At 61.9% G+C, this 57487-nt stretch carries 50 protein-coding genes (2 of these 50 cut by a window edge); 27 read left to right on the forward strand and 23 right to left on the reverse strand.

Annotated elements, in window-relative coordinates; translation table 11 throughout:
• From uxuA to CIT25_RS31950, 3 genes are all read right to left on the reverse strand, one after another.
• Positions 1 to 109, reverse strand: the 5' end (the start) of a protein-coding gene (gene uxuA / locus CIT25_RS31940) for a mannonate dehydratase (protein WP_095489072.1). 1130 nt of this gene lie to the left of the window's left edge; only the first 109 of its 1239 coding nucleotides appear in the window; its start codon is at positions 107 to 109; the stop codon falls past the left edge of the window.
• A gap of 229 nt (positions 110 to 338) precedes the next feature.
• On the reverse strand, positions 339 to 1445 hold the full coding sequence (locus tag CIT25_RS31945; protein WP_095489073.1) for a glycosyltransferase: 1107 nt from the start codon (positions 1443 to 1445) through the stop codon (positions 339 to 341).
• 8 nt (positions 1446 to 1453) lie between these two features.
• Positions 1454 to 2899 carry a GumC family protein gene (locus CIT25_RS31950; RefSeq protein ID WP_245330088.1) on the reverse strand — a complete coding sequence of 482 codons (1446 nt, stop codon included), beginning with the start codon at positions 2897 to 2899 and terminating at the stop codon, positions 1454 to 1456.
• On the opposite strand from CIT25_RS31950, the gene CIT25_RS37880 reads away from it, so the two are divergent.
• Both CIT25_RS37880 and CIT25_RS31955 read left to right on the forward strand, forming a co-directional pair.
• Positions 2898 to 3194, forward strand: coding sequence for a hypothetical protein (locus CIT25_RS37880; protein WP_245330089.1), 297 nt, complete (start codon positions 2898 to 2900; stop codon positions 3192 to 3194). The genes CIT25_RS31950 and CIT25_RS37880 overlap by 2 nt on opposite strands.
• A gap of 29 nt (positions 3195 to 3223) precedes the next feature.
• Complete coding sequence (locus tag CIT25_RS31955) at positions 3224 to 4504, forward strand: VpsF family polysaccharide biosynthesis protein (protein ID WP_245330090.1); 1281 nt, start codon at positions 3224 to 3226, stop codon at positions 4502 to 4504.
• Between the two features lie 17 nt (positions 4505 to 4521).
• On the opposite strand, the gene CIT25_RS31960 is transcribed toward CIT25_RS31955, so the two are convergent.
• Positions 4522 to 5901: a glucosamine inositolphosphorylceramide transferase family protein gene (locus CIT25_RS31960; protein WP_095489075.1), complete on the reverse strand. Its 1380-nt coding sequence runs from the start codon at positions 5899 to 5901 to the stop codon at positions 4522 to 4524.
• A gap of 263 nt (positions 5902 to 6164) precedes the next feature.
• Between CIT25_RS31960 and wecB the strand changes: the two genes are divergently transcribed.
• From wecB to CIT25_RS31975, 3 genes are all read left to right on the forward strand, one after another.
• Complete coding sequence (wecB, locus tag CIT25_RS31965; protein ID WP_095489076.1) at positions 6165 to 7319, forward strand: non-hydrolyzing UDP-N-acetylglucosamine 2-epimerase; 1155 nt, start codon at positions 6165 to 6167, stop codon at positions 7317 to 7319.
• Entirely contained in the window at positions 7312 to 8649 is a 1338-nt protein-coding gene (gene wecC, locus CIT25_RS31970) for a UDP-N-acetyl-D-mannosamine dehydrogenase (protein WP_095489077.1), read from the forward strand. Before wecB ends, wecC begins: the two co-directional genes overlap by 8 nt.
• Before the next feature lie 86 nt (positions 8650 to 8735).
• Positions 8736 to 9449, forward strand: coding sequence for a WecB/TagA/CpsF family glycosyltransferase (locus CIT25_RS31975; RefSeq protein WP_245330091.1), 714 nt, complete (start codon positions 8736 to 8738; stop codon positions 9447 to 9449).
• A 105-nt stretch (positions 9450 to 9554) separates the two neighbouring features.
• On the opposite strand, the gene CIT25_RS31980 is transcribed toward CIT25_RS31975, so the two are convergent.
• Complete coding sequence (locus CIT25_RS31980; protein WP_095489079.1) at positions 9555 to 10994, reverse strand: lipopolysaccharide biosynthesis protein; 1440 nt, start codon at positions 10992 to 10994, stop codon at positions 9555 to 9557.
• Between the two features lie 152 nt (positions 10995 to 11146).
• On the opposite strand from CIT25_RS31980, the gene CIT25_RS31985 reads away from it, so the two are divergent.
• Complete coding sequence (locus CIT25_RS31985; RefSeq protein ID WP_095489080.1) at positions 11147 to 12265, forward strand: glycosyltransferase family 4 protein; 1119 nt, start codon at positions 11147 to 11149, stop codon at positions 12263 to 12265.
• Between the two features lie 101 nt (positions 12266 to 12366).
• Here the strand turns inward: CIT25_RS31985 and asnB are convergent, their stop codons facing one another.
• Complete coding sequence (gene asnB / locus CIT25_RS31990; RefSeq protein ID WP_245330092.1) at positions 12367 to 14418, reverse strand: asparagine synthase (glutamine-hydrolyzing); 2052 nt, start codon at positions 14416 to 14418, stop codon at positions 12367 to 12369.
• Positions 14419 to 14541: 123 nt separating this feature from the next.
• Positions 14542 to 15783: a glycoside hydrolase family 5 protein gene (locus CIT25_RS31995; RefSeq protein ID WP_095489081.1), complete on the reverse strand. Its 1242-nt coding sequence runs from the start codon at positions 15781 to 15783 to the stop codon at positions 14542 to 14544.
• Positions 15784 to 15900: 117 nt separating this feature from the next.
• Between CIT25_RS31995 and CIT25_RS32000 the strand changes: the two genes are divergently transcribed.
• The 3 genes from CIT25_RS32000 to CIT25_RS32010 all read left to right on the forward strand — a co-directional run bounded on the left by CIT25_RS32000 (position 15901) and on the right by CIT25_RS32010 (position 20169).
• A complete protein-coding gene (locus CIT25_RS32000) occupies positions 15901 to 17808 on the forward strand; it encodes a heparinase II/III family protein (RefSeq protein ID WP_095489082.1) in 1908 nt (635 codons plus the stop codon).
• A 238-nt stretch (positions 17809 to 18046) separates the two neighbouring features.
• Positions 18047 to 19042 (forward strand): sterol desaturase family protein, encoded by a 996-nt coding sequence (locus CIT25_RS32005; protein WP_095489083.1) that lies wholly within the window; start codon positions 18047 to 18049, stop codon positions 19040 to 19042.
• Positions 19039 to 20169, forward strand: a complete 1131-nt coding sequence (locus CIT25_RS32010) for a GNAT family N-acetyltransferase (RefSeq protein ID WP_095489084.1) — start codon at positions 19039 to 19041, stop codon at positions 20167 to 20169. Before CIT25_RS32005 ends, CIT25_RS32010 begins: the two co-directional genes overlap by 4 nt.
• 50 nt (positions 20170 to 20219) lie before the next feature.
• Here CIT25_RS32010 and CIT25_RS32015 read toward each other — a convergent pair whose 3' ends face one another.
• The 6 genes from CIT25_RS32015 to coxB are packed head-to-tail and all read right to left on the reverse strand — an operon-like array spanning position 20220 to position 27227.
• The gene (locus CIT25_RS32015; RefSeq protein ID WP_095489085.1) at positions 20220 to 21608 is read right to left on the reverse strand and encodes a PQQ-dependent sugar dehydrogenase; all 1389 of its coding nucleotides are present in this window, start codon (positions 21606 to 21608) and stop codon (positions 20220 to 20222) included.
• A 35-nt stretch (positions 21609 to 21643) separates the two neighbouring features.
• On the reverse strand, positions 21644 to 22729 hold the full coding sequence (locus tag CIT25_RS32020) for a c-type cytochrome (RefSeq protein WP_164759139.1): 1086 nt from the start codon (positions 22727 to 22729) through the stop codon (positions 21644 to 21646).
• Positions 22729 to 23352, reverse strand: a complete 624-nt coding sequence (locus tag CIT25_RS32025) for a cytochrome c oxidase assembly protein (RefSeq protein WP_158302704.1) — start codon at positions 23350 to 23352, stop codon at positions 22729 to 22731. The genes CIT25_RS32020 and CIT25_RS32025 overlap by 1 nt, the downstream gene beginning before the upstream one ends.
• On the reverse strand, positions 23349 to 23729 hold the full coding sequence (locus CIT25_RS32030; RefSeq protein WP_095489087.1) for a hypothetical protein: 381 nt from the start codon (positions 23727 to 23729) through the stop codon (positions 23349 to 23351). The genes CIT25_RS32025 and CIT25_RS32030 overlap by 4 nt, the downstream gene beginning before the upstream one ends.
• Before the next feature lie 7 nt (positions 23730 to 23736).
• Entirely contained in the window at positions 23737 to 26253 is a 2517-nt protein-coding gene (gene ctaD / locus CIT25_RS32035) for a cytochrome c oxidase subunit I (RefSeq protein ID WP_095489088.1), read from the reverse strand.
• The gene (gene coxB / locus CIT25_RS32040) at positions 26250 to 27227 is read right to left on the reverse strand and encodes a cytochrome c oxidase subunit II (RefSeq protein WP_095489089.1); all 978 of its coding nucleotides are present in this window, start codon (positions 27225 to 27227) and stop codon (positions 26250 to 26252) included. The genes ctaD and coxB overlap by 4 nt, the downstream gene beginning before the upstream one ends.
• Before the next feature lie 173 nt (positions 27228 to 27400).
• On the opposite strand from coxB, the gene CIT25_RS32045 reads away from it, so the two are divergent.
• Complete coding sequence (locus CIT25_RS32045) at positions 27401 to 27838, forward strand: DUF2267 domain-containing protein (protein WP_095489250.1); 438 nt, start codon at positions 27401 to 27403, stop codon at positions 27836 to 27838.
• Between the two features lie 61 nt (positions 27839 to 27899).
• On the opposite strand, the gene CIT25_RS37040 is transcribed toward CIT25_RS32045, so the two are convergent.
• Positions 27900 to 28061 carry a hypothetical protein gene (locus tag CIT25_RS37040; RefSeq protein WP_095489090.1) on the reverse strand — a complete coding sequence of 54 codons (162 nt, stop codon included), beginning with the start codon at positions 28059 to 28061 and terminating at the stop codon, positions 27900 to 27902.
• Between the two features lie 111 nt (positions 28062 to 28172).
• Complete coding sequence (locus tag CIT25_RS32055; protein WP_095489091.1) at positions 28173 to 28643, reverse strand: YbhB/YbcL family Raf kinase inhibitor-like protein; 471 nt, start codon at positions 28641 to 28643, stop codon at positions 28173 to 28175.
• Positions 28644 to 28898: 255 nt separating this feature from the next.
• Between CIT25_RS32055 and CIT25_RS32060 the strand changes: the two genes are divergently transcribed.
• From CIT25_RS32060 to CIT25_RS32075, 4 genes are all read left to right on the forward strand, one after another.
• Entirely contained in the window at positions 28899 to 30848 is a 1950-nt protein-coding gene (locus CIT25_RS32060) for a PrkA family serine protein kinase (protein ID WP_095489092.1), read from the forward strand.
• Between the two features lie 19 nt (positions 30849 to 30867).
• A complete protein-coding gene (locus CIT25_RS32065) occupies positions 30868 to 32175 on the forward strand; it encodes a YeaH/YhbH family protein (protein WP_095489093.1) in 1308 nt (435 codons plus the stop codon).
• Positions 32176 to 32185: 10 nt separating this feature from the next.
• Complete coding sequence (locus tag CIT25_RS32070; protein WP_095489094.1) at positions 32186 to 33772, forward strand: SpoVR family protein; 1587 nt, start codon at positions 32186 to 32188, stop codon at positions 33770 to 33772.
• A gap of 644 nt (positions 33773 to 34416) precedes the next feature.
• Positions 34417 to 34914, forward strand: coding sequence for a DUF1772 domain-containing protein (locus CIT25_RS32075; protein WP_095489095.1), 498 nt, complete (start codon positions 34417 to 34419; stop codon positions 34912 to 34914).
• 21 nt (positions 34915 to 34935) lie between these two features.
• Here the strand turns inward: CIT25_RS32075 and CIT25_RS32080 are convergent, their stop codons facing one another.
• On the reverse strand, positions 34936 to 35142 hold the full coding sequence (locus CIT25_RS32080; protein WP_027151394.1) for a hypothetical protein: 207 nt from the start codon (positions 35140 to 35142) through the stop codon (positions 34936 to 34938).
• A 96-nt stretch (positions 35143 to 35238) separates the two neighbouring features.
• Positions 35239 to 37230 (reverse strand): protein-L-isoaspartate(D-aspartate) O-methyltransferase, encoded by a 1992-nt coding sequence (locus CIT25_RS32085; protein WP_095489096.1) that lies wholly within the window; start codon positions 37228 to 37230, stop codon positions 35239 to 35241.
• A gap of 281 nt (positions 37231 to 37511) precedes the next feature.
• On the opposite strand from CIT25_RS32085, the gene CIT25_RS32090 reads away from it, so the two are divergent.
• From CIT25_RS32090 to CIT25_RS32100, 3 genes are all read left to right on the forward strand, one after another.
• Positions 37512 to 39920, forward strand: coding sequence for a phosphoketolase family protein (locus tag CIT25_RS32090; RefSeq protein WP_095489097.1), 2409 nt, complete (start codon positions 37512 to 37514; stop codon positions 39918 to 39920).
• On the forward strand, positions 39920 to 41095 hold the full coding sequence (locus CIT25_RS32095) for an acetate/propionate family kinase (RefSeq protein WP_164897593.1): 1176 nt from the start codon (positions 39920 to 39922) through the stop codon (positions 41093 to 41095). The genes CIT25_RS32090 and CIT25_RS32095 overlap by 1 nt, the downstream gene beginning before the upstream one ends.
• 85 nt (positions 41096 to 41180) lie before the next feature.
• A complete protein-coding gene (locus CIT25_RS32100) occupies positions 41181 to 41516 on the forward strand; it encodes a hypothetical protein (RefSeq protein WP_095489098.1) in 336 nt (111 codons plus the stop codon).
• A gap of 33 nt (positions 41517 to 41549) precedes the next feature.
• On the opposite strand, the gene CIT25_RS32105 is transcribed toward CIT25_RS32100, so the two are convergent.
• Positions 41550 to 42488, reverse strand: coding sequence for a sugar-binding transcriptional regulator (locus CIT25_RS32105; RefSeq protein WP_095489099.1), 939 nt, complete (start codon positions 42486 to 42488; stop codon positions 41550 to 41552).
• 368 nt (positions 42489 to 42856) lie between these two features.
• Here CIT25_RS32105 and CIT25_RS32110 point away from each other — a divergent pair, with 368 nt between their 5' ends.
• From CIT25_RS32110 to CIT25_RS32145, 8 genes are all read left to right on the forward strand, one after another.
• Positions 42857 to 44485, forward strand: a complete 1629-nt coding sequence (locus tag CIT25_RS32110) for an ABC transporter substrate-binding protein (protein WP_095489100.1) — start codon at positions 42857 to 42859, stop codon at positions 44483 to 44485.
• A gap of 95 nt (positions 44486 to 44580) precedes the next feature.
• Positions 44581 to 45594 (forward strand): ABC transporter ATP-binding protein, encoded by a 1014-nt coding sequence (locus CIT25_RS32115; protein WP_095489252.1) that lies wholly within the window; start codon positions 44581 to 44583, stop codon positions 45592 to 45594.
• Positions 45591 to 46571: an ABC transporter ATP-binding protein gene (locus CIT25_RS32120; protein WP_095489101.1), complete on the forward strand. Its 981-nt coding sequence runs from the start codon at positions 45591 to 45593 to the stop codon at positions 46569 to 46571. Before CIT25_RS32115 ends, CIT25_RS32120 begins: the two co-directional genes overlap by 4 nt.
• A gap of 10 nt (positions 46572 to 46581) precedes the next feature.
• Positions 46582 to 47508: an ABC transporter permease gene (locus CIT25_RS32125; RefSeq protein ID WP_095489102.1), complete on the forward strand. Its 927-nt coding sequence runs from the start codon at positions 46582 to 46584 to the stop codon at positions 47506 to 47508.
• Between the two features lie 11 nt (positions 47509 to 47519).
• On the forward strand, positions 47520 to 48401 hold the full coding sequence (locus CIT25_RS32130; RefSeq protein WP_095489103.1) for an ABC transporter permease: 882 nt from the start codon (positions 47520 to 47522) through the stop codon (positions 48399 to 48401).
• A gap of 45 nt (positions 48402 to 48446) precedes the next feature.
• Entirely contained in the window at positions 48447 to 49217 is a 771-nt protein-coding gene (locus CIT25_RS32135; protein WP_095489253.1) for a glycerophosphodiester phosphodiesterase family protein, read from the forward strand.
• A 59-nt stretch (positions 49218 to 49276) separates the two neighbouring features.
• The gene (locus CIT25_RS32140; protein WP_095489104.1) at positions 49277 to 50191 is read left to right on the forward strand and encodes a TIM barrel protein; all 915 of its coding nucleotides are present in this window, start codon (positions 49277 to 49279) and stop codon (positions 50189 to 50191) included.
• A 155-nt stretch (positions 50192 to 50346) separates the two neighbouring features.
• Positions 50347 to 50988, forward strand: a complete 642-nt coding sequence (locus CIT25_RS32145) for a ThuA domain-containing protein (protein ID WP_095489105.1) — start codon at positions 50347 to 50349, stop codon at positions 50986 to 50988.
• 29 nt (positions 50989 to 51017) lie between these two features.
• On the opposite strand, the gene CIT25_RS32150 is transcribed toward CIT25_RS32145, so the two are convergent.
• The 4 genes from CIT25_RS32150 to CIT25_RS32165 form a co-directional block, all read right to left on the reverse strand.
• The gene (locus CIT25_RS32150) at positions 51018 to 51683 is read right to left on the reverse strand and encodes a DUF6064 family protein (RefSeq protein WP_095489106.1); all 666 of its coding nucleotides are present in this window, start codon (positions 51681 to 51683) and stop codon (positions 51018 to 51020) included.
• Between the two features lie 102 nt (positions 51684 to 51785).
• Positions 51786 to 52700, reverse strand: a complete 915-nt coding sequence (locus tag CIT25_RS32155) for an aldo/keto reductase (RefSeq protein ID WP_095489254.1) — start codon at positions 52698 to 52700, stop codon at positions 51786 to 51788.
• Positions 52701 to 52870: 170 nt separating this feature from the next.
• Complete coding sequence (locus CIT25_RS32160) at positions 52871 to 53374, reverse strand: hypothetical protein (RefSeq protein ID WP_095489107.1); 504 nt, start codon at positions 53372 to 53374, stop codon at positions 52871 to 52873.
• A 192-nt stretch (positions 53375 to 53566) separates the two neighbouring features.
• Entirely contained in the window at positions 53567 to 54922 is a 1356-nt protein-coding gene (locus tag CIT25_RS32165) for a glutamine synthetase family protein (RefSeq protein WP_095489108.1), read from the reverse strand.
• 351 nt (positions 54923 to 55273) lie between these two features.
• Here CIT25_RS32165 and CIT25_RS32170 point away from each other — a divergent pair, with 351 nt between their 5' ends.
• A complete protein-coding gene (locus tag CIT25_RS32170) occupies positions 55274 to 56422 on the forward strand; it encodes a serine hydrolase domain-containing protein (protein ID WP_095489109.1) in 1149 nt (382 codons plus the stop codon).
• A gap of 12 nt (positions 56423 to 56434) precedes the next feature.
• Here the strand turns inward: CIT25_RS32170 and CIT25_RS32175 are convergent, their stop codons facing one another.
• The gene (locus CIT25_RS32175) at positions 56435 to 57133 is read right to left on the reverse strand and encodes a GntR family transcriptional regulator (RefSeq protein WP_095489110.1); all 699 of its coding nucleotides are present in this window, start codon (positions 57131 to 57133) and stop codon (positions 56435 to 56437) included.
• Between the two features lie 347 nt (positions 57134 to 57480).
• Here CIT25_RS32175 and CIT25_RS32180 point away from each other — a divergent pair, with 347 nt between their 5' ends.
• Positions 57481 to 57487, forward strand: the start of a protein-coding gene (locus tag CIT25_RS32180; protein ID WP_095489111.1) for a hydrolase. 845 nt of this gene lie beyond the right edge of the window; the window shows 7 of its 852 coding nt (coding positions 1-7); the start codon lies at positions 57481 to 57483; its stop codon lies beyond the right edge, outside the window.

The raw sequence follows: 57487 nt of genomic DNA on the forward strand, positions 1-57487 counted from the left end.
CGTAAGGAACGTGGTGAAGGGCTGAGACGATGCCTTGCGCACCAGCCTGACGCGCGTCCGCGATCGTCACCTTGTCGACTGGGCCGAACCAACGCCACACATGTCTCATTCGAATACTCCGTTAGAAAAGAATCGCCATGCGGCTAGCGACCGCGTTTCCCGTCGCGGTGACCGATCCGCTGCTCCTCTTTCATCGGCTGTTATCAGATTCCGATGCGTCTGACACCCTTCCTGCTCGGGCCTGTGCCGGCCAACGGCGATGCACCGATGCTGACCGGTCGACACGAATGGCGATGCCGGCATTGACCTGCATCAAAGAGCGTCAGCGAAATTCCTGGCTAGAGCAGCGCTTCGTATAGATCGCCGATCTTTTCAACTTCGAAATCCGCTGCCCTGCTCTTCAGGAGGGCAGAAGAAGTGGGGTGGCCCAGCATTTCGGCCATCGCCTTAGCCAGCGCCGCGGCATCGCCGACCGGCACCAAGGCGCCGAAACGCCCGTCATCCAGAATCTCGCGCGGGCCATGCGGCGCATCCGTGGAGACTACGGGGACACCTGCAGCCATGGCCTCGACCAGCACATTGCCAAAGCCCTCGCTCGTCGAGGAAAGAACGAACAGATCGGCTGCGGCATAACAGGCCGCGGGATCATTGACGTAGCCAGCAAAGAGCACATCCGCGCCTATGCCGAGTTCTTGGGCATAAGCGCGCAACTCGTCGGCCAGTGGACCTTCACCGAAGATGGCAAGTCGAACGCGGCGGCCGGCGCGCAGGATAGCGAAGGCCTGCAGCAAAGTCCGATGATCCTTGACCGGCACCAGGCGCCCAGCGGTGGCGATGACCGGGCCATCGCCCATCGCCGCCAGCTTTGCCTGCCAGGCATAGGAATCTTCCTGGGGCGCCGCAGCCGGCGGCAGCGGGTTGTTGATGACGACAACCTTGGATTTGGGGAAGCCGCGGGCCGCAATATCGCGGCCGACGCCCACTGAGACGGCGATGGCTTTGGTTGCGCGCGCTGCAACCAGCGCGGAAAGCCAGACCGCTATTCTCGCGCCGAGGCTGCCGGAAGGCAGTGAGGCTGCCGCGTGGAAGCTCGGAAAGAACCTCGCTCGGCTTCGCGCCAGGAGAAGCGCCAGCGTCACGACCAGATTGGCAAATTCCGGGGCGCTATAGACCGCATGGGGACCAAGGCGGTTGAACAAACGTGCGCTTCGCACGATACCTTTCAGCGTCTCCCACTTGCCGTAGCCCTCGCCCCGGATAGGAAGGTCGAAATCGACCAGGTGCACGGCGGGGGAGCACAGCGCGGCGTTAGGTCCTTCCGCGTTCCAGGTAAAGAGTGTGACATCGTGCCCACGCGACGCCAGTTCGTTTGCCATGAGGACGAAGACACGCTCGGCGCCGCCGCCCCTGAGGCTGGCAATATGAAAAACAATGCGCTTCGCCATGCCTGGATTCAGGCTTGGCTGACGCCAATGCCTGGTCGGTTCGGCGGCTGGCGCATGTCGCGCACAATGCCCATGGCTAAGGCGAGCAGCATGCCTAGAGCAAAGCCAGCGAAAGCCCCCAGGCCTGCCATCAGGGGGGTGCGGGGCGGCCACGAGCGCCCGTTTGGCGGCACTGCGGTGGAAATCACCTGCACGTTCGTGGTGTCGATCTGCTCGCGCTCGGTGATTTGGCGCGCGCGAGACAGGAAGCTTTCATAGATCGTCCTCCTTGAGGCGGCGTCCCGTTCAAGCTCACGTAGGGCGACCTGGGACTCGCTGTCGGTGAAAACATTGCTCTTCAGATCGTTCATCTTGGCGCTGAGGGAAGCCAATGAGGCGTTGGCCTTATCCAGGTTGGCTTTTGCCGTGCCGACCGTGCGGGCGAACTCTGCCCTAAGTTGAGAACTGACGGTTTCGAATTCTGTCCTGAGCCTGACAATCGTCGGGTGGCGCGGACCAAAGGTCATGGACTGTGAATCGATTTGCTGCCGCAGGCCGTTTGCCTTGTCGCGCAGCGCTGCGAGTGCTGCCGAATCCGCGGGGTCAGGATTGGCTCCATTGACACCAGAGGCAATCAAGGCGTCGTAACTTGCCTGCGCAGCGATGACGCGCGATTGCGCCTCTCCAATTTCGCTATTGAGCTGCGTCATCGTTTGCGAACTGACGAGCTGGCCATTGCTGGAGGACAGGTTGTGGGCGCGCCTGTAGCTCTCGACCTTCTCTTCGGCCGCTTGCACGTCGCGCTTGAGTTGGCCGAGCCGGCCGTCAAGAGCAGCTGCGGCACGGCTGGCACCAGCAGCTTCGGCCTTGGCCAGTTCTTCCTGGAAAGCTTTCACTATGGCTTGCGAGATCAGTATCGCCTTGCTGGTGGTTTCCGCCGATACCGAGAGGGTCGTGACGAACGACGTTTCATCTGCAGTGACATCGACCCGCTCAGCCAGGCTCTTCTGGGCGATAAGCTTCGGATCGGACTTGCCGCCACTCGCTCCAACACCAGACGTGGAGGCATTCTGGTCCGGGTCGAAAAACTCCGGATCGTTGGCTAGACCGAGTTCGTCCACCACACGTGCAAGCACGTTGCCCGAGGTCAAGATGCGCTGCTTGCTGCGCGCGTTGAGAATTTGGCTATCGACCTGGCCCGGTTGCGAGTAGAGGTCGTTTTCCACAACCTGCAAATTGGCAGGATTGATGAGGATTTCCGTTGCAACGGTATAACGCTGTTTGCTCAGCAGCCCATAGGCGGCGCCGATGACGCCGCCGGCCACTGCCAGCATGCAGGCCACGACGAGCCCGGCACGCAGCCAGACAAACAGGCGTCGAAAATCGAGCTCAAGGAAATCGCCGATCTTATCAAGCGTCACCGTCGGGACAGGCTCGGGCGTGTGCGGAGTGACAGGGGCGGAGGTGCGTGCCATGACTGGGGCATCCTGTTGCAGCCTTGCCCTGCTGGCGCGCCGCGCATTGGCGATCCGCTCGAGTGCGCTGATGTCGGAATCCGCCACAGAGGGAAGGGGTGTGTCGGAAGCGGCGGACATGGTGCTAACTCTGGTTATTCGCTATGCGGGCCAGCACTACAGAAAGATCGTTAACATCTCATTTTCCAAGTTGGCATATTTTGCCTATTCACGCGCCGCGGCCGTTCGGCGGTCCCTTGAATGGATCTCGTTGGTCAGAATGCCGTTTGAATACCGCCACTTGGATGGGACATGAGCTATCCCGCTGCCGCTTCGGAACGATTGATGTCCAGCCAGGCGCGCCGTCAGAACGCGCTGTCGGTTCTGTTTTTCCTATGCGCGGCGTTTGCGTTCCTGCTCCGCCTCACGGTGTCACCGCAGATTATGAACATGGTCGTCGACTATACGGCCGACGGTGGCTCATTCTACGAGAAACTGCATTTCGGCACCTATGCTATCTTTCTGCTGCTTCCTATCGTTCTTTTCAGCCGACCGTTCCTGCTGCAGGGCGACGAAATTGGAATATTCAAGGCTTTAATGCTCTATTCTGCGCTGATGTTCGCGCTGGTGCCGTATCTGTTCATCACCGGCCGTGCGGGCTCCTCCGGGTTCATCATCGATACTTATCTGGTGGCGGGCGCCGCAGGCCTGTTGATGCTGGCCTTGAACGCGGAAGTGCGGCGGGCGTTGGGCGACGTCGTGCTTGGAATGGTGATCCTCAGCGCTGTGCTCGGCACGATCGAAGCGGTGACTCAACATCGATTTATGCCTTACGGTCTCAACGAACTGCAATTCAGGCCAATCGGCCTATCGGCGCACCCGCTGGCACTAGGCGCGCTCTGCGCCACAGCCATCGGATTCGTACCGCTGACGCGCTGGCGCATATGGGTGCGGGTGGCATCGATTCTCGTGTTGCTCGTCGGTTGTGCTGCGTCAGGCGCCCGCGCCGCCCTGATGCTCGCTGCCGGAGAAACCCTCATTCTGCTGATGTTCGTGCCTTGGCCGCGCCTGACGCTCAAGCACCAGCGGCAGGCCAAGTCCGTCGTGCTGCTGTTCGCCCTGGCGGGCGGCGCAGCGCTGGTGGCCATACTGTTTTCGGGCGGGCTGCTGAATCGATTCGGCAACACGATCTTTGACGAGAATTTCATGGCGCGGGTGACGATCTACCAGATATTCGGACTTGTTAGCTGGAAAGACATCCTGTTTGGCATGAACGTCGACGCCCTCCTGGCGATCGTCAACGAGAAGCTGCATCTGCCCTATATCGAGAGCGCGCCGGTGGTCATCATCATGCTCTTCGGCTTGCCGATAGCCGTGCTCTTTATCGTGCTGGTATTCTGGTTCATTTTTCGGCTGCTGCGCGCGGCGCCACTGCCGGCATGGATCGGCACCATGACGTTCCTGCTTGCTGCGCTGTCGAACAACGCGCTCTCGTCAAAAGCGCCGGATATCACGACTATCGTGGTGTTGCTGCTCGCCTATAGAAACGTGCCGTATAGAAATCAGCCGAAGAGCACATCTTCGACCGCTGTTGCATCCGAGCCGAAACTGGATCGGCTTGGATAAGGCAGGCTCCAGACGCGTCAGCCGGCGCTATCCACAACCTCGACATTGCCGGCGCGGTTAAGCGTGTGAATGCCGGCGCGGGCCCATGCCGGCCCCGGGCCGATCGGGTGGGGCGGCGCAAAACGGACATCGAAATCGTCAAGCCGATCCAGCCGCATCAACCCCAGGCCGCCGCCATAGGCTCTCGACCCGTTTTGTACCGGCAGCACCGGGGCGTCACCCCAGCGGATAAAGGCGCCACCGGGTCGAGCGGCCGAGTGATCGACGGCGACGGGGTTGAGCGCATGTCCAATCCACGGCCCGCGCAGCGAGGGCGCGGAATAGACCGTCATCGTATCCGACGCGCTGCCATAACCGAACCGCTCTGTCCCGAACAGCCAGAAGCGCCCATCCGATTCGAGCAGCGTCGCGTCATTGAAATCCTTGTCCGTCATCAGCACGGTGTCGCGTACCCAGCGATCTGGAAACTGCGCGGCACGGTAGAGCACGAGCTCGCGCGCCGCTCCACTTTCAGGGATCATGAAAATCTCGCCGGCGTGAGCGAACACCTGCGGATACGACAGATGGTGCGCTTCCTCCAACACAACCCTCGGCGCACCGAAGGTGCCGTCGTCACCCAGCTCGGCGACAGAAATCACGCCGCGACCGGTGGCATAGGGAAATTCCTCGACAAACAGATAGTGGCGGCCATCCCGCTCGATGACGAATGGATCGGCGTAGAATCGCTGGCCGTCGTCCGGGAGGACGGTGAACGGCGTGCCGTCGAGTTGCCCGGTTTCGGCGACACCTGGCCCGTCGATCAGCCGATAGGCAACCTGCCAATAGAAGGGGCGCCGTCCAAGTCTCAGTTTTTGCACGGCGCGATCGATCAACCCCCTGCAGAAAAAGGGCAGATAGTGCCGGACAAAACCGCCATTCCTCAGGATCGGCGCCGGGCTATCGGCGATTGGCACAAGTTCGCCCGCGGAAAAACGGGCGGCGCTTTGCGCAACCAACGAGATGGCCCCAGCCAGCAGATCGTTGCAGCTGCGAGACAGCCAGAGACGGTCGCTGAGCATCGGTCGCCCCCGGGCGACTGTGACGCCATCGAGGCGAACGGCAAGTTCGGGCAATCGCCCGCTTGCCAGCATTTCGGTCATACCAGCGGGGAAGGTGCTGTGGCCGCAAAATTCGAGCGTCAGAACCGGCGTGCCGAGTCGTGCGGCAGTGCCGGTGAGATCGATCACGAGGTCGGCTGGACCGGAACCGCCAGACGGCAACGGGTCGGAGGGGCTTGCCAACGAGGGTCCGAAGCGCCGGCTCTCGACCTCCAGCACAATGTCCAGCCCGCGAGCGATCGGCGCAGGCGTCGGCGCGCGGCAGCTCGAAACCACGTGGCCAGCTGCGTTCAACCGCACCAGAAGCTCATTTTCCCAGCGCCGAGATCCAACGATGTGGTCGATAATTAAAATATTAGTCAATCGAATATGTTCTTTTTCAAGACTACTCTGCCAGGATACCTATCGGGTTAGGCTTTCATAAGAGTTACCGGGGAGAACGCAGGCTTGGCTGTTAATCATATATTAAGATTTAAGGTCACGAAGGCGGCTTCTGCCGCTATTATAGCTCTTGTGGCGAATAATCAGCAGGTCGCGACGCCTTCTGGCGACCAGGATCAGCAATGAACGTCCTTTCACATCCAAAACTGCCGTCCAGGCAAAAACTGCTGATCGTGTTCGGCACGAGGCCGGAGGCGCTCAAATGCTTTCCGGTGGTGCGTGCCGCGCTTGCCCATCCAGGTTTTATTACCGAGACGTGCATCACCGGCCAGCATCGCGAGATGGTCGACCAGGTCATCGAACTGACTGGCCTGCCGGTGCATCACGATCTCAACATCATGCAGCCCGGCCAGACATTGTTCGACGTGACCTCGCGCGTGCTGCTGGGCATGGCCGAAGTGCTGGAGAAGGCGAAGCCCGATATCGTCCTGGTGCAAGGCGACACGACCACGGCGATGACTGCGGCTCTGGCTGCCTTCTACAAGCGCATCCCGGTCGCCCATATCGAGGCGGGATTGCGCAGCCACGACATCAACTCTCCCTTTCCGGAGGAGCTGAACCGCAAGATTGCCGGCGATATCGCGACGTGGCATTTCGCGCCGACCATCCAGGCGCGCGACAATCTCATCGCCGAAGGAAAGGACGCTAGCACCATCTTCGTGACCGGCAACACGGTGATCGACACGCTGTTGCATTTTTCAAGCGCGATCGATGGCGACAGGCTGATGAGCGCGAAGCTCGCAGGCCATTTCCCCTTCCTAGACCCTGCCAAGAAAATGATCCTCGTCACCGGTCATCGGCGCGAGAATTTCGACGGCGGCATCCACCGCATCTGCACGGCGTTGAAGCGATTGGCGGCACGGGGAGACGTGCAGATCGTCTACCCCGTCCATCCAAATCCCAATGTGCGCTCGGTGGTCAACGCAGAGCTGGACGGCGTGCCGAACATCCATCTGGTCGACCCGCAGGATTATCTGCCATTCCTGTACCTGCAGAAGCAGAGCTATCTGGTGCTGACCGACAGCGGCGGCGTGCAGGAAGAAGCGCCTTCGCTCGGCAAGCCGGTGCTGGTGATGCGCGAAAACACCGAGCGACCCGAGGGGATCGCGGCCGGTACCGCCCGTCTCGTCGGCACCGATATCGAAAAAATCCTGTCCAATGCCAACAGCCTGCTCGACGATCAGGCCGCCTATCGCGGCATGGCGGAACGACACAACCCATATGGCGATGGCCGGGCCAGCAACCGGATCGTTGAGGAACTGCTGCATCATGGCTGAGATCAAGACCGTTTCCGTTATCGGCATGGGCTATATCGGCCTGCCGACCTGTGCCATCTTCGCCAGTCGTGGGCTCGACGTCATTGGCGTCGACGTCAACGAGGCCGTGGTCGAGAAGGTCAATCGCGGCGAAATCCACATCGTCGAGCCGGACCTTGATGGTTTGATCCAGAAGGTTGTGGCCAACGGCAAGCTCAGGGCTTTCAGCACGCCGCAGCCGGCGGACGCCTTTATCATCGCCGTGCCGACCCCGATGACCGAGGACCACAAGCCGGATGTGAGCTATGTGCTCGCGGCAGCACGAAGCATCGCCTCCGTGCTGAAGCGGGGAGACCTTGTGGTGCTGGAATCGACATCGCCGGTCGGCACGACGCGCATCATGACGGCACTGCTTTCCGAGCTGCGGCCCGATCTCAAATTTCCTCTCGTGCATGGCGAAGAGGCCGATGTCCTGGTCGCCTATTCGCCCGAGCGCGTGTTGCCGGGAAAGGTCCTTACCGAGCTGATCAACAACGATCGCTCGATCGGAGGACTGTCGCGCAAGTCGTCGGAACGGACTGCGGCACTCTATTCAACCTTTGTTGCCGGCGACCTGTTCACGACCAAGGCCGAAAGCGCGGAACTGGTGAAGCTGACCGAGAACGCGTTCCGCGACGTCAATATCGCCTTTGCCAACGAGCTTGCGGCGGTGTGCCAGGATCTATCGCTCAACGTCTGGGAGGTGATCGATCTCGCCAACCGGCATCCCCGCGTGAACATCCTCCAGCCGAGCCCGGGCGTTGGTGGCCACTGCATTGCGGTCGATCCGTATTTCATCATCGACGCCGCGCCTAACAGCACGCGGCTGATGGCTTCGGCACGCCGGATCAATTCCGAGCGTCCCTTGTCGGTGGTCAGGGATATCGAAGCCCTGCTCGACCCGTCCCGCAAGCAGACGATCGCCTGTCTTGGCCTCAGCTTCAAGGCCAATATCGACGACATGCGCGAGAGCCCGGCTGTCGAGGTGGTGAAGCTTTTGTCAGATATTCCCAACCTGAAGATCATCGCGGCTGAGCCCAACACACATAGGCTGCCGCATGAGCTCGAGGGCAAGGGCATCGTCTTCACCGATGCGCTTTCCGCCATCGACCAGTGCGATATCGTCGTCCTGCTGGTCGACCATCGGCAGTTCAATCTGGTTGATCCCGAAGCGCTCAAGGACAAGAAGCTCATCGACACGCGGGGTCTGTGGACCTGGCGCAAGGCACGCAAGCCCGACGCCCGCATCGAAGGCAAGAAATCAGCGATCGAGCATCTGGCACTTCCCGCAGGTGCAGAGGAGGCCGCATGAACGCGCACGACCCAGGATGGGCGCAGCATCGCCTGTTGGCGTCGCGTCGCCGGGAATTTCTCGGCGCCCCGATCCATGCGCTGACCATGGCCGAGACGCTGGCCATCGCCGATGAGGCGATGACCCTGCGGCGGCCGCTGCATCATGTGGTCGTGAACGTCGCCAAGCTTGTCAGCATGCGCAACAATACCGAGCTGCGGGAGGATGTTGCGACGGCGGATGTGATCAACGTCGACGGCAAGGGTGTGCTTTGGGGCGCGCGTCTTTGCGGTGTGGCGCTACCGGAGCGGGTAGCCGGCGTCGACATCATGATCAATCTGTTGAGCCTCTGCGCCAAGCGCGGCTTCAGGCCCTTCCTCCTGGGTGCCGAGCAATCCGTTCTCGATGCGGTTGGAAGGCGGCTTGCGAAGGATCATCCGAGCCTCGTCGTCGCCGGTATTCGCAATGGCTATTTCAAACCGGAAGACGAGGCCGGCATCGTCGAGGCGATCAACGCCTCGGGTGCCGACTGCCTGTTGGTGGCCATGCCGACGCCGCGCAAGGAGCGCTTTCTCAAACGCCATCGAGACGAACTCACTCCGAGTTTCGTCATGGGCGTGGGCGGCAGTTTCGACGTCTATGGCGGCAAGGTCGCCCGGGCGCCGAAGCTGATTCAAGCGGCCGGTCTCGAGTGGTTGTTTCGCGTGGCACAGGAGCCGCGACGCTTGTGGCGCCGCTATTATGATACCAACACTGCCTACGTGGGGCTGCTATGCCGGGAGTTCTGGGACCGTCGGGGGCGCCGAAAGGTCGATCTGTAAGCACCGGTTACCCCAAAAAATAGGGCACCGGCCCTGGGCTACAGCACCGGTCCGAAATCGGAACCACTTTTCCAGGACTACGATACGACGCGCGCCGTCGCAGGTTTATGCGAGTCGTAGCCGCGCCCGCAACTTAGCTGCGAATAGCATTGCGGCGGCGGGATAAAACAGCCACGTCAGCCCGAAGAAAACCACTGCGCCAGCGGTGCCGCCCGCGGCGAGCGAGAAGATGGCCGGCGCATCGCCGAGTACAGCGCTGGCAAGGCTGGCGGCCAGCCCCGTGCAGAGCGAGATGACGATCGAAATGCCGATGTCGCGCCATGGCACCGGCACCGGCGTCAGCCGTTCGCTGATGATGATGCAGGCAACAAGGCCGACCAGCGATCCGCCCGCCAGCGCCAAAGCAGCACCGACCTCCGCCATCGGCGGGATCAACAGCACAGACAGTGCGATTGTCGCCACCGAGCCGAAGGAATTGGCGATGATCAGCAGCCACGGCCGCTTGTGCGCGTGCACCACTGTGCCATAGACGAAGCTCGCGAGGTTGGCACACAGCACGCTGAAGGCGATGATCGGAAAGAGCAGGCCGAAACGGCCGTGATATTGCGGGGGCAGCAGGAGCTGCGTGATGTCGCTGCTGAGTGCGACCAGCATCGCTGCGACCGGCAGGCAAAGGCGGATCATCAAGGCCATCAATTGCGATAGCAGCCGGCCCGATGCCGCAGGCCCGTCGTCGTCGAACCGGCTGACCACCTCGGGAAAGGCGCCCATGTTGATCGAGTTGGCGACCATGTCGATCGGCTGACGGGCCAGTGCATAGGCCGCGGCGAAGATCGCCACGGCGCCGGCATCGTAATAGATCTTGAGGAATACGCGCTCTGCGCTGTGCAGGCCGAAGCCAACCAGCGCCATGATGACCAGGGGCACACCGAGGACGAAGAACTCCTTTTGGGTGAAGCGTGGCGGACCGGCAACGACACGTCGCGATGCCATTATGCCCGCCACGATGCCGGCGATTAAAACGCCGAGGCTCGAGCCGAGCGATACCGTCAGAAAGGAATCCTGAAACAGGACGACGGCGCCTATCGGCAGCGCGAGTTGCAGCACGGCGCGCAGGAACTCAAGCATCGAATAGACCGAATGACGCTGCTGCATCTGCAGCACCGTCAACGCGAAGCGGCCGATGGAACCGGCAATCAGGTAGCTGCAGACGGCGATCGCGAACTCGACCCAGCGCTCCGGCACGACCACTGCCGAGGCGACCACGGATATAATCAGCGCCAGCGCTGTGCTGGCAAGCAACACCCGCCCGGCCAGCATCAGGCTGCCGCGGCTGATGTCGCCTTTGCCGCCAAGCCTGAGTAACGCTATGCGCAGCCAGTTGGTAACGGCAACGTCGGTCATTTCGCCGACGGTCACCACCAGGGTCAGCAGGCCATACTCGGTCTGGTCGATCAACCGCGTCACGATGACCAGCAGGAGCAGCGCGGAGATCCGCGTCAGCAGGATCGCCGGGGCATAGATGAGCGTGGAGCGGAGCAGCAAAGGGTTTTCCCCGGAAATTCACCCTCGATTAACCGTCGACCGGCGGAAAATCCAGCGCGATGACGGCAAAGGGTGAACAGATTCAGTTTGAACTAACGGATTTGTCGTAAACCTAGTTTGAAACCTTTGCTTTGTAGTTCCGAAATGGAGTCATGTTGCAGCGTCTGGTTCACAATCGAAAAGTGCATGTCCTTGTCGCAACGCCCTCGGGCGTTTCGGGGCAGGGAGGCATCGACCGCATCATGGGGGCGCTGAAGCACGAGTTCGAGCGGCAGGAGATCGCCGACATCGATGTACGCTTCCTTGCCAGCCGCGGCCCGGGGCATGTCGGGCTTTCGATCTTCTACATGTTCGACTTTTGCTTGCGGATGCTCGCGGCGCGTTTGGCCAAGCGTGCCGATGTCATCCACATCAATATATCAGTCTCCGGCAGCACCTATCGCAAGATGGTGATCGCCGCCTGCGCACGGCTGCTGTCGATACCTTATGTCCTGCATTTGCACGGGGCGCAGTATGAGACATTCTGGAAAGACGATCGTGGTTTCATGAGCCGCCGCATCGAAGCTCTGTTCGAGCATGCCGGTCGGGTGATCGTCTTGGGCGGGCTTTGGCGCGACTTCGTCGCCAGCCGGGCACCGGGGGCGGCCGGCAATATTGTCATCGTTCCCAATGCCACCGCGGTTCCCACCTTGGCGCATGTCGGCGGCGGCGGCGATGCGCATATCCTGTTCCTTGGTCGCATCGGCGACCGCAAGGGCGTGCCGCAATTGATCGATGCGCTGCACCGGATGAAACCGATCGAGGGTTGGCGCGCCACGATCGCCGGCGATGGCGACGTCGAGGCGGCGCGGATGAGAACGGCCGAACTGAGCCTTGCCGAGCGCGTTACCTTTCCTGGCTGGGTCGGGCCTGACGAGGTCGCATCGCTGATCGCTTCGGCGGACATTCTGGTGCTGCCCTCCTTTGCCGAAAACCTGCCGGTCTCGGTCATCGAAGGCATGGCCGCAGGCCTCGCAGTGGTGACGACGCCTGTCGGCGCCGTGGAGGATATCATCACCAACGAGCAATCCGGATTGCTGGTGCCGCCCGGCGATGTTGCGGCGTTGACCGATGCGCTGACACGGCTGGTCGAAAATCCGGCATTGAGAGCCAGGCTTGGTGCTGCCGCGATGGCCGTGCATCGGGAACGGCTTGATCTCGCACCGTTTGTCGGCGCGATTTGCGACGTCTGGAGGTCGGTGGCGTTAAAGGCTCAATCGGTCAAGCACTGACGCTGTCGTATGCATGGACGCTTAGCGTGCGCGCCATGCTTGCGGAAGGTGACCTTGTGACGAGCTGCTGAGGGTTGAGCGCGACATCGATCCCATTGGCGTCACTGCGGCGCTCCAAGCGCGAACTCGCGGTGGAATATCTCCAAATTCAACAGCGCCCATATCAGCTTTTCGTGGTCTGCCGCCCCCTTGGTGTGCTCCGAGACAATTTGATCAAGGTGTTTTGCGCTCAAATAGCTGCGAATGACGGACTGAGAGGAGCAAAGATGGTCGTGCACGTAGTTCCTCATCGAGCCGCGAAACCATTCGGCGACGGGCACCTTGAACCCGATCTTGCGGCGATTGAGAATTTCCTCAGGAAGCATGTTGGCCATACTGTTGCGCAAGATCAGCTTACCCTTCCGCCAACCCACCTTGTAGCGATCGGGCAATGTGCTGACGAACGCAACCAGATTGCGATCGAGGAATGGCATTCTTCCTTCGATTGAACCGGCCATCATCATCCGGTCGCCTCGTTCCAAGAGATTGTCGGGCAACCACGATGTCTGATCGAAAAACAGCGCGCGGCGAAGGTGGGACGCCGTCGCGCTTGAGGAGAACGGGAAGTTGTTGCGTCCACTGCGGCAATTGGCCGGCGCACCAATGAGGCGATGGTGTTCCCGTGCTGTCATGGCCCCAAACCAGGAGATCATCCGGGTGGCAAAGTCCCTTTCACCCGCGCTTCGGGCAAATGTATCGAACTTGGCCGTTGCGCCAGGCATCGCGCGTATCAAAGGGGCGAGGAGGTTGTTGTGGAGCAAGGCTGGAACCAGCGACCGGTAGATTCCAGCCAGTGATTCTGCGCGATGTTTGGGATACCCGCCGAGAATCTCGTCTGCCCCTTCCCCAGTGAGCACCATCTTGACGTCCTGCGAGGCCCGCTCCGACATCAGGTAAATTGGAATGTCCGAACTTTGTGAAACAGGCGCCCCCAAATGGCGAATCAACTTGGGCAGGTGGTCGATCAGGTCGTCCGCTTCAATGACCAGCTCGCAATGATCAGTCTTGAAATGATCGGCGACGCGTCGGGCGAATGGGAACTCACTGTAAGCCGGCTCGCTGAAACCGACCGAAAATGTACGAATGGGCTTGTCGCTGTGCTTGGTCATCAGGGCAACGATCGCCGACGAGTCGAGCCCTCCGGAGAGAAAGGCGCCAAAGGGTGCATCGCTGCGCATTCTAATCTCGACGGAATGGTCGAGCAGTTCCAGAAATCGTCGCTTGGCGGTTTCTTCGTCGATATCCTCGGTCAGATCGGTTTGATCTGGAGGCGTATAATAGCGCGTTTCCGTCACTGTCCCTTGCGACCAAACAGCATAGCTTCCGGGGTTGAGTTTGCGGATTTGTTTGAAAAGCGTGCGCGGTCCAGGCACATAACGCCAGCGCAGATACTCGTGGACAGCGTCCAAATCGAGCTGCTGCGCATCTGGCTGCGACGACAACAACGCATTGATCTCTGAGGCAAACGACAGCAATTTTCCGCTTTGCATGAGGTAAAGGGGCTTTTTGCCGAAGGGATCCCGGCCGAGGATCAATTCCTGCCTCTGAGCATCCCAGAGCGCGAAAGCGAACATGCCGCTCAATCGGTCAAACATGGACAAGTGCCACTGATCATAAGCTCTGAGCAGCACCTCAGTATCGGAGCGTGTTCGAAAATGATGACCGAGGCCGATCAGTTCCTGGCGCAGCTCGACATAGTTGTATATTTCGCCGTTGAAAATAATTCTGAGGCGGCCGTCGTCGACATGCATCGGCTGGTTAGAATCGGCATTTAGGTCAATAATCGCCAAGCGGCGATGCACCAATGCCAATTGGTTCTCGCCGGTGTTCAAGTCCAAGAACTCGGTACCTTCGGCATCGGGACCACGATGCCGCAATGCGTTAGACATTCTGGCGGCCCGATCTTGTGGATTCTCAACCCTCGGCCCTACCCAGCCGCCAATTCCACACATTTTCTTTCCCTTGGGCGAGCGCGTATTTGCGGCGCTATTTACGACGAATGTATTAAACACTTGGTTGCTGACAAACCGGATCGCGCGGAAAAAGGCCGCAAGGTGGTGCAGCTGAGCTTGATCGGTTCGATGAAGCTCTGCCCGTTCCGGATGAAGTGCCACCGGCGGTGCGGCCGGAGGCGGCAAGACGGTTTAACGAAGCCAGGCCGATCCCGATCCAGTGTGGCAGGGGTGAGGGTTGGCGTTGCCGCCCGGCTGGTTCACCCGCCAAGAGGGTAACGGCAGCTATGGCAGGCCCAGGGCCCGCAGCATCTCGGAGTCCGGGACCGCAGGCCCTTCCTGCCGGATGACGGTCATTCCATAGGGATTGGAGAATTCCCAGATAGACCATGGGATCGCAAAGCGTTCCGCCTGCTGGCGCACCGCCTTGAGGTAGCGCAGACGGTCAGCGTCGAACGCGCCCATGCGGCCGTCCGCGGACATGAGGATGACGCCGAACTCGCCCATGAAGAGCCGTCGGCTTGGAATGCCATGGGCCTCGGCCCAGTCGACCGCCTGACGGAAGCTCGCCTCGAGTTGGCTTGGGCCCCAATTCTGCTCGAAATATCGGGCGATTGCTTCACGCGCCGCGACCATGTTCATCACCTGCTCGACCGGGCTCAAGCCGGCAGCGTCCATCTGCGCCTTAAGGGTTTCGGTCACCACTTCAGGCGTGCTGCTGTCGGCCGGCCAGGGAAGGCCCGAGGCGAAGGTGTTTGTCCCGTCGGACCGCTGATGCGTGAAGCTGTGCGGCTCATACATGTGGAAGCTGTAGTAGAGGTTCGGATCGTCAAAGCCCGGGGTGAGATTGACCAGTCCGGCAATGCTGCCGCCACAGGCGCCCGTTGCGACGATGGTGAGCTCGCTGCTGACTGCGCGGATATCGCGGATGGTGCCTGCCATGATCCGCTGCCAGTCATCGCTCCCGCTCGAATCGCAGGGGTAGTAGGCCGGCTCGTTATAAGGCTCGATGGCTACCTTGTCGGTGCCGATTTTGACCAGCATGGTGGCGACCGCCACGACCATTTCGCGATAGCTGGCAACGCCCCCGCTGTCGGCACCGTCATAGATCATCTCCATGCTGTAGGCCGGAACCTGGGTGACGCCGTGCAGGTCGAAAACCACCTTGAGGCCGGCCGACGTGACCCGCTCGACCGCGGCGGCAAGTATGTCCAGCGCCTGCTGCCGTTTGGCGCCCTCGCTGGCAAGCAGAGGGCCGGGGTCGACACTCAGCCGGACGAAGTCGAAACCCATCGATCGAATGCTTGCAAACGCCTCGCCATCACGCCAGTTGGCGAGCGGCCTATCTCCGGCGCGCCACTCCTTCTCGCTGCGATAGGGCGGCCAACGGTAGGATCCATCATCCTCTATCGGCGACCAGTTGAGCCATCCATGCACGCCAACGCCGCGCTGGAGCGGGATCGGCGCAGCGTTGGCGGCCATCGCCATGCCGAGCACCCACGCTGCAACACACGCAATCCTTCTCATCGCCACTCTCCGTATCATGGTCGGAGATATTAACCGCAGGATCGGAAAAGGAGGATTGCCGTCGCGCGGCTTTTCGACAGCATGGTATATAAGAATCGAAACCTTGGCGGAGCGCGTATGAGAATCGGCTGGTACATCAACCGGTTGCGCAGCATGGAGCCGGCCGAGGTGTTGCACCGGCTGGGCGAGCAGCGTCGAAGGATCGCTTCGCGCCGCCGCGACGACGGCTGGGAGCGTTATGCTTCGTCCCCGTTGCATCCGGTGCTGCTTGGGTGGCGCGAAGCTGCGCTGGCTGCGACGCCGGCACAACGGCAAGCCATAGCGGCGGCGGCGCAAAAAACGCTTGAGGGCCAGTTTTCCGCACTCGGGCGGACATGGCCGCCGCGCGACCGCGATCGGCTGTTTCCTCCCGAGCTTTGGCGCCTTGATCCGGTAACCGGCAGGCTTTGGCCGGGTCCCGAAAGCCATACTTTCGATATCGATTTTCGCGACGGCGGCGGCCGTGGCGATGTGAAATATGTTTGGGAGATCAACCGGCTGCAGCAGTTGCCGCCACTTGCCGCCCACCTGCTTCTCGCCGGCGACGATGAGTCCCGAATGGCCATCGAGGCGGCGATCGACAGTTGGCATTCAGCCAACCCCCCGTTTCGGGGGGGTGGCTGGGCTTCCGGCATCGAAGTCGCGCTGCGAGCCATCAGCCTGATTGTCACCCTGGACCTCGTCGGCGACCGACTGGGCGCGGCGACACGGCAGCAAGTGGGTGAAATCCTGGCGGCAAGCGCCTATTGGCTGCCGCGGTTTCCCTCCCGGTTTTCCTCCGCCAACAACCATCTCGTCGCAGAACTGGCTGGCGAGTATCTGATCGGCCTGGCGTTGGGGACCGAGGCCGACGCTGCACGCGGAGCCCTCCTGGCCGAGACGCGCAAGCAGATTCTCGCCGATGGCGCCGGTGCCGAGCAGACCCCGACCTACGCCGCCTTCACGGCCGAACTCATCTTGCTGTGCGCCGCTGCGGCACGCCAGGGCGGGGCGCCGTTTCCCTCGCCCGTCGAAGCGCGTCTGGCCGCATTTGCCAATTTCGTCGGCTGGCTCCCGCCAGCCGCCGGCTTTGGCGACAACGACGAAGGTCGCGTGCTGACGCTCGGGGACGAGCCGGGCTATGTCCAATCCGTCGCCGCCGCCATCCATGGTTTTCTGCGGATGCCGGGCGACGCGTCGAAGCCAGACGATTTTCGTGCGCTTTTCCTTGGCACGCCGTCCGAACCGGCACCGGTTCCACACGGGCTGCAAACGTTCACGCAAGGCGGGCTCTCCGTCTGGCGCGGCGAGATGAATGGCCGCAGCATCGATCTGACATTCGACCACGGCCCGCTCGGCTATCTCTCGATCGCGGCTCACGGCCATGCCGACGCGCTGTCGCTCACCTTGTGCATCGATGGCGAGCCGGTGCTGGTCGACCCCGGCACCTGGCTCTACGGCTCGGGGGGCGTCTGGCGCGACTGGTTCCGCTCGACACCGGCGCACAACACACTGAATATCGAGGGCAAAAGCCAAAGCATTATCGCCGGGGAGTTTAACTGGTCGCACAAGGCGGTTGCGACATTGATGGACAGCGAGCCGGGAACCCACTGGAAGCTGCGCGCCCGGCATGACGGGTATAAAAGCCGCTTCGGCGTCGTCCACCAGCGCACCGTGACGCAACAGGCCGACGGCATTCTCGTGGCCGACCAACTGCTCGGCGGCAGGCGCGTGGCCGAGGTCGTCTTCCAACTTGCAGCCGGCCTCAGTGCCAACCAACAAGCAAACACGGTCACGGTATTGCGTGGCGATGAGCCGCTGATGGCCATCCGGTTTCCTGACGCTGGGGTCGAAATCCGCGCCGGCGGCGACGCACCGGGGCAGGGCGGCTGGGTTTCACCGTGTTTTGGCGCCAGGCAGCCAGCCGAACGCATCGCCTGGCGTGGCGAAGTGGGCGAAGACGGAATCAAGATCCACCTCGCGCCAATCTCCCCGTCGCAAAGATAGCGACCGGCGCCGCAGCAGAACGGCCTATCCGTTGTTCCGGCCGTATTCGAGATTAATTACGTTCGGACATTTAGCGTTTTGTTACGGTTGATCTGCTAGTTTGGCGCAAATCCGGCATGCTTTGCTCGTTGCAGCCGCAATAGCCGCCTGGTTGCAGGCAACATGCAGTGGGTTTGGCAAGCTTTTTGCTTCGCAATTCGCCGGATCGCCATCTCACGGCCCAGGAGCCACTGCACCGATGTTTTCTGAATTCGCCAGAGTGGTTGTGGAAAAGCTTTCGAACCTCAATCTGCTGACGCTCGGCCTGCTTTTTCTCACGGCACTGGGGAGCGCGGTGGTCGCTTACTGGCGAACTGTCGAGCATAAATCCTTCAGGGACTTTTTCGATTTCGCGTTCCCGGCGGAAGTCATTCTACACCCGTCGGCGCGAGCCGATGTCCTATTTTGGGTCACGAAACGGCTGATGATGCCTTTTCTGCTCATCCCTGCCGGCGTCACCTTCGTTGCTGCAGTTGGCTATGGGACACACCAGGCAATCGGCTGGCTGTTCGACATCCAGGCGCCGCTCATCGGCGGCCCGGCCGGACCGGTGACGATCGTCATCTTCACCGCAACCATGCTGATCGCCTACGATATCTCATACTATCTCTACCATGTCGCCCAGCACCACTTCCCGTTCCTGTGGGAATTGCACAAGGTGCATCATTCGGCCGAAGTGATGGTGGGAATCACCAAGGATCGGGTTCATCCGCTGGACGATCTGATGAATCGTATGTGGGATGGCGTCATCCCGGGGATCTGCTTCGGCATCTGGAGCCTGATCGCGCTCGATCCGGTGGAGATCGCTATCTTCGGCATCAACGTCTATGTCATCCGCAACATCCTGATGATGGACTTTGTTCGCCATACACACTTCAAGATTTCCTTCGGCCCGTTGAACAACATCATCTTGTGCCCGCACTGGCATCAGGTGCACCACAGCATCGACCCTCGCCACTATGACAAGAATTTTGGCCTGCTTTTTTCGTTCTGGGACCGCTTCTTCGGAACGCAGTTTGTCCCGGATCCGGATGAAGACCTCAAATTTGGCCTGATAGATCGCGATGTGCGCGACTATCAATCGCTCTTTGGGCTTTACATCCTGCCTCTCAAGAAGATGGGAGGGCATGTCGTCCGACTGTTCCACAGGCGTCCCGATGTCGTCGCACAGCCACAGGATCGTTCCCCTTCATGAACACCATTGTTTCGATTGACGCTTCGAGCGCAGAGCGCCTGGAAGTTGTCCGTTCGGCGGAACGCCTGGCTGCGGTCGAAGCCGATTGGATGCATCTTTGGCATCGCACCGATGCGCTGATCTTTCAGAGTCATGCCTGGGTTTCGGCATGGTGGAATACTGTAGCGGACCGTGACCAACGCGCGCTGCGGATCGGCCTGGTCTGGAACGGTGACAGGCTCGTTGCCATCGTTCCCCTGGCGATCGGCAAGCGCAAAGGCCTGCGGTTTCTTGAATGGGCGGCCAACAGCTATACCGATTACGGGGATATTCTCATTGCTCCGGAATGCTCATTATCGGCCCTGCAGGGCGTATGGGCCCAGATATGTGACGCCGGCGGCTTCGATCTTGCCTTTCTCAATCGTCTTTTGCCGGGTGCGGCGGCGCGCAAAATTTTTACTCCGGATGTCTCACGCGGCATCAGGCTTCGCCCCAATCACAGGGAGGAAGTCAGTTATCGCGTCGCCGGACCGTGGAAGAGCGGAGCGGCATGGTTCGAGGACCAGTCCAAAAAGACACGCCAGAACTATCGGCGAGGCATCAAGGCATTGGAAGAAACCGGGAAAGTGAAATTTCGCTTGCTTGCGCCCGATGAGCCGCTGCAGCCGGTATTGGAGCGGCTCGCTGCCCTGAAGCGCAGATGGCTGGTGCAGCACACGCGTGAATCCCAACTTTTCGAGGAGGGAACGCCAGTGCTCGCCGCACTCGTCGACGCGCTGGCGCGCGCCGGCTTGCTGCGCATTTTCGTGCTCGAATGCGATGGCGTGATGGTCGCGGTCTCCATCAACTTCGTCCAGCGCCAGGTCATGATGGCGTTTGTGACCACCTTCGATCCGGATTTCAGCCGAGCGTCGCCGGGCATAATCCTGATCATGGACTACATACAGTGGTCGATCGATCATGGCTTGGGCATGGTCGATTTCCTCTGTGGCGCAGAGTCGTTCAAGAACAAGTTCGCAACGCAGGGTGTTATCCTACAATCCGTTCTTGGGACGCGCACGGCGCAAGGCCAGCTCGCTTTTCTTGCCGATCGTATGCGTCAGACGGTCCGGCATGTACGCGGGCGCGGGGTGGTACCGACACCTTGATTTCGGCTTGATTGCGTCAGCCTCATCAGGTCGCCGGCAGCACGAACCGCTCAAAGTGCCGATTGTGCCTGCGATGGAACGACCCGCCAGACCTTATTGCCGACATCATCCGCCACAAGCAGGGCGCCGCGCCGGTCTATCGCCACCCCCACAGGACGGCCGAAAGCCTTGTCGTCCTGGCTCAGGAAGCCGGTGAGGATGTCTTGAGGCGGGCCAGAGGGCTTGCCACCGGTAAACGGCACGAAAATCACCTTGTAGCCGCTGCGCGGCTTGCGATTCCACGAGCCGTGTTGCCCGACGAAGGCGCCATTCCTGTATTGAGGACCGAACAGGTCGCCCGTGTTGAAGGTCAGTCCCAATGAAGCCGTGTGCGCCCCGAGCGCATAGTCCGGCTTGATCGCCTTGGCGACGAGGTCGGGCCGCTGCGGCTCGACGCGATCATCGACATGCTGGCCGTAGTAGCTGTAAGGCCAGCCGTAGAAGCCGCCATCCTTCACCGAGGTCATGTAGTCCGGCACGAGGTCGCTACCGATCTCGTCGCGCTCGTTGACGACGACCCAAAGCTCGCCGCTTTCCGGATTCCAGGACAGGCCGTTGGGATTGCGCAGCCCGGAGGCGAAGAGACGCGTCTGTTTCGAGGCGAGATCGATCTCCAGCACGGCGGCGCGGCTCTCCTCTTCCTCCAAGCCGTTCTCGCCGACATTGGAATTGGATCCGACCGTTGCATAGAGCTTCGTCCCGTCCTGCGAGGCGGTCACGTCCTTGGTCCAGTGGTGGTTCCTCCCCGCAGGCAGGTCGACGATCTTCTCCGCCGGTGCGGTGATCTCGGTCGCGCCCTCCTGGTAGGGAAAAGCCACAATTGCATTGGCATTGGCGACGTAGAGCTTGCCATTGAGCAGGGTCATGCCGAATGGCGAGAACAGCCCAGTGAGGAAGGCCGTTTTGGTTTCTGCCACCCCGTCGCCATCCTGATCGCGCAGCAGCGAGATGCGATTGGCGCTAGACGTTTCCGCGCCAGCCCGGCTCTGGAAGAGGTCTGTGAAGAAGTGGCGTATGCTGCGTATGCTATCTATGAGGAAGCCGCGTAAGCTGCGTGTGTTAAAGCCCTCGTCCGGCCTGGGCGGCGCATTGCTCTCCGCCACCAGCACGTCGCCGTTTGGCAGCACGTGCAGCCAGCGCGGATGGTCGAGCCCGCCGGCAAACTCGTTGACTGCAAATCCTTGGGCCGCTGTCGGCTTCGTGCCCTTCGGCCACGGCGCGGCCTTGGCGACATGGACGGTCGGCAGCCAGGTCAGATTGGGCTCCGGCAGAGTCGGGTTGGGGCCATAGCCCTCTGCGATCGGAACTGTCGCCTCTTCGCGGGACAGGAAGAAGACCGCTCCGCCGGCGACGACGAAAAGAACGATCAGCACGAGAACGGCGGTAAGCAACTTTTTCACCAGAACCTCGGAATGTCGAAAAAACGCAAACGCGCTTATCGCGTTCCGGTTGCGGACGGAGCGGCCGATAGCGAGAAATAGGCCGCAAGCGCGCGGATGTCGTCATCCGTCAGACCCTTCGCGGCATTGGCCATGAGATGGCCGAAGCGCGTTCCGCCACGCTTTCCGGCCCTGAACAGCCCAAGCTGCGCCGCGATGTAGCGCTCAGGCTGGCCGGCGAGGGAGGGATAGAACCGACTGCGGTCCTGTCTTCCATGGCAGCCGAGACAGGCGGGCACGCCGGCGTGCCTCATGCCTCTCTCGGCGATTTCCTTGCCGCGCCCGATGAGCGCGGGATCGCCCCCGCCGCTGGCGTGCGTCGTCGGCAGGGCGGCGAAATGCCTGGCCAGGTCCGGCCAGAACTGAGGCCCCGCCTCAATGGCGGGCAGGCTCATCATCCCGCTTGCCCGGCTTCCTTCGGCGTAGGCACGCAGGCTTTCAAGGAGATAGGCTTCGCTCTGCCCGGCGAGAACGGGTATCGCGGGACCGCGACCCCGTCCGTTCCCACCGTGGCAGCGGACGCAATCCGCGAGCGCCTGCGGCAGGGGCCCGGCATCGCCTTCGGGAGACGCTAGCGTTTCTCCAAAGGCGAGGTCACGATAGGTGGCTTCGTCCATCGACGGCAGCTCGCGCAGGAAGGCGACCATCGCCCAGACCTCGTCGTCGCGTTCCTGCGTCGGCCAGGCAGGCATGCCGGTGAAGCGCACGCCGTGCTTGACGATGCGGAAAAGCTGCGCGTCGGTCCATTCGCCGACGGACCCGGCAAGGTCGGGCGGCTGCGGCAGCATCCTCGTGACGACAGGAGATCGCGGCTCGCCCGGCGCACCGTGACAGATGGCGCAGCCGCGCGCGAAATGTCCGGCGGCCGGCTGGATCGCATGGCGCGGCAGAGTTTCCGGAACGTCGACCGCCAGCGCATAGGTGCGCACAGCCGATCGCATGGCGAAATGGAGAAACCATTCCGTGATCTTCCAGTGGCCGCTTGAGGCACCGACATTGAAAAAGCCGATCCAGGCCGCCAGCACCACGACGAAGGGCAGAATGGCCAGCGCTATGGCGAGCTTTTTCCAGCTGATATGCATCAGCCTGTCTCCCGCGACGGAGTGGCGAGCATGCGCGCGAAAAGCGTCAAGCCGCCGGCCAGATAGACCGCAGCACCAACCAGAAGCATGATCACGCCGCCAAGCTCCTGATCCTGCTGCGCGGAAAGCGCGACGCCGAAGCAGCTTACCTCGCCTGTCCCATAAAGCGGCCTTGGGGTCAGCGCCAGCAGCGCGCCGAGCAAGGTCATATGGATGGATGTGAGAAGCAGGGCGAAGGCTCCGGCGGCATTGCCTGTGGTGTCCGAGCCGCGGCGCGGCAGGCAGGCCAACCACAAGAACAGCCCGGCGGCGAGGAACGTGGCCTGCTCGATGGCGGTGGCCAACAGCGAGCTTTGAGCCAGCCCCCGCATGGCCGGCGCGTGCCAGGACCAGACAATGACAAGCTCGACGAGCGAGGCGAGGAGGGGTAGGGCGAATGTCCGGTTTGCATCTGGTGTTGGACCGAGCGGGATCCCAATCGCCATCAGCGGCGCGGCGATCGCTACCACTCCCATATGCGCCAGCATGTGCGCCGAAAACGAATCCCGCCAGGCGTCGAGCAGCGGCCCGAGCCAGACCAGGGCGAGGACGAAGAGGCCGAGGATGAGGCAAGCGCGTCTCACCGGATACACTCCGTCAGGAACAATGCGGGCATCGCGGTGAAGATCACGGCGATGAAGCTGAGACCCGAGAGCAGCAGCGTCGCAAATCCCTGGAACAGGGTCCGGTCCCGCCTCGTCGGATCGTCATGGGGCGGATCATCGGTGCCGAAGCCCCATTGCCGCCAGGCGAGCCATGCGGACAGCGCGATCAGTGAGAGGGCGATCACAGTGGCGGCGGCGATACCCGCGCGCACAGCGCTGAAACTCAGCCCGACAAGCTCGGGTTTAGCGCAATAGATCGCCGCGCCCAGGTAGCAGACGAGGAAATGCGCAGCCCAGACCACGGGCGCGGTAAACAGCGTCCAGAGTGTCTCGATCTGTTTCGGGATGAGCCGCATCGCCGCCTCACATCGCTGCCGGAAAGAGGCCGATGATGGTGAAGGTGATGACGGCGGTGACCAGCAGGAAATGCCAGTAGAGCACCACGTTGCCTAGATCCATGTCATGCTTCGGCGTCAGCCGGCCCGCCAGCGAGCGTGCCAGGCAATAGGCCTGCATGACCGTGCCGACCGCTCCATGGGCGAGCACCCAGAGCACGAGGATCCACACGATTGCGGGATAGACGTGGCGCGTCGGCTCCATGCCGGGAGACCACGGCCCGGCCAAACCTGCGGCGGACGCGCCGACGGTGGTTAGCAAGGACAGCACCAGCAAGCCGCGCATAGCGGCCGTGGCGCCGCGCCTGTTGAACGTGCGTGCCGCCACCATCAGGCCCCACGCTGCAGCAAACAGGATGGCAGCCACCAGCGACCAGACCGCATCAGGCCCGGCAATCCCCGCTGTGAAGTCGGCATGGATCGTCCAGTAGAAGAAATAGCCGAAGACAAGGCTGGCAAAGGCCGTGCCGTCGCCGACCATGGTGATGAACATCGCCCACCAGCCGACCGAATCGGGGCCGGAGGCATAAAGCGGCAGGCTGAGGCCGAGGCCGACATTCTTCTCCGGCTTCTCGGGGATTTCGCCAGTGCCCGTCCAGAGCCAGTAGATGACGGCGCAAAAGCAGATGATTGCGGCCAGCGCCGTCGCGATCCACCAGTGGAAGGTAAGCGCGATGAAGGCGGCCCCGAGCGAGAGGGCCGAGACGATGGTGACATAGGATGTGCCGCCGACGCGCAGCACCTGGATGGGTTCGGCATCGAGCACGGAGGTGACCAAGCCCTCGCGCCATCCCTCTTCCGCGTCGGGCAGGTAATAGCGGCCTTCATTGACCTTGCGGGCAAGGTCCTTTTGGTCCCACAGGGGATAGCGGCTGCGCACGATGGGTATCGAGCGGACGCCCCAATTCTCCTCCGGCTCGGAAATCCATTCCAGCGTGCCGGCGTTCCATGGGTTGAGTTCGCCGCGCGGCTGCCGGTGCTTCGGCCTGAGCACGTCGAGGACAACCACCAGGACGCCCGCTGCGAAGATGAAGGCTCCGGCCGTCGAGATCAGGTTCAGCCAGTCCCAGCCGATTTCGGTCGGATAGGTGAAGACGCGCCGGGGCATGCCGCGCAAGCCGCTCAGATGCATGGGGAAGAAGGCGATGTTGAAGCCGCAGAACATCAGCCAGAAGGCGAGCCGACCCAGACGGTCGGAAAGCTGCTTCGCGTCGATCAGCGGGTAATAGTAATAGAGCCCGGCCACGACCGGAAAAAGCATGCCGCCGATCAGCACATAATGCAGGTGCGCGACGACAAAATACGTGTCGTGCGCCTGCCAGTCGAAGGGTGCTAGCGCCACCATGACCCCCGTCAGCCCGCCGATGACGAAGATGGCCAATCCTCCGGCACCGAACAGCATCGGCGTCGAGAAGATCACCCGGCCGGCAAGCATGGTGGCGATGAAGACGAAGATCTGCACGCCGGTCGGGATCGCCACCGCCTCGGAGGCCGCCGAGAAGAAGGCCAGCGAGATCTGCGGCAGGCCTGTCGCAAACATGTGATGCACCCACAGGCCGAAGGAGAGGAACCCAGTTCCCACTGCCGCAAGCACGATCCAGGAATAACCGACGATCGGACGCTGGGAAAAAGTCGGCACGATCATCGCCATCAGCGCGATGGCCGGCAGGAAGATGATGTAGACCTCCGGATGGCCGAAGATCCAGAACAGATGCTGCCAGAGCAGTGGGTCGCCGCCGCGTGCCGCATCGAAGAACGGCCAATCGAACATCCGTTCCATCTCGAACAGGAGGTCGCCGGCGATCAGCGGCGGAAAGGCGAACAGGATCATTCCCGCCACGATCAGCAGGTACCAGGCGAAGAGCGGCATCAGGTTGATGCGCATGCCCGGCGCACGGCATTTCATGATGCCGACGATGAGCTCGACGGCGGCCGCGATCGAGGCGACTTCGATGAACGAAAGGCCTAGCAGCCAAATGTCGGCGCCGATGCCGGAGAACTCCTTGTCGGTGGCGAGCGGCGGATACATGAACCAGCCTGTCGACGGCGCAGCATTGAAGAAGATCGAGCCACAGACGAAGATACCGCCAAGGAAAAAGCTCCAAAAACTGAAGGCACCGAGGCGCGGGAACGGCATCTCGCGCGCGCCCAGCATCGGCGGCAGGAGGAAGATCGCGACCGCCTCGAAGATCGGCACCGCGAACAGGAACATCATCACCGTGCCGTGCAGGGTGAAGGCCTGGTTGAAGAACTCGGCCGACAGGAAGTCGTTGTCGGGCACGGCGAGTTGCAGGCGCATGAGCAGCGCGAGCGCGCCGGCGAACAGCATGAAGGCGAAGGCGGCCGAGCCGTACCAGAGGCCGATCTGGAAATTGTTCACCGAGGTCCAGTAGCGCCAGCCGGTCGGATTGGCCCACACGGTGCGCAGCCGCTCTTCCTGCGCCTTGTATTCTTCCCGCGAACGCTCCTTGACCGCAGCGCTCATTGCAGGCCTCTCAGCCAGGCTGCTATGGCGCGAACGTCGCCCGGCGGCAACATGTCGAAAGCCGGCATGCTGGAGCCGGGCTTGATCAGTTCGGGCCGGGCGATGAAGCGGGCGACGGCGTCTTCGGTGTTGGGCAAGATGCCAGCTCCGACGGTGACGCGGGATCCGAGATGCGAAAGATCCGGGCCGATCGTGCCGCGCGCATCTGTGCCCGCGACGAAATGGCAGGACCCGCAGCCATGACGCAGGAACAGCGCGCTGCCGCTCGCGCCTGCGCTTGGCGCAGGAATCGCCTGGGCGGCCAGCCAGGACCGGAATGCTTCGGGCTCCATCGCCACGGCCGAGAACGCCATCAGCGCGTGAGACGTGCCGCAATATTCGGCACAAGGTCCCCGGAAAACACCGGGTTTCGTGGCCTTGAGTGAAAGCCTGTTGATGCGGCCGGGGATCATGTCCATCTTGCCGCCGAGCGGTGGAATCCAGAAGGAATGGATCACATCGGCACTTTTCAGGGTCAATTCGACCCGCTCGCCGACCGGCAGCCTGATCTCGTTGGCAGAAGCGACCGGTGGCCCCTGAGATGGGTGATAGACAACTTCCCACCAGAACTGCCTGCCGGTGACCTCGATCCGCAGGGCGGCGGAGCTCGCCTGGGCGAAGGGCCGGAGGCCAGGCATCAGCCACAGTGCATAGGCGAGCAGGGCACAAAGCGTGACCGACGGGAAGACCACGCCGCCCCAAAGGATGATCCTGCTGGCGGACTTTTCGGCCAGCCTGCGGCGATTGAACAGGGCTGAATGAAGAAGCAGGCCGACCACGCCCAGCCAGATGAGCGCGCCGCCGCTTAGCATTACCCAGAACAGCACGGCTATCTGCTGCGCTTCCTCTCCCGCGGGCTCAAGTACCGACCGAGCGCCGGCATAGCCGCTCGCGAGCAAAAAAGACGCAGCGGACAGGCTGAAATATTGACCCATTTCCAACCCCTCCGCGGTAAACCGGCGAGATGGGCGGAAGGTTCCGGGCAATTGAGTTTTCGAACTAAAGCTGCATTCGCCGGGCAATTTTTCAACGACTGACGAAACAATTGCGCTCGATCCCCGTTTGCCCGTCGTGGGTATTGGGATTGCCCATGCTTAAGGAGGCGACGATGAGCGCAACCGGCCTGGAAGTTTTTGACAAAACCCTGCAAACAACACACATCTGGCTGGACGAGATCATGGCCGACCACGGGCCCGATAGGCGCGTTGCCTGGCATATGCTGGGCGCCGTTTTGCGCACTTTGCGAGACTGGCTGCAGATCGAACTGGCTGCCAATTTGGGAGCGGAGCTGCCGCTTCTCATACGCGGCGCCTACTATGATCGGTATCGGCCGCATAATCTGCCGACCAACAGCCGTTCATTGGAGGAATTCCTGCAGCGCGTGGCCGAGGAGATGAAATCCACTCGACCCGTGAATCCCGAGGATGCGACGAGATCTGTGTTCAAAGTTCTCGCTCGGCATGTCGACCTCGGCCAGTCGGCGAAAGTGCGAGACGCTTTGCCGAAACACATCCAGGCGCTTTGGCCCGAAAGCGTCGGAGTGTAGTGGCAGCAAAGACAAAGGTCGGGCTGCCGATGTGATCTTCAACTGGCTCCGCCCCAGCCGGTCAGTCCTTTTGCTCGCGATACAAGCGCTCGGTCGCCCGATCGCTTTCTCTGCGTTCTGCCGGACCGCGATCGCGCTGCGTGAGGAGTGCGTAGGCGATCAGGATCGCCAGCAATAGCGGGCCGCCGGCAACGACGATCAACCACATGCTGTTCTCGAACATGGAACATCTCCTTTCCCTCATTGTCGAGAAGGTGGAACCGTTCCTCCCTTCTGGTGCAGGGGCGGACAGCACGGTGTAGATATCTTCAACCGAATGACCTGTGCCGCCAATTCAACCGTTGCGTTCGTATGTCCCCACCAATTCTGCTTCCTCCAGGACATGTTTTTTGGCTTCTTGCCAGATGCGCTCCACGCCCGCGGACCCCGGAATCGCGAGGCTCGGCGTGTCGAGCGCGGCAAGTCGGAAATGGTAATGATGGATGCCGTGCCCGATCGGCGGTTCAGGACCGTCATAGTAAGCGTTGCCAAAGTCGTTTGTGGCTTGCCTGAGCGCTGCAGGACCAGGCTTGCCACTCTCAGCGTCGGGCAGTTCGCCGACGTCAGGCGGGATGTTGAACACTGCCCAGTGACCGAAGGTTCCGTTCGGCGCATCGGGATCCTGCAAGACGAGAACGAGGCTCTTCGCCTTATCCGGCACGCCCGACCATTTCAGCGGCGGGGACACGTTCTTTCCATCACGGGTATATCTTTCCGGAATTTTTCCACCCTCGGCAAAGGCGGAACTGCTGAGCGTAAGCGGCATGGTTCATTCCTCCAAAAAACGGCTTGTTCGTGGCGGGCTTGTGCTCGGCAAGCGCACTGATGGAGGAATGGACGTCCCTCGGAAACGTTCCATTGTGCGAACCATTGGCTGGCTGGTTTTCAGGCTTTGACGATATCTGTCTGGACCCCTAACATCTGGTCTCAGACTCACTACGTGTTGAGAGGGAACCACAAAGGCTTTCCGACAGTTGAATGAAGAGGCGACAGCAACCAGACCGGCCGGGGCGAGGATACCATGCGCGAGAACCACTCCGACGTCTTCGATCTGTTTTCGGAGATTTACACGAATGCGGCGCAGGAGGAGATAAGCATCCAGCAATATCTCCTCGCCTGCCGTGAGGATAAATCGATGTATGCCTCGGCGCCCGAACGGATGGTCGAGGCGATCGGCGAACCCACTCTGGTCGACACCAGCATGGATGAGCGGCTCGGCCGCATTTTCGCGAACAGGACAATCAAGGTGTACCCCTCCTTCGCCGAGTTTTATGGCATGGAGGACACGATCGAGCGTATCGCCGGCTATTTTCGCTACGCCTCTCAAGGGCTTGAGGAGCGCAAGCAGATTCTTTACCTGCTCGGCCCTGTCGGCGGCGGCAAGTCCTCGCTGGCCGAACGCCTGAAGAAGCTGATGGAGCAGCGTCCGATCTATACGCTGAAGGTCGGCGACCAGATCAGCCCGGTTTTCGAATCGCCGCTCGGGCTTTTCCATCCCGACCGCATGGCTGACCTTTTGGAGGACAAATACGGCATCGCGCGGCGCCGGTTGAACGGCTTGATCTCGCCGTGGGCGGCCAAGCGCCTCGATGAACTGTCCGGCGACATCTCCAAGTTCAGCGTCGTCAAGCTGATGCCTTCGCGGCTGCGCCAGATCGGCATCGCCAAGACCGAGCCAGGCGATGAAAACAACCAGGACGTTTCGGCCTTGGTCGGCAAGGTCGACATAAGACAACTCGAGCATTTCAGCCAATCCGATCCGGACGCCTATTCCTACAGCGGCGGCCTGAACCGGACCACGCAAGGGTTGCTTGAGTTCGTCGAGATGTTCAAGGCGCCGATCAAGGTCCTCCATCCGTTGCTGACCGCTACCCAGGAAGGCAGCTACAACGGCACGGAAAACTTCGGATCTTTCCCTTATCAGGGCATCGTCGTGGCCCATTCCAACGAATCGGAATGGCTGCAGTTCAAGAACAACAAGAACAATGAGGCGTTCCTCGACCGTATCCTGGTGGTCAAGGTGCCGTATTGCCTGCGGGTCACCGAAGAAAGGCAGATCTACGAAAAGCTGCTGCGCGAGAGCGAATTGGCCTCCAGCTCCTGCGCTCCGGAGGTGCTGGATATTCTCAGCCGCTTCACCGTATCGACGCGTCTGGCCGAGCACGACAATTCGCCGCTCTACACGAAGATGCGCGTTTATGACGGCGAAAACCTCAAGGACATAGATCCCAAGGCGAAGTCGGTTCAGGAATACCGCGATGCCGCTGGGGTCGACGAGGGCATGACCGGCGTCAGCACGCGCTTTGCTTTCAAGATCCTGTCGCAGACATTCAACTACGACACCAAGGAAGTGGCCGCCGATCCCGTGCATCTGATGTACATTCTGGAGGAGGCGATCAAGCGCGAGCAGTTCCCAAAGGAAACGGAAGCCGCCTATCTCGACTTCATAAAGTCCGAGCTCGCCCCGCGTTATGCCGAGTTCATCGGCCATGAGATCCAGAAGGCTTATCTGGAATCCTACAGCGAATACGGCCAGAACCTGTTCGACCGCTACATCGCCTACGCCGATGCCTGGATCGAGGATCAGGACTATAAAGACCCCGATACCGGCCAGATCCTCAATCGCGAGGTGCTGGACAACGAACTGTCGCAAGTCGAAAAGCCGGCCGGCATCGCCAATCCCAAGGATTTCCGCAACGAGGTCGTGAAGTTCACGTTGCGCGCGCGGGCAAGGAACCATGGCCGCAACCCGTCATGGACAAGCTATGAAAAGCTGCGCGAAGTCATCGAAAAGCGGATGTTCGGCCAGGTCGAGGATCTGCTCCCGGTGATCAGCTTCGGCTCCAAGCAGGACAGCGTGACGGAGAAGCGGCATACCGAGTTCGTGCATCGGATGGTCGGACGCGGCTACACCGAACGTCAGGTCCGCCGGCTGGTGGACTGGTACATGCGGGTGAACAAGGCGGGTTGAGTCCGGCCGGGATGGTTCCATGCCGATCTTCATCGATCGCCGACTGAACCCGAAGGACAAGAGCCTCGGCAACCGCCAGCGCTTCCTGAAACGTGCGCGCGAGGAGCTGAAGCGAAGCATCCGGGATCAGATCCGCACCGGCAAGATCGCGGATGTGGATGCCGAACATGCCGTCTCCATGCCAGCGAGGGGCACAGCCGAGCCGAGTTTCGGCGATGCGAAGGACAGCGGCAAGCGGCAGCACATCCTGCCGGGCAACAAGCATTTCGCCCCAGGCGACCGGGTCCCCAAGCCCGGCCAGGGCGGCGGCGGCTCGTCTCCCGGGAAAACGGTTTCGGAGGACGACTTTCGTTTCGTGCTCTCGCGCGAGGAGGTGCTCGATCTCTTTTTCGAGGATCTCGAACTTCCCGACATGGTCAAGCTCAATCTCAAGGAGATACTCGCTTTCAAGCCGCGCCGGGCTGGATTCGCCGCGACCGGTGCCCCAACCAACATCAATGTCGGGCGCACGATGCGAAACAGCCATGGTCGCCGGATTGCGCTCAGGCGTCCCAAGCAGGGGGAGCTTGATGCGATTGCGGAGGAACTCGCAATCCTGGAGGCAGAGCCAGCGAGCGCGGCGACACACCAGCGCATTACTGCGTTGCGGGAAGAGCTTGAGCGACTTGAGCGCCGCCGCAAGCGGATCGCCTATGTCGACCCGGTCGACATCCGCTTCAACCGTTTCGACTTCCGGCCCGTGCCGAATGCCAATGCGGTCATGTTCTGTCTCATGGACGTATCCGGCTCGATGGGCGAGCGCGAGAAGGATTTGGCCAAACGCTTCTTCGTGCTGCTGCACCTGTTCCTGAAACGGCGCTACGATCGCACCGAAATCGTCTTCATCCGCCATACGCACGAGGCGCAGGAGGTGGATGAGGAAACCTTCTTCTACAATACGCAAAGCGGCGGCACGGTCGTTTCCACGGCCCTCGAAGAGATGCACCGCATCATCCAGCAGCGCTATCCCAGCAACGAGTGGAACATCTATGCCGCCCAGGCATCGGATGGCGACAATTTCGTGACCGATTCCGAGCGCTGCATAGGCCTCATGGACAGCCAGATCATGCGCCTGTGCCAGTATTTCGCCTATGTCGAGATCATCGACGAACGCGAGAGCCATATTTTCGGCACCACCGACAATGGAACCTCGCTCTGGCGCGCCTACAATGCTGTCAACCAGAGATGGCCGAATTTCCAGATGAGCCGTATCGCCAACGCAGCCGACATCTATCCGGTCTTTCGCCAGCTCTTTGCCAGGCAGCCGGCCTTCCAGAAGAGCGCTTGAGGGAGAGCCGATGGCGAACCAGACCAGCAAATCCGGCCAAACCAGCAAATCCGGCCAAGCCAGCAAATCAGGTTTGCTCTTTTCCGGATCCGACTGGGATTTCAAGACATTGTCGCGCGCCTACGAAGCGATCGAGGCGCTCGCGATCGAAGAGCTTCACCTCGACGTCTACCCGGTGCAGATGGAGATCATCTCCTCCCAGCAGATGCTCGACGCCTATTCCTCGGTCGGCATGCCGCTGATGTATCGCCATTGGTCCTTCGGCAAGCATTTCCTCTACCAGGAATTGCTCTATCGCAAAGGCGGGCGGGGGCTCGCCTATGAACTGGTCATCAATTCCAATCCTTGCATCGTCTACCTGATGGAGGAAAACACCATGGCCCTGCAGGCCCTGGTGACAGCTCATGCAGCGCTTGGCCATAATCATTTCTTCAAGAACAATCATCTGTTCCGGCAGTGGACGGACGCCAGCGCGATCCTGAGTTATCTGGACTTCGCCAAGGGTTATATCACCCGTTGCGAGGAGCGGCACGGCGTGGCCGCGGTGGAGGCGATCCTCGACTCGGCCCACGCGCTGATGGAGCAGGGCGTGTTCAGATACCATCGGCCGCCGAAGCTGTCGTCGGAGCGGCAGCGCGAAGGCGTTCGCGAGCGCCTGGAGTACGAAGAGCGGTCCTACAATGACCTGTGGCGCACGCTCCCGCGTTCGAAGGACGGAGACAATGTTGGGGAAAAGGATCCCGGCATGGCGGAGCGGAAGAAAACGCTCAACCTGCCCGAGGAGAACCTGCTCTACTTCCTGGAAAAAAACAGCCTGGTCCTGGAGCCTTGGCAACGTGAAATCATCAGGATCGTCCGCGTCGTCGCGCAATATTTTTATCCGCAGCGGCAGACGCAGGTGATGAACGAAGGTTGTGCCACGTTTGTGCACTACACACTCATGAACACGCTGTTCGATCGCGGCCTGATCACCGAAGGCGCGATGCTGGAAATCCTGCGCAACCATTCGAACGTGATTTTCCAGCCGGGCTTCGACGATCCGCGGTTTTCCGGCATCAATCCTTATGCCTTGGGCCTGGACATGATGCAGGACATCCAGCGCATATCGACTGAGCCGACCGCCGAGGATCGTGACTGGTTCCCCGATATAGCCGGCAACGGCAATTGGCGCGAAACCCTGCTCGACGCGTGGGCGAACCATCGCGACGAATCTTTCATCCGCCAGTATCTGAGCCCCGCCCTGATGCGGAAATGGCGGTTCTTTATCCTTGCCGATGCCGCCAGCGAACCGCATTACGAAGTCGCGTCGATACACAATGAGCGTGGCTACGAAAAGATACGCGCCGGGCTCGCCCACAGCTACGACATCGGCGCCAGCCGGCCGGATATCCAGGTGGTGGATGTGGACCTGCTCGGCGACCGACAGTTGCGACTGGAGCACAAGGTGAAGAACGGCATCGTGCTGGAGGAGGCCAGCCGCGACGCGACACTGCGCCATATCCGTCGCCTGTGGGGCTATGAGGTCAGCCTGGCGGCGATCGATGCGCAAACGGGTGGGACGCTCAACGAGCGTTCGACCAGCCAAATCGGGGAATGATCAACCGGACGGCCGGCGACGGCGTCGGTCTACAGCCAATCGCTGCGGGGCCGCGCTGTTTCGCCATGCGTCAGCCCAGCCTCTCGTGATCAGGCTTGCTGTGGGTCCGATGCTCTGGCCGTAGGACCCGGGAAGGTCGGTTCCGTGGGAATCTCGGGTGGTGTATCGGGAGGAATTTCGACGGGCTGCCTTTCCGGGCTGGGAACGGGATCAGGCGAAGGCGGAGGAACGCCCGGAGGCTCATTCGGCGGAGTTTCCGGCGGAGCAGGCGGCCGGGCAGGCTCAGGATTGGGATTATCCGGTATTGGAACGGGATTGTTCGGATCAGGATCAGGATCGGTCATGGCCGTTTCCTTGAGGAGGATCACCCTGGGATGTTCCTGAGGAACACCCTGGGATGTTCCTTGAGGAGGATCACCCTGGGATGACAACCATCGCGCCTGACGATGGTTCCCTGCCGTCACAGGCGTGGCCATTTGGAAGGCCGATGGCACGGACGCGCCGTCCGAATGACAATTTCGGCGGAGCTCAATGCCAGCGGCGCTGGAAAATGGGGCCGCGCCTCCACCTTCGTCACCTTTACCGGGTCGGGGAGCACTCTATGTACGCTGCTTATTGCGAGGCACGGATCAGGGAGCAGCAGCATGCGCGCGTTCATGATTGTCACCCTTCTTCTGGTCGCAATCACGATGGCGCTCTCGCTCGCGCACGCGTTGGAGTTGCCCGGCAAGTTGCGCCTCAAGGAGGCCACTTACAAATCTGTGCAGGCGATCTACTATCCCGGCTTCACTATCGGCGGGTTCGCCGAGATCGGCGGCATCATTGCGCTCGCCATCCTGCTCTACCTGACGCCTTATCCAGGCGCTCGATTCTGGTGGACCTTGACGGCCCTTGTCTTCTTGGTGGCGGAACATGCGACCTATTGGTTGGTCACCCATCCCGTCAACAATTTCTGGGTGCAAGATGTCGCTGTGTCGAAGCCAGCCGCGACGTTTTTTTCATTGCTCCCTCGGAAGCAAAGCCGCGACTGGAGAGACTTGCGCGACGTTTGGGAAGCCTCGCACGTCGCCAGGGCAGGCCTTGCGATGCTGAGCCTGATCTCAATTGCTGTCGCCGCGACATTTTTTGCTGGGAGTGAATAACGCGGAGGATGCGCAGCGACGCTACTTGTTCGTCCGCATCTTCTGCCTTGGATTGATCCCGCCAAGGGCATTCGTGTCGTTCTCGACGTCGCCTTCGATCGTGTTTTCGCCTTCGAGCACGAGTTCGTCGCCTTCCTTGATCGTGCCCTTGGAGGTCCCGATACCGGGATTGTTCCTCAGATCGGCATCGCTCGGCTTTTTCCATTTTGGATGTTTGGTTCCGCTCATGGCACAACTCCTTCGAAAAGGGTCCTGTTCTAGAAACAGCAGGGCGCGATGAATGTTCCGCCGAAACGCACCTTGATGCGGCTCTGCCGTGAGGCGCTAAAGCCCGAACGGATAGGTGTCGGGAACGCCCGTTCCGACATGCTCCGGCCCAAGCGGCGTCACCGCGGCGGTCTCGTCAAACCAGACGAACGCGTCAAATTGCTGGGAAAGAGAGGCATCCGCATAGTGGCTGCGCAGCTCGGTCTCCGGCCGATAGATCACGCCGATGAAGCGCTCCAGCCGACGCTCCAGAAGCCGTTCGCGCAGCGTGTCGTCGCGCTTGATGTCGAGCAGGAAACGCGAGACGCCGCAGTCGTGGCAAAGCCGCTCGTAGCTATCGCTATGGGAAGGCCGCACCCGCTTGATTTCCATCTCGCCGTCCCAGTCGGAGGCCGCGGCCACTGTCCCGGAATGCGTGCCGAGCCCGATCAAGGCTGCCCCGTCGCCGAAACGCTGGCGGCAGAGCTGGCCTATGTTCACTTCGTCCCTGACAATTCCCATCTCGGTATAGCGGGCGTCGCCAATATGGGAATTATGCGCCCACACGACCGCCTTGGCGTTCGGCCCGCGAGCTTCCAGCAGATGCTCGAGCGTCTCGAACATGTGGGTGTCGCGCAGGTTCCAGGACTGCGCGCCGCCATAGTACATGATCCGATAGTAGCGTTCTGCGGAAGCGATCAGCCGGGCATTCTGGGTGGCATCCAGAAAATCGACGCCGTCCTGCTGCGCATAGTCGAGCTGTTTGGCAAGCAGTTCGCGGCATTGTTCAAGCACCGCCTTCTCGCATTTCTCGTAACCCGATGTGAGCGCGACACGGCCATAGGTGGATGGCTCGTTTTGCCAAGGCGTCAGGCAGCCATAGCGTTCACGTGCGATCTTTGCCGCCTGCGGATCGACCCGGTCGAGATATTGCAGAACCGCGGCGATCGATCCGCTCATGTTGTAGATGTCGAGGCCATAGAACCCCGCCAGTCGGGACGATATCCTGATCCTTTCATTGTGTTGTCGCATCCAGTCGACGAACGCCGCAACGTCCGTGTTGCGCCACATCCAGGTGGGAAACCGCTGGAACGGCGGATCGGCGTCAGCGCGTGACGACCGGTGGCGGACGTAGCGATCGATCGCCGCTGCATCAGGCCAGTCGGCCTCGACTGCGACGATGGTGAAGCCGTGTTTCTCGATCAGCCTGCGAGTGATCGCCGCGCGGGCTCGGTAGAACTCCGACGTGCCGTGGCTCGCTTCACCGAGCAGGACGACGCGCCTGTCGCCAAACCGGTCGAACAATTCGCCGAACGCCGGATCGTCGAAATCCGGCAGCGGTTCGGCCGCCGCCGCGATCATCTCCGGCAGGCTGCGCGTGCGCGCGCGTCCGGACGGACGATCCGCGATGCGGCTGCCATTCTCGGGCCAGCCCTGCTCGCCGATGAGCGGGACAAACCGCACGCCGCCGAAATCCTCTTCGCTGTAAGTTGCAGCGCCGGTTCGGGTGACCTTGAGAAGGCGCTGATCATGCGGTTCGTCGCCGACCGGGATGACGAGCCTGCCGCCGACGTCGAGCTGCTCCTGAAGCGCAAGCGGCGCACCGGGTCCGCCGGCTGCGACCAGAATGGCGTCGAAGGGCGCTGCGTCGGGCCAGCCTTTGGTGCCATCGCCGGTGCGAACTTCGATATTATCATAGCCAAGCTCTTCGAACCGCTGCCTCGCCGTTTCGGCCAATCCAGCGTGGCGTTCGATCGTGTAAACGCGTTCGACGATCCGGCTCATCACGGCAGCCGCGTACCCGGAGCCGGTGCCAACCTCCAGGACATGGTCGCCCGGTCCGATCTCCGCCATCTCGATCATCAATGCGACGATGTAGGGCTGCGATATCGTCTGGCCCTCCGCAATCGGCAGCGGCCCATCCTCGTAGGCGAATTCTTCAAAGCCGGGTGCGACGAAAGCCTCGCGCGGAACCTCACGCATCGCTTCCAGCACCTCGTGGTCATGGATGCCACGGCGACTGAGATGGACTTCGACCATTCGGTTGCGTGCATCGGGAAGATCGAGCATCTTTTGCTCCTCTTGCCAGTTGGCGGCCCTCCGGCCCGATTGTGCCCCCCAATCGTGCCCAACGGCGACAATCCCTCCAGTGCGCGCCCGGCCTCGGCAGCGCTTGATCTCATTTCCTGCGGCTCGTCTCCTTAACCGTTGGCGAGCTTCCAGGTTCCTGCAAAAGAGCGATTGGCGGGCGTAAATGGCGGCTCCAGCCGAACTTATTTCCGTGAAAATCCTTTCTCCGGGGCGATGGCACTCCAGATATCGACGGGCAAACGCATTCTGGAGACGTTTCGATGAACGACGAGGCTCGGACCACCGCGCAGCCAACAGGCCTTGATCAGGTCGCTCTCATGAACCGCTATTGGCGCGCCGCGAACTACATTTCGGTTGGCCAGATATACCTGCTCGACAATCCGCTCCTGCGCGAGCCCTTGAAAGCCGAGCACGTCAAGCCGCGGCTGCTCGGCCATTGGGGCACGACACCCGGCCTCAATTTCATCTACGTCCACCTGAACCGCGTCATCCGTGAGCGCAGTCTCGAAATTCTGTTTATCTGCGGCCCAGGTCATGGCGGCCCGGCGATGGTCGCGAACACATGGCTCGAGGGCACCTACAGCGAGATCTATCCGGAAATCGGCCAGGGCGAAGACGGCCTGAGAAAGCTCTTCCGGCAATTCTCCTTTCCTGGCGGCGTGCCTAGCCATGTGGCGCCCGAAACGCCCGGCTCGATCCATGAAGGCGGAGAACTGGGATATGCGCTGGTCCATGCTTTCGGCGCGGCCTTCGACAATCCCGATCTGGTGGTCGCCTGCGTCGTCGGCGACGGTGAGGCGGAAACCGGTCCGCTCGCGGCGGCATGGCACTCCAACAAGTTCCTGAACCCGGCATCCGACGGCGCCGTGCTGCCGATCCTGCATCTCAACGGCTACAAGATCGCCAACCCGACAATCCTAGCCCGCATGGATGACGTGGAATTGCGAAGCCTGTTTGCCGGCTATGGCTACGAACCATTTTTCGTCGAAGGTCACGAGCCAATTCCCATGCATCGGTTGATGGCCACGAAGCTGGACACCGCGCTGGACAGGATCCGCTCAATCCAGAAGCGAGCCCGTGCTCCGGGCTGGCAGGGAGAGCGTCCGCTGTGGCCGATGATCGTGCTGCGCAGCCCGAAGGGCTGGACCGGACCGAAAGAGGTCGATGGCAAGAAGGTCGAGGATTTCTGGCGCTCGCATCAAGTGCCGGTGTCGAATGCTCGCGGCAACGAGGCGCACCGCAAGATCCTCGAAGACTGGATGCGGAGCTACGAACCGGAAAAGCTGTTCGACGACGGCGGGCGTCTACTTCCAGACCTGGCGGCGCTTGCGCCAAACGGGTCCCAGCGCATGGGCGCGACCCCGTATGCCAATGGCGGATTGCTGAAGCGCGACCTCGCGCTTCCAGATTGGAAAAGCCTGGCGCTCGATGTGCCGCGTCCAGGAGGCGCCAAGGCCGAGGCGACGCGGATTCTCGGAAACTATCTCCGCGACGTCATACGCCTGAATGCTGAGGCCAGGAATTTCCGGCTGATGGGGCCGGATGAGACATCCTCTAACCGCCTTGACGACGTATTCGAAGTCACGGACCGGGTCTGGATGCAGCGGATCGAGCCCTATGACGTCCAGCTCTCCCGGGACGGCCGCGTCATGGAGGTGCTTAGCGAGCATCTCTGCCAGGGTTGGCTGGAGGGCTATCTGCTGACCGGCCGCCATGGCCTGTTCTCCTGCTACGAGGCGTTCATCCACATCGTCGATTCCATGGTCAACCAGCATGCGAAATGGCTGAAGACATCCAGAGAGCTTGCCTGGCGCAAGCCGATCGCTTCACTCAATTACCTGCTGACCTCCCATGTCTGGCGGCAGGATCACAATGGCTTCAGCCACCAGGATCCGGGCTTTGCCGATTTCGTCGCCAACAAGAAGGCCGATACGGTCAGGCTCTATTTCCCGCCGGATGCCAACACGCTGCTCTGGATCACCGATCATTGCCTGAGAACCTACAACCGCATCAATGTCATCACCGCCGGCAAGCAGCCAGCGCAGCAATGGCTGTCTGTCGAAGACGCAGAGACGCATTGCCGGGCGGGGGCGGGGATCTGGGAATGGGCCGGAGCTGGGAAAGGCGAGGATCCGGATGTGGTCATGGCCTGCGCCGGCGACGTGCCGACACTGGAGACGCTCGCTGCCACCGACATTTTGCGCTCGGCGCTTCCGGACCTGAAGGTTCGCGTCGTCAACGTGGTCGACCTGATGACGCTGCAGTCAAATTCAGAGCATCCGCATGGCCTCGCCGATGAGGATTTCGACGCGCTGTTCACGAAAGCCAAGCCGGTGATCTTCGCCTATCACGGCTATCCCTATCTCATCCACCGGCTGACCTACCGACGCGCCAACCATGACAACATGCATGTGCACGGTTTTCGCGAGGAAGGCACCACGACCACGCCGTTCGACATGGTCGTGCTCAATGAGCTCGACCGTTTCCACCTGGCGCTCGCCGCGATCAAACACGTGCCTGGGCTCGCCGAACGGGCGAAAGATCTTGCCGCCGAACTTCAAGCGAAGCTTGTGGAGCATAGGGCCTATGTCCGCGAGCACGGCGAAGACATGCCCGAGATTCAGAATTGGAACTGGCCCCAAAGCGGTGCGACGAAGGCGGGCGATTGATGCGACAGGCAATTCTCGCGCTGAACGCCGGCTCCTCCAGCATCAAGTTCGGACTATACGACCTTGAACCCTCTGGGGAACTGCAACTCGTCTCGCGTGGTGCGCTGGATCTCGGCGACGCACCGAGGCTCAGCGCAAAGGCGGCCGAGGGAACGGTGCAGTGTGATCGGCCGCTTGCGGGAGACGCGCGCAATGCCGGCATCGGCGCGTTGCTCGACTGGATCGAGAGCGAGCTTGGCGGGCGGAAACTAATCTCCGCCGGCCACCGCATCGTGCATGGCGGGCGCGAATTCGTCGAACCCGTCCGTCTGACGCCTGAGGTGATCGACGCCTTGGACAGGCTGACGCCGCTTGCGCCGCTGCACCAGCCTCGCAGTCTCGCGCCGATCCGCACGCTTGCCGCGCTGCGGCCGGACCTGCCGCAGGTCGGATGTTTCGACACAGCTTTCCATCAGACGATCGATCCGATCGTGAGCCGCTTCGCGCTGCCGCGCAAATACGATGCGGAAGGGATCCGCCGCTACGGGTTTCATGGGCTTTCCTACGAATACATCGCCGGGCGGCTCAAGGAGATATCGCCCGCTCTTGCAGCGAAGCGGACGATCGTTGCCCATCTCGGCAGCGGAGCGAGCCTATGTGCCATGCACGACGGAAGAAGCGTCGATACGACGATGGGCTTTTCCGCGCTCGACGGCCTGGTCATGGGCACACGCTGCGGCGCCATCGATCCGGGCGTGCTCTTGTACTTCGTCCTGGAAAGAGGCATTGCGGCGGAGGCTCTGCAGCACATGCTCTATGAGGAATCCGGGCTGCTCGGAATATCCGGCATCTCAGGTGACATGCGCACGCTGGAAGCGAGCGACGACCCCCACGCGCGCGAAGCGGTGAGCCTTTTTGCGTTCCGGGCCGCAAGGGAGGCCGCCGCGCTCGCCAACACTTTGGGCGGCCTCGAATGCCTCGTGTTCACCGCCGGCATTGGCGAGCGCTCGGCGCCGGTCCGCAAAGCAATATGCGAAAGGCTCCATTGGCTTGGCGTGGCGATCGACGAGCCATCCAATGCCTCGCATGCCGGGATCATAAGCCGGCCGGACAGCAAGGTCGAAATACGCGTCGTCGCGACCGACGAGGAGAGCATCATTGCCCGCCACACGCGGGTGCAAGGGAATGCTCGATAACGCAATCAACGGCACGGTTTCCAACGCAAGGAACCCTGCGCGCCCGCGCCCGTTTCCCCATCTGATTACCAAAGGGAGAAATCCAATGGCCGAGACCACCAGTACGGCAGGCGCCTCAAAGGCGACAACCGAAGCCCAGGAGGCGATGAAGAAGCAGATCGCTGAGCTTCGCCGCGAAATCACCAAAATAAATCGGACCCTTTCCGACCAAGCCGAGGAGGCACAGGGCTGGTACGATAGCGCGGCCGACCGGGCCTCGCGTGCGGCCCGACAATTGCGCAACCAGGCGCACACCGTGTCTGAGACTGTCCAGCAGAACCCAGGCACAATCTCTTCGGCGATGGTGCTTGGCGGCGTATTCGGTGTCCTTCTCGGAATTGTGATTGCGAAGAGTTCCGAGCCTGAGCGGCGGTGGTTCTAGGGACAGATGACCACCTTGCAGTGCCGAGCCTGGCTATCGGCAATCAAGCATGGCTTTTGCGCTATCGGCATCCGTTACGATGACCGTCGCCAACCCGGCCCCCGCCACAGCTAGAAGAATGGCATGTTTGTGCGTCCCGCCTGAGGCGATGATGCGGCAGGGGATATTGCGGTAGTCTTCGAGCTCCGGCGAAAGCACCTGGCGGTTGAGAGGGTGGTCCACAGGCTTACCTTCGGCATCGAGATAGCGGCCCAGGAGGTCGCCGACGGCGCCGGCGGCAATGAGATCACGCGCATCCGTTCCCTCAGGCAGGCCGTAACGCACTTGCAGCGATTGCCGCGATACGTCCCCCACGCTCAGATAGGAGACATCCACATCATAGGTGCGGGGGAATATCCTCTGGAACACCGATTGGGAAATGATCGCCTCGCGCGATTGCGGGCTCTCGGCGTAGATCGGCGCCGCGAAATAGCAGCATTGCGCGCCCAGGACCTGCGCGAAGCCGCGGACGATCTCGAATGTGTTGATCTCCGAGCCGCGCGTCAGTCCGCCCATCATCGACCGAATCTCCATCTGCGGCTCGCTGACCGCCGTCATGTGCCGCACGGTTTCCCGCAGCGTCGCGCCCCAGCCGACGCCGATGGAGGCAGGCTTGCGGCTTTGGGTCAGCCGGTCCAGATAGGCGGCAGCACCCTGTCCGATGACCGAGTGCACCAGCCCGGGATCGCCCGGCGTCGGCACCACGACGGCATCCTGCAGGCCGAACCGGCTTCGCAATTCGGCCTCGAGTTCGATATTGGCGGCAAGCGGCGAGCTGAAGCCTATCCGCACGATCCCTTCCTCAAGTGCTGCGGCGAGAAGCTCGTTGACCCTGCGGCGGGTGAGATGCATACGCTCGCCGATCTCAGCCTGCGTCAGACCCTCCACATGATAGAGCCATGCGGCCCTGATCATCAGCTCCTGCTGGTCCATGCGCTTTCCTCCCCCCATGCCGTGGCCGCTTTCAGTTACAAACGTCACACTGGTGTAGCATTTGTAACCTACGAATCCCGGCGATCTGTTTCCGGCTGACTGGCCGATGTCAGCAAGGAAGTCATGGCCGTTTAGCCGGATAGCAGATTCAACAAGAATAGATCAACATGGATAAATGCTCTAGGCATGGGCAGGATACTCCGTGCTTATTTAGAAGATAGTTATATTAATACTTTGTGCCTAAATGTGTAATCTGCGGATTGTCACAAATAATTCATCTGTTCATTGCGAAACAGACACAGTGCTGAACATAAAACCGGTCGGATTGCTTTGGCCACGACTTGCCATTCCCGCAAAAGGAGATTCCGATGTTTTCACTCACTCGGCGCGGCGCGCTTGGTATCCTCGGCGTAACCGCAGGCAGCATGATGCTGCCGCGCTTTGCGATCGGTCAGGGCGCGCGCCCGTCCGTCACCATCGCCGTGCAGAAGATCACCAACAACAACACGCTCGACATATGGAACGAGCAATCCAATGTGGGCGAGCGGGTGTTTTTCCCCAATTTCTGGGAAGGGCTGATCCTGCGCAACTGGATGGGCAACCAAGGCCCGGTTCCCGGCCTTGCGACCGAGTGGAAACGGATCGACGATAAGACCGTCGAGCTCAAGCTGCGCCAGGGCGTGAAGTTCCACAATGGCGACGAGCTGACCGCCGATGACGTGGTGTTCAGCTTCTCGGCCCAGCGCGTTTTCGGCGACACGCAGCCGGTCGGCGGCAAGACGATCTTCGAGGACGACCACAAACCCGCAACGCCAAAGGAACTGCCTGCCACGATACCCGGCATCGGCCGCCGGCTGTGGCCCCGGCTCGCCGGCGTCGAGGCGGTGGACAAACACACGGTGCGTTTCCACAACGCGACCTCGGATGTGACGCTGGAGGGCCGCCTCTATGCCTTCGGCAGCCAGATCGCCAACCGCCGTGCCTGGGACGAGGCGGCGAACTATGTCGACTGGGCGCGCAAGCCGGTCACCACCGGCCCCTATTCGGTCGGCGAGTTCAAGCCGGACGTGTCGCTTACTCTCGTGGCCTTCGACGACTATTGGGGCGGTCGCCCGCCACTCGAGCAGATCCGTTTTGTCGAGGTTCCGGAGGTCGCCTCGCGCGTCAACGGGCTTCTGTCTGGCGAGTATGATTTTGCCTGTGACCTGCCGCCCGACCAGATTCCCGCTGTTCAGGGCGCCCCCGGCTTCGAGGTGCAGGGCTCGACGATCCTCAATCACAGGGTTTCGGTGTTCAACACCCAGAATCCGATACTCGAAAACCCGCTGGTGCGCCGCGCCATGACCCATTCCATCGACCGCCAGGCGATCATTGAAGCGCTATGGGCAGGCCAGACGACGATTCCGGCCGGGCTACAGTTCCCCTTCTATGACGAGATGTTCGTGCAGGGCTGGAAGGTGCCGGATTATAACCCCGATCTGGCGCGCGAGCTGCTGAAGCAGGCCAATTACAAGGGCGACGCGATCCCGTTCCGGCTCCTCGACAATTACTACACGAACCAGACTGCGAACGGCCAGATCATGGTCGAGATGTGGAACCAGGTCGGCCTCAACGTGCAGATCGAGATGAAGGAAAACTGGGCACAGATCCACGACCCGGCCGGCGTGAAAGGCGTGCGCGACTGGTCAGCCGGATGCGCTTTCAACGATCCTGTTGGCGGCATCGTCAACCAGTACGGCCCGAATGGTGAAGTCCAGCAGAAGAAGGATTGGACCAATGCCGAGGCCAATCAGATGGCCGCGATCCTGGAAACCGGCACCGACCACGCCGCCCGCAAGAAGGCCTTCGCCCGCATGCTGGAAATCTGCGAGCGGGAGGATCCGGTCTATCAGATCCTTCACCAGAATGCGGTGTTCACCGGTATGAAGTCATCGCTGAAGTGGAAGGCCGCCCCCGCCTTCGCCATGGATTTCCGCTCCACCAACTGGGCAAGCTGACCAGCAGCCACGAACCGGCTCCGGCAGGGAAACGCCCGCCGGAGCTTTTTCTTTTCACGATGTCCTTCGGGCGGACGGAGCGGAAGCGGATGGCGATGACAGCTGCAACGGCCAATCTGGTGGAACTGCGCAACCTGAAAGTCGCCTTCGACGGCGTTCAGGTGCTGCACGGCATCGATCTCGATGTCGCACGCGGTGAGGCGCTCGGCCTCGTCGGGGAATCAGGATGCGGCAAGTCAGTGACATGGCTGGCGGCGCTCGGCCTGTTGCCCGGCAAGGCAAGCGTGACCGGCTCCGTGCGCCTCGAGGGACGCGAGCTATGCGGCAGCCCGCGCAGCACGTTGGAGCAGGTGCGGGGCGGGCGGATTGCCATGATCTTCCAGGATCCGTCGAGCTCGCTCAACCCGGTCCTGTCGATCGGCCGCCAGATCACCGAGGCGCTGGCCATTCATCGGGGGCTACGGGGCGAGGCAGCGAAGACCGAGGCGCTGAGGCTGATGGACATGGTCGGCATCCCCGATGCCCGCCGCCGCTTCGATCTCTACACACATGAATTTTCCGGCGGACAATGCCAGCGCCTGATGATCGCCATGGCGCTGGCGGGTAAACCGGACCTGTTGATCGCGGACGAGCCGACCACCGCGCTCGATGCGACCATCCAGGCCCAGATACTCGATCTCCTGATCCGGCTGCAGGCCGAAACCGGCATGGCGCTGGTGTTCATCAGCCATGATCTCGGCGCGGTGTCGCAGGTCTGCGAACGCGTTTGCGTGATGTATGCGGGCCGCATCGTCGAGGAGGGTTCGGTCGCGCAGCTGTTTTCCAGCCCTCGCCATCCTTATACACGCGGCCTGTTCGACGCGATCCCGCGCATCGACGGTCCTCGAAAACGGCTGATCCCGATACCGGGCACGGTGCCGAACCCGAAAACGCTGCCGCAGGGCTGTGCCTTCGCGCCGCGCTGCTCGCGCACCACCGCTTTCTGCGAGACGTCGCCGCCCTCCCTCCTGCCGCAAAAGGACGGCCGCAAGCTCGCCTGCGCGCACCCGATCGAACTTGCGGTAGCCGGCAAGGCCGAACGCAAAGTCCCCGAAGATCTGCTGCAATGACGCCGCTGATCGAAGCAAAGGAGCTGGTGCGCATTTACGCGCTCAGGCACGGACCCTTCTCCCGCCCCAGTTTTGTTCGCGCCGTGGAGGATATTTCGCTGTCGGTATTCCCCGGCGAAACGCTGGGCATCGTGGGGGAGTCCGGCTCCGGAAAGTCGACGCTCGGACGAATGCTGCTCGGCATCGATCCGGCCCAGGGCGGCGAGGTGCGCTTCGAAGGGCAACCGATGCCGAGGCTTGGCACGCCGGAATGGCGGGCGCTGCGCGCCAAAATGCAGCTTGTCTATCAGGACCCGCTGGCCGCGCTCGACCGGCGGCAGACGATCGCGACCCAGATCGGCGAACCGCTGGACATTCATCGCATCGGGCCCAGGGAAAGCCGCGCCGGTCGCGTTGAGGACCTGATGGCGGCCGTCGGCCTGCGCCCCGACCAGGCCGGCAGCTATCCGCATGAGCTTTCCGGCGGGCAGCGCCAGCGGGCGGTGATCGCGCGGGCGCTGGCCGCCCGGCCCAAGCTCCTGGTGTGCGACGAGCCGGTCTCCGCGCTTGACGTGTCGATCCAGGCGCAGGTGGTGAACATGTTGAGCGACCTGCAGGAAGAGAACGGCATCGCCATGATCTTCATCAGCCATGACCTGAAGGTCGTGCGCAACCTGGCCGACCGTGTCGCCGTCATGTATCTCGGCAGGATCGTCGAGGAAGCCTCCTCCGACGTGATTTTCCAGTCGCCACGGCATCCCTACACCAAGGCGCTGGTTTCCAGCATGCCGATCCCCGGCAAGAAGCTGGAAGGACGTGTCATCCTCCAGGGCGAGCCGCCCAATCCGGCCGCACGTCCGTCGGGCTGCGCCTTCCATCCCCGCTGCCCTGTTGCGCGAGACATCTGCCGCACCAGCACGCCGGCGCTGCGCTCGGTCGAGACGGGGCGTACCGCCGCCTGCCATGTCGTGGCGGACAACGCCGCGATCGCGGCCTGATGGAGCCCGCATGATCCGTTTCGTTCTCGTGCGCGTTATGAGAGCCGTTATCACCATCCTTGCGGTGATGACCTTCGCCTTCGTCGTGCTGCGCATGTCGGGGGACCCGGCCGAGGTGATGCTGGGGCCGGACGTGCCGCAAAATGTCATCGAGGCGTTCCGCAAGTCGTGGGGTCTCGACCAGCCGCTCTGGATTCAATATTTGGCTTACCTCAAGTCGATCTTCACCGGCGATTTCGGCGTGTCGATGCGCGACAAGGCGCCCGCGCTGCAACTGGTGCTGGAGCGCGTGCCGGCCACGCTGCAGCTCACCGTTCCGGCGCTCATCCTGAAGCTGCTGATCGGAATTCCGGCCGGCGTCTATGCGGCGCTGCACCGACAGAGCTTCGCCGATCGCGGCGTGATCCTGCTGGCGATCCTCGGCTTTACCATCCCCTCCTTTGTCATGGGCCTGCTGCTGGTGCTGATCTTTTCGGTGACGCTGGGCGTGTTGCCTTCCGGCGGTCAGGAGACATGGGTGCATGGCATCCTGCCGACGCTCACCATGAGCGTGGGCGGCGTAGGCATACTCGCCCGTTTCTCGCGCAGCGCCATGATCGAGGTGATGGGGCAACCCTATATCCGCACAGCTTCCGCCAAGGGGCTGAAATGGCGCGACGTGGTGTGGGGCCATGCGCTGCCCAACGCAGCCGTGCCGATCGTGACCATCGTCGGCTTCATGGTCGGCTCGCTGATCGCCGGCGCGGTGGTGGTGGAATCGATCTTCTCCTGGCCGGGCATCGGCAGGCTGCTGATTGTCTCGGTCAGCAATCGCGACCTTGCTGTCGTCCAGTGCATCCTGCTCATCGTCGCGGCCACCATGGTGGTGTCGAACCTCGTCGTCGACCTGCTCTACGGCTGGCTCGACCCGCGCCTGCGCTCGCCCGCGAGCCATTGAGGAGAACCGGCATGGCTTCGATCTATCCGGCGACCACACAGCCAAACGCGAGGCAAAGGGCTGGTTTCCTGTCGTCCATTCGCCGCAACCTGCCGCTGAGCGTCGGTCTCGGAATCCTGTGGCTGGTCGCCATGGTGCTGGTTGCCATATTTGCCGACCGCATCCGCCCCTATGGGATCACGCAGATGGATCTCACCAGCCGGCTTGCGCCCCCCGGCATGCTGAAGCACTTGCTGGGCACCGACGAGCTGGGCCGCGACGTGCTTTCGCGCCTCATCCAGTCGATCCGCCTTTCGCTCGTCATCGCCTTCGGGGCGACGCTCCTCTCGGCCGTGTTCGGCACGGCGCTCGGCTTCGCCGCCGCGCAGTTTCGCGGTTTGGTCGAGCATCTGGTGCTGGCGCTGGCCGACTTCCAGGCGGCCCTGCCGTTTCTCATCATGTCGCTGGCGGTGCTGGCGTTCTTCGGCTCCTCCATGGTGCTGCTGGTCTGCCTGATGGGTTTTTACGGCTGGGAGCGCTATGCGCGCATCGCGCGCGGTCTCGCGATCTCGGCGGGCGCGCAGGGCTATGCGGCCTCGGTGGTGCAGCTCGGCGCTACGCCGGCGCGGGTTTACCTGCGCCACATCCTGCCCAACGTCGCCTCGACGCTGATCGTTTCGATGACGCTGACCTTTCCCGAGATCATCCTGATGGAAAGCGGGCTGTCCTTCCTCGGCCTTGGCGTCCAGCCGCCGGCGACCAGCCTCGGCAATATGGTCGGCTTCGGCCGCGAATATCTGACCCGCGCGCCGTGGATCATGCTGGCGCCGGCCGCCGTCATCATGCTCACCACGCTGTCCATCTCGCTGGTTGGAGACTGGCTGCGCGACAGGCTCGATCCCACGGTGCGGTGAGATGTCGATCAGTTCTAGGAGACTTCCATGACTTTGATCACTGGCATGACTTTGATCACCGGCCATCGCGGCGCCCGCAATCTGTGGCCCGAGAACTCGCTTGTGGGCTTCCGCAACACGCTGGAGCTCGGTGTCGATGCCATCGAATTCGATGTTCACCTGACGGAAATGGGCGAGCTCGTGGTCATCCACGACGCAACGCTCGAACGCACGACGGAAGGCTTTGGACCGGTGCGGAAGCTGACGTTCGAAGAACGGGCAAACGTGAGATTGAAAGATACGGACGAGACCATCCCGACACTGGCGGACGTGCTGGCCGCGCTTTCTTCCAGGGCCGGGCCGGACCTGCATGTCGAGATCAAGACCGACGAAACCGGCATGCCCTATCCCGACATTGCCCGGCGCGTCGCCGAGGAGCTTCGACGCTTCGGCGTGGAGGACAGGACGCATCTGACGTCCTTCGACATTTCCGTTCTGGAAGACTGCCGGCGCCACGCGCCGCAGGTCGCGCGCCTCGTCTCCGTCAATGCTGACTGGGCCGAAAGACAGGGTGGCCTGGCGGCATTCCTTGCTCGCGTCGACGGACTCGTGGACATCGTCGCCATCCATCACGAGCTGATGGAGGCGCAATGGGACCTGGTTCGCGCCACGCTGCCGCTCGACCGGCTTTGCGTGTGGACGGTGAACGAGGAGGCGACGATCCGCCACTGGCTGGGACGGCGGATCGGCCGCCTGACATCGGACCGCCCGGACCTCGCCATCGCCTTGCGCTCCGCCGTGGTGACGGCAGCGCCGCTCGAAACCAACCGGGCCTGATCACGCCGATCGGCCGCATAACGACAATGCCAATCTGGCCCCACCTGGAGACAAAGCAAATGAGCAATCTTATCGCAACCGGCTTCAACGCGCAGTCTCGCGACGGCGAGCTGGATAGCCTCGAAGCCGATCTTCGCCGGCTCGAAAATATCGGCGTCGACACCGTCGAGCTTGCGCTCACCAGCATCGATCTCATCGCGGGCGGCCGCATCATTAGGGAAAGAGCGGACAGGCTCGTCGCGTTGACGGCCAAGTTTTCCTTCCGCTACACGGTTCATGGCCTCGTCTCCTCCAACTTCATGGACCCTGCGACCTGCACGTACCAGCTGCAGGCTGCCAAGGCGCTGGTCGAGATCTGCGACCGGATCGGCGCCCGTATCCTCGTCCAGCATGGCGGTTTCCTGCGCGCCGACCAGCCTCTCTTGCGCGCGGATGCGGACCGGCGCGAGCGCGAGGCTCTGTCCGAACTGGCGGAATTCGCCAAGCCTTACGGCGTACGCATCGCGCTGGAGAACATCTTCACCGCGGAACCGGGGCAATACCGGCAGACGCCAGCGGAGGTGGCCGAGACCGTCAAGGCCGTCAACCATCCCAATCTGGTCGCGCTGATCGACTTCAGTCATGCCTATCTCGAAGCGACCTATCGCGGACTGAACTTCCGCGAGCAGATCCGCGCCATGGCGCCAGTGGCCGGGCATCTGCATGTCCACGATTCCTTCGGCCGCCCACAGGGTTTTTACAAGCCCTACTTTCTGCAGGAAGCGACGGCGCTGGGCCTCGGCGACCTGCACATGCCGCTCGGCTGGGGCGACATCGCCTGGGAGGAGATTTTCAGCGAGCTGGCGTTCCTGCCGGGAACGGTGCTGATGATGGAGATCGGCGAACGCTACCGCAGCGAGCAGCCAGCCAGCCTCGAACGCGCGAAACGCCTAATGGCGCTGAACGGCACGCGCAGTTCCATGGCTGCCGAATGACAGGCCATTTGATTTTGGCCTGAAGGACATTGCAACGGTCGAGACTGTCTGGGTATCGTTGGCATAGTTCGAATTGAGGAGCAGCCGGCCGGATCGGCCGGCCGCACTGCCGCTTAAGGTTCGTGTTGGCGACGCAACCAACTGATGGAGAAGATATGCGGCAAGCGCTGATCGTGTGGGGCGGCTGGGACGGACACGAGCCGGAAGAGGGTGCGCGCGTCGTCAAGGCGATGCTCGAAGAGGAGGGGTTTGGCGTGCGCGTCGAAACCACGACGGAGATATTCGCCGACCCCGCGATCGCCGATTTGAGCCTGATCGTCCCGATCTACACAATGGCGAAGCTTGCGAAGAACGAGGAGCTCAACCTGACAAAAGCAGTCGAGGGCGGTGTCGGCCTTGGCGGCTATCATGGCGGCATGTGCGATGCATTTCGCGAAGCCACGGAATACCAGTTCATGTGCGGCGGCCAGTGGGTGGCCCACCCGGGCAACATCATCGACTACCGGATCGACATCACCAGGCGCGACGATCCCATCATGAACGGCATCGATGATTTTTCGTACCGCTCGGAGCAGTACTACATGCATGTGGATCCGTCGAACGAGGTGCTGGCGACAACCACCTTCTCCGGCGAGCACGCATCCTGGATCGAAGGCGTGGTCATGCCGGTCGTCTGGAAGCGCCGGCACGGCAAGGGAAGGGTGTTCTATTCGGCGCTCGGCCATGCCGCCAAGGAGTTCGCGGTGCCGCGGATGCGAACGATATTTCGTCGCGGCCTGGTGTGGGCGGCGCGCTGAGAGCGCTTGCCGGAGCACGCACCGTCGTTTCATCGGGCAATGCGGCGCAGGGCCAAGGCAGCGACAGCGGTGGCCGCTGCCAGAAGCGGCAGCCAGGCTTGCGGATCGCCCATGGCATGGAGCGTCAGGCCGCTGAGCAGCAGCCACAGCAGCGGTATCGGAAACAGCAGCGGCACAGGCCCGCCGCTCGCTGCAAGCAGGACGCCGAGCGCCGCGATCGCCGTCGGGTCCGGCGCGATGCCGAAGATTTCGGCGCTCGCCCATGGCCGCCCGAAGAGCGGCGGCAGGAGCGGATAGACAACGATGCCAACGGCCATGATCAGCAGCCCGAGCCGACCCGTCATGTCCCGCCTGTCGAAGGCGAGGCTGCCGCGTGCGGCACCGCCGATTACCAGCAGCAGCGCCTGCAGGCCGAAGGCCGGCGCGACATAGGCGATCGCCCAGTTGATCACGGCATAGCGGCTCCACAGGAAGGACCAGCCGACGAGGGCAAAGAGCGCGGCAAGGATGAGTGCGATCCAGAGACCATGGCGACGCGGCCGCCGCAGCACGAGCAGGGCAATGGCAAGGCCGGCGGCGAGTGTCAGGAGATGCAGCGGCCAGATGGCTGCATTGTGCAACTCGAACATGCGCCAGTAGACGCGCGGCGAGAAGAGCAGGAAATCTTCCAGCCGGTAGGTCCACCATTCCGACATCTAAGCAGGTCCCGCAAAAGTGTCCCACGGTTTTGCGACAAGAACCTGCGACAAACAACAGAAACTAAGCAGGCATTCGTGGGCCAGCCCACGAATGCCTGCTTAGAGGTCCCGGATGTAGGCCGCCATCCGCTCGCGCATGGCCGCGTCGGGGAGGGGACCGGTCGCGGCCATCACGTTCTCGCGCACATGGTCGACGCGGGTCGTGGCGGGGATGGCGACGGTGACGGAGGGATGCGCAAGGATGAACTTCAAGATGAACTGCGCCCAGGATCCGGCGCCGATCTCGGCCGCCCAGTCGGGCAGCGTCTCGCCTTCGAGCTGGCGCGTCAGCGCGCCTTGCTGAAACGGCCGGTTGACGATGACGGCCATGCCGCGCTCGGCCGCCAGCGGTAGGAGCCGTTCCTCCGCCTCACGGTCGACGACGTTGTAGGTGAGCTGCACGAAGTCGAGCGGATGCGCGCGCATGATCTGTTCGAACAGGTCGTGCCGCCGTCCTTCGGACGTCGTGATGCCGACATAGCGGATGCGCCCGTCCGCCTTCATGGCGAACAGGGTTTCGAGATGCGCCTCCCAGCCGACGAGGTTATGGACCTGCACGAGGTCGAAGCGCGGCACGCCCCAGAAGCGACGCGACTGCTCGATCTGCGCGGCTCCGTCGGCGGCGGAGGAGGTCCAGACCTTCTCGGCGGAAAACAGCGCCTTGGGCCGGCCGAGCTTCTCGAGGCCATAGCCGATCACCGGTTGCGAGGAACCGTACATCGGCGAGGAATCGATCATGCGGCCGCCTGCCTCGAAGAAGGCCGCGATCACCTCGGCGCATTCGTTGCGCAGCACCGGATCGTCGCCGACATTGAAGGTGATCCAGGTGCCCAGCCCAACTGCGGGAAGCATCTCTCCCGAGGAGGGCACAGCCCGCATCAGCGGCGCAGGCGCGCCGGGCGCGGTTCCCGGCAACACGAAGGCCGCTCCGGAAGCGGCGGCAGTCTTCACGAATGTCCTGCGGGTGATAATCATCATCTGCCATCCCTATACTCCTGACCACAAAAATGGTTCCGGGCGACCGACCTTCGCAAGGCCGATCTGGGGGCGATCGGCGGGGAGCCGGCCGGTCTCAAGAGCGGTTCAGCTTTTGATAGAACCGCCCAACCGCTGTAAGTTTGTCACTCGCTCTGCAACCAGCCCGATTACCTGGAGGTAGCCCCTGTCCTGACCTGACGGTGCTGGCGGGCATAGGCCACGCAGGCGTCTACCGTGCTGACGCAGAGCGCATCGCGGTTGTTCGGCGTATTGTTGTCGCCGGCGTAGGCAACCTCGGCAACACGGCCATCGACCATTCGAAGTTGTGTGTTGCAATAGCCGCCAGGATTGACATTGAGGGATCCTCCAACCGTCGGGATCGCACCCACCGCCAAGGTTGGAATCACGACGTTGAGATTGCCGCGTTGAACGGTACGCTGATAGGTCCAGATCTGACCTGATCCGCCCGCATCAGCGGTGGCACTCGGAAAGCCGGCGCACATTCGAACATCAGCCTCGCTGAGACCGATCATCTCTTTGCGGGCTGCCGCTGTCGTTGCGTCTTCCTTCGCGATGGTCGACGTATCGTCAGGGGCGACGCAGGAGGACACGATAGAACTGCCGGCCAAGAGAACAAGAAGGACAGGCTTTCGGAGGCTGGAAAATATCATACCGACTGTGATGAATTGCGCCGACCCGAGACCCTAGTTAGGCAAGCAGACAATCGAGTCAACCTGCACAACTTCACGATGTCGTTGACGTGCCGCTCAGCGCAGTGGCTGCACTGACGGGATCTGCTGCCGGCGGTCGCGGCGTCGCCTGAGCATCTTCGACGTTGGGCGGTCGCCAGCGCGCCCTGCCGATCAAACGCTTTCGAGATAGGTCTCGAGCTCGAAATCGCTGACATTGAGCGCGAACGTATTCAGCTCCTGCCGTTTGCAGGCGATGAAGGAGTCGCGCAGGATGGCCGGAAATATCTCCGCAATATGCGCCCCGCTCTCGAAGCTGGCGATCGCCGAGGCCCAGTCAGGCGGCAGCTTCGCCGGCTGACGTCCTTGCCCGTCTCTGCCCGTCGGATCGCCAGGCGACAATTGCCTTTCGATGCCGATGAGTGCGGCGCCCAGGATAGCCGCAAGCACGAGGTAAGGGTTGGCGTCCGCGCCGGCGACGCGATGTTCGATCCGGCGTGCGCTCGCTGGCCCGCCGGGGATTCGGATCGCGATCATGCGGTTCTCGTAGCCCCAGGCAACCGCGTTCGGCGCATAGGATCCAGGACGCAGCCTGCGGTAGGAATTGAAGTGCGGTGCAAAAACCAGCGTGCTTTCGGCCATGGCGGCGAGCAGACCGCCGACGGCATGGCGCATGATGTCCGACCCATGGTCGCTGCCGTTGTCGAAGACGTTGCGGCCTTCGGCGTCGGTCAGGCTGAAATGGACGTGAAAACCGTTGCCGGCACGGTCACCATAGGGCTTGGCCATGAAGCAGGCGGCAAAGCCGTGCTTACGGGCGATGCCCTTGACGGTGCGCTTGAACAGCACGGCATCGTCGGCGGCGCGCAAGGCGTCCGCGACATGGTTCAGATTGATCTCGAACTGGCCGACACCGTTTTCGGCGATCGCGGTGTCGACGGGAATGCCTTGCATGCGGCAGGCGTCGCAGACGTCGTGGATGAAGGCTTCGAAGTCGTCAATCTCGTCGATCGACAGGGCCGCATCGGAATCGAGACGGCGACCGGTTACCGGCGAGACAGGCCCGATAGGCCGCTGCGATTGCGGGTCGACCAGATAGAATTCCAGTTCCGTGGCAGTGACCGGGGTCAGGCCCAGAGCCTTGTAGCGGTCGAGGACACGGGCCAGCGCCCGTCGCGGATCACCGAGAAACGGCGCGCCGTTCTCATCTGCAAGCCAGAGCGGAACGAGTGCTGTCGGATGTGCCGTCCAGTTCACCGGCACGATGCCGCGTCCCGTCCACTGGCAAAGGCCGTCGGCGTCGCCGTTGCCGAAAACCAGCGTGTTGTTCTCGATATCCTCGCCCCAGATGTCGAGCCCAACCAGCGAATAAGGCATGCGCAGCTTGCCCTCCAGCGCCTTGCGTGCCTGCTCGACGGGTATGCGCTTGCCGCGCATGATGCCGTTGAGGTCGCACACCGCAGCCCTCAGGCTGTGGATGTCGTCCCTGCTTTCAAGCCAATTCAGAACGTCCGTGATTGCATCGCCCAATTTCAACCCCTGGTTCCGAAAGGTGCCGCGGCCCTGATCGGTTACGATATCTCTTATAGATAGCTTGTGAGTTTATGAAAACCGCTCTGGCTGCCACCAGAGGATTTTGCTTATTTTTTCAATTCACTAGCTGGGATATCGGGTGGCATTTCAGGACCAATTGCGCGATTTGCGATCGCAATATAGTGGTAAGGTTGGGGAAAGCCAAGCGGCATTTGAGCCGGCCTACGGCGGCTCGGCAAGGAGCGGGAATAGGCCGAGCCGGCCTTCGCGCCGGGACATGAAAGAACAGGAGCGGGCGGTTGCGAAGACACCGTTCGCCGCCACGCAGCAGTCAGAGGGATGAGCCAAATGACAAATACGCCGTCGCACCGCGCGGAGATCGACCTGTCGAACTGGAGGACAAGGCCCTATTCGGCCTGGTCGTTCCAGAACGCGGCGGAACTGGTGCCGTCCGCCACGATCCGTAGCGCGCGCCAGCCGGAGACGCCGGCACTCGACCTCGGCCGGCTGTCCGACCTTGTGGTTGCCGACGTTGCCGGCAAGCCGCGTCCATTGCCGGATTTCCTGCTTGAAAGCGACACCGACAATTTCGTGGTGATGCGCGGCGGAAATCTCGTGGCCGAGTGGCATGCCCCGACAAGCGATCCGGCAAAGCCGCATCTGGTGTTTTCGGTGTCCAAATCCATCACCGGCCTTCTGGCGGGAATCCTGATCGGCCAAGGGATGCTCTCGCTGGACGACCGCTTGGCAAAGCACCTGCCCGAAGCCGCCGGATCGGCCTATGGCGACGCCACTTTACGCGATCTCCTCAACATGCAGATCAGCATCGATTTCGACGAAGCCTATCTGAGCAGAGACGGCGCTTTCGATCGTTACAGGCGGGCGATGCTGTGGAATCCGGACAAAGCGGACGATCCCGCGCCCGATCTCAAGACTTTCCTGTGCACCTTGCCGAAGGCCGCACATCCGCACGGCACGCGGCACGCCTACCGGTCACCCAATGTCGACATGGCGGCGATCATCCTCGAGCAGGCATCGGGCGAGCGCTTCGCCGAATTGCTGAGCCGGCTCCTGTGGCAGCCGATGGGCACCCATTCCGACGCGCAGATAACCGTCGATCGGGCCGGCAATCCGCGCGCCTCGGGCGGCATCTCGATGACCGCGCGCGATCTCGCCCGCGTCGGTGAGCTGGTTCGCACCGGTGGCGGCGGCATCGTTCCGGCAGACTGGATCGCCAGCCTCTGGGCCGGCGGCGACCGCGCCATCTGGGCCGCCGGCGACCAGGGCTATGCCTATCCGGGTGGAAGCTACCGCAATTATTGGTACGACACCGGCACGGGTGCGCTCGCCGCCTTGGGCATCCATGGCCAGTGGCTCTGGATCGATCCGGCGACGCAAACCGTCATTGTCAGGCAGTCCTCGGAACCCGACCCGGTCAACGACCGGATGGATCAGACGGTCGTCGCGGTGATGAAGGCAGTTTCCGCTGCCTCGTGACGGCCTCGATAGTCAGTTACGGGTTTCCGGAAACTTGACGTGCTGCAAAAGATGCGTCGCGCCGTCGTTTATGTCGCGCACGATGGCGGCACGCGCGCGTGGCCCGTCCTGGACCTCGATCGCGGCGACGGCTTCCTCATGGTAATCGATGTCGAGAATGGCGGCGAGATTGTCCTCGAAGCCGGTGGTCAGGTTCCTGAGAAACGGGCCGACCTGCATCCACACCGTCTCGATCAGGAAGATCATCTGCTCATTGCCGCAGTGGCGATAGATCGAGAACTTGAAGTTATAGTTCTTGCGCAGGTAATCGTCGATGTCGCCCTTGCGGGCTGCCAGGGTCAGCTCCGTGCAGTGGCGACGGATCGCTCGCAGATTGTTGCCATTGATCAGCTTTGCGGCAAGCTCGGTCGCGGAGCCTTCGAGGATCGTTCGCACCTCGGTCAGCTGCGAGAACCTTTCGGCCGAGATGACCGGCACCTCCATGCTGCCGTTCGGCATCGGGCTCAGCGCACGCAGCGCCTGCAGCCGCATGAAGGCGCTGCGCACCGGCATGTCGCTGGTGCCCAGTTCCTTGGCGAGCTTGCGCGAGGTCAGCTTCTGACCGGGCGCAAACTGGCCCGACATCAATGCCCTGACGAGTTCGAGATAGACTTTCTCATGCAGGGGCACGGTGTCGACGGCGGTCAACCCGAAAAGCGTTTTATCGGCCATTGGCGGTGCGCTACTTCATTCGTTCTGAAATCTACGCAGCTGGCTACATCTGCCGCTAGAGATGATGGCTGGCCGAACGCGGCATGAAGGCCGAAGTCAGCGATTTTTCAAGAACATGATAGACGCTTCAACCGCAGCGCTGCAAGCCGCGTCGTCGTCACCTTCCGGGTTGCGGCCAGCAAATGCCGCGCCGACACAAAGCCGGCCGGACAACAGCTCATGCCTGCTCCAGGAACGCTCGGCGTTACGCGATGTAAAATGCGTACTTTCCCGGCGTCTCAGATAAATAAATGCTTTTCAGTCACACAAAATGATGAAACAATAAAATTGAGACTGGGGAAAATTCGATGCGCA

It is taken from the genome of Mesorhizobium mediterraneum (assembly GCF_002284565.1).
In the GTDB taxonomy this organism is placed as follows: domain Bacteria; phylum Pseudomonadota; class Alphaproteobacteria; order Rhizobiales; family Rhizobiaceae; genus Mesorhizobium; species Mesorhizobium mediterraneum.

What these genes read in the sequence shown, in the direction of transcription:
- CIT25_RS32160 (WP_095489107.1), bottom strand. Translation starts at nt 53,374, where the DNA reads ATGATATTTTCCAGCCTCCGAAAGCCTGTCCTTCTTGTTCTCTTGGCC.
- CIT25_RS32150 (WP_095489106.1), bottom strand. Translation starts at nt 51,683, where the DNA reads ATGTCGGAATGGTGGACCTACCGGCTGGAAGATTTCCTGCTCTTCTCG.
- CIT25_RS32105 (WP_095489099.1), bottom strand. Translation starts at nt 42,488, where the DNA reads ATGGACCAGCAGGAGCTGATGATCAGGGCCGCATGGCTCTATCATGTG.
- CIT25_RS32155 (WP_095489254.1), bottom strand. Translation starts at nt 52,700, where the DNA reads ATGATTATCACCCGCAGGACATTCGTGAAGACTGCCGCCGCTTCCGGA.
- CIT25_RS32130 (WP_095489103.1), top strand. Translation starts at nt 47,520, where the DNA reads ATGGCTTCGATCTATCCGGCGACCACACAGCCAAACGCGAGGCAAAGG.
- CIT25_RS32070 (WP_095489094.1), top strand. Translation starts at nt 32,186, where the DNA reads ATGGCGAACCAGACCAGCAAATCCGGCCAAACCAGCAAATCCGGCCAA.
- CIT25_RS32170 (WP_095489109.1), top strand. Translation starts at nt 55,274, where the DNA reads ATGACAAATACGCCGTCGCACCGCGCGGAGATCGACCTGTCGAACTGG.
- CIT25_RS32125 (WP_095489102.1), top strand. Translation starts at nt 46,582, where the DNA reads ATGATCCGTTTCGTTCTCGTGCGCGTTATGAGAGCCGTTATCACCATC.
- CIT25_RS32145 (WP_095489105.1), top strand. Translation starts at nt 50,347, where the DNA reads ATGCGGCAAGCGCTGATCGTGTGGGGCGGCTGGGACGGACACGAGCCG.
- CIT25_RS32135 (WP_095489253.1), top strand. Translation starts at nt 48,447, where the DNA reads ATGACTTTGATCACCGGCCATCGCGGCGCCCGCAATCTGTGGCCCGAG.
- CIT25_RS32045 (WP_095489250.1), top strand. Translation starts at nt 27,401, where the DNA reads ATGAGCGCAACCGGCCTGGAAGTTTTTGACAAAACCCTGCAAACAACA.
- CIT25_RS37880 (WP_245330089.1), top strand. Translation starts at nt 2,898, where the DNA reads ATGACTGGGGCATCCTGTTGCAGCCTTGCCCTGCTGGCGCGCCGCGCA.
- CIT25_RS32085 (WP_095489096.1), bottom strand. Translation starts at nt 37,230, where the DNA reads ATGCTCGATCTTCCCGATGCACGCAACCGAATGGTCGAAGTCCATCTC.
- CIT25_RS32175 (WP_095489110.1), bottom strand. Translation starts at nt 57,133, where the DNA reads ATGGCCGATAAAACGCTTTTCGGGTTGACCGCCGTCGACACCGTGCCC.
- CIT25_RS32120 (WP_095489101.1), top strand. Translation starts at nt 45,591, where the DNA reads ATGACGCCGCTGATCGAAGCAAAGGAGCTGGTGCGCATTTACGCGCTC.
- CIT25_RS32000 (WP_095489082.1), top strand. Translation starts at nt 15,901, where the DNA reads ATGAGAATCGGCTGGTACATCAACCGGTTGCGCAGCATGGAGCCGGCC.
- CIT25_RS31975 (WP_245330091.1), top strand. Translation starts at nt 8,736, where the DNA reads ATGGCCGAGACGCTGGCCATCGCCGATGAGGCGATGACCCTGCGGCGG.
- CIT25_RS32055 (WP_095489091.1), bottom strand. Translation starts at nt 28,643, where the DNA reads ATGCCGCTTACGCTCAGCAGTTCCGCCTTTGCCGAGGGTGGAAAAATT.
- ctaD (WP_095489088.1), bottom strand. Translation starts at nt 26,253, where the DNA reads ATGAGCGCTGCGGTCAAGGAGCGTTCGCGGGAAGAATACAAGGCGCAG.
- CIT25_RS32010 (WP_095489084.1), top strand. Translation starts at nt 19,039, where the DNA reads ATGAACACCATTGTTTCGATTGACGCTTCGAGCGCAGAGCGCCTGGAA.
- CIT25_RS32075 (WP_095489095.1), top strand. Translation starts at nt 34,417, where the DNA reads ATGCGCGCGTTCATGATTGTCACCCTTCTTCTGGTCGCAATCACGATG.
- CIT25_RS32060 (WP_095489092.1), top strand. Translation starts at nt 28,899, where the DNA reads ATGCGCGAGAACCACTCCGACGTCTTCGATCTGTTTTCGGAGATTTAC.
- CIT25_RS32095 (WP_164897593.1), top strand. Translation starts at nt 39,920, where the DNA reads ATGCGACAGGCAATTCTCGCGCTGAACGCCGGCTCCTCCAGCATCAAG.
- CIT25_RS31955 (WP_245330090.1), top strand. Translation starts at nt 3,224, where the DNA reads ATGTCCAGCCAGGCGCGCCGTCAGAACGCGCTGTCGGTTCTGTTTTTC.
- CIT25_RS32030 (WP_095489087.1), bottom strand. Translation starts at nt 23,729, where the DNA reads ATGCGGCTCATCCCGAAACAGATCGAGACACTCTGGACGCTGTTTACC.
- CIT25_RS32090 (WP_095489097.1), top strand. Translation starts at nt 37,512, where the DNA reads ATGAACGACGAGGCTCGGACCACCGCGCAGCCAACAGGCCTTGATCAG.
- CIT25_RS32115 (WP_095489252.1), top strand. Translation starts at nt 44,581, where the DNA reads ATGACAGCTGCAACGGCCAATCTGGTGGAACTGCGCAACCTGAAAGTC.
- CIT25_RS32020 (WP_164759139.1), bottom strand. Translation starts at nt 22,729, where the DNA reads ATGCATATCAGCTGGAAAAAGCTCGCCATAGCGCTGGCCATTCTGCCC.
- CIT25_RS31985 (WP_095489080.1), top strand. Translation starts at nt 11,147, where the DNA reads ATGTTGCAGCGTCTGGTTCACAATCGAAAAGTGCATGTCCTTGTCGCA.
- CIT25_RS32005 (WP_095489083.1), top strand. Translation starts at nt 18,047, where the DNA reads ATGTTTTCTGAATTCGCCAGAGTGGTTGTGGAAAAGCTTTCGAACCTC.
- CIT25_RS32140 (WP_095489104.1), top strand. Translation starts at nt 49,277, where the DNA reads ATGAGCAATCTTATCGCAACCGGCTTCAACGCGCAGTCTCGCGACGGC.
- CIT25_RS32110 (WP_095489100.1), top strand. Translation starts at nt 42,857, where the DNA reads ATGTTTTCACTCACTCGGCGCGGCGCGCTTGGTATCCTCGGCGTAACC.
- CIT25_RS31945 (WP_095489073.1), bottom strand. Translation starts at nt 1,445, where the DNA reads ATGGCGAAGCGCATTGTTTTTCATATTGCCAGCCTCAGGGGCGGCGGC.
- CIT25_RS37040 (WP_095489090.1), bottom strand. Translation starts at nt 28,061, where the DNA reads ATGTTCGAGAACAGCATGTGGTTGATCGTCGTTGCCGGCGGCCCGCTA.
- CIT25_RS32100 (WP_095489098.1), top strand. Translation starts at nt 41,181, where the DNA reads ATGGCCGAGACCACCAGTACGGCAGGCGCCTCAAAGGCGACAACCGAA.
- CIT25_RS32065 (WP_095489093.1), top strand. Translation starts at nt 30,868, where the DNA reads ATGCCGATCTTCATCGATCGCCGACTGAACCCGAAGGACAAGAGCCTC.
- CIT25_RS31995 (WP_095489081.1), bottom strand. Translation starts at nt 15,783, where the DNA reads ATGAGAAGGATTGCGTGTGTTGCAGCGTGGGTGCTCGGCATGGCGATG.
- CIT25_RS31950 (WP_245330088.1), bottom strand. Translation starts at nt 2,899, where the DNA reads ATGGCACGCACCTCCGCCCCTGTCACTCCGCACACGCCCGAGCCTGTC.
- wecC (WP_095489077.1), top strand. Translation starts at nt 7,312, where the DNA reads ATGGCTGAGATCAAGACCGTTTCCGTTATCGGCATGGGCTATATCGGC.
- wecB (WP_095489076.1), top strand. Translation starts at nt 6,165, where the DNA reads ATGAACGTCCTTTCACATCCAAAACTGCCGTCCAGGCAAAAACTGCTG.
- CIT25_RS32080 (WP_027151394.1), bottom strand. Translation starts at nt 35,142, where the DNA reads ATGAGCGGAACCAAACATCCAAAATGGAAAAAGCCGAGCGATGCCGAT.
- coxB (WP_095489089.1), bottom strand. Translation starts at nt 27,227, where the DNA reads ATGGGTCAATATTTCAGCCTGTCCGCTGCGTCTTTTTTGCTCGCGAGC.